This is a genomic window from Pseudomonas sp. KB_15 (assembly GCF_052114525.1).
Classification (GTDB): Bacteria; Pseudomonadota; Gammaproteobacteria; order Pseudomonadales; family Pseudomonadaceae; genus Aquipseudomonas.
In genome coordinates this window covers 1-56,237 of the sequence record NZ_JBFREX010000015.1, presented here as the reverse complement: position 1 = coordinate 56,237, position 56,237 = coordinate 1, and the positions used below count along the sequence as shown (strand labels likewise).

53 protein-coding genes (1 of these 53 running past the window's edge) are annotated in these 56,237 nt (G+C 61.1%); 27 read left to right on the top strand and 26 right to left on the bottom strand.

The window, feature by feature from the left end:
* The 3 genes from lipB to AB4Z35_RS15020 form a co-directional block, all read left to right on the top strand.
* A protein-coding gene (lipB, locus tag AB4Z35_RS15030; RefSeq protein WP_007998424.1) for a lipoyl(octanoyl) transferase LipB crosses the window boundary here: on the top strand, window positions 1-217 show its end. Its footprint begins 431 nt before the window's first position; 217 of the gene's 648 nt are visible here — the last part of the coding sequence; its start codon lies off the left edge, out of view; it ends in the stop codon at window positions 215-217.
* 25 nt (window positions 218-242) lie between these two features.
* A complete protein-coding gene (lipA, locus tag AB4Z35_RS15025; RefSeq protein WP_442097892.1) occupies window positions 243-1,241 on the top strand; it encodes a lipoyl synthase in 999 nt (332 codons plus the stop codon).
* Between the two features lie 173 nt (window positions 1,242-1,414).
* Entirely contained in the window at window positions 1,415-2,365 is a 951-nt protein-coding gene (locus AB4Z35_RS15020; protein WP_442097844.1) for a S66 peptidase family protein, read from the top strand.
* A gap of 124 nt (window positions 2,366-2,489) precedes the next feature.
* Here AB4Z35_RS15020 and AB4Z35_RS15015 read toward each other — a convergent pair whose 3' ends face one another.
* The 5 genes from AB4Z35_RS15015 to leuS form a co-directional block, all read right to left on the bottom strand.
* The gene (locus AB4Z35_RS15015; protein WP_442097842.1) at window positions 2,490-3,812 is read right to left on the bottom strand and encodes a lytic murein transglycosylase; all 1,323 of its coding nucleotides are present in this window, start codon (window positions 3,810-3,812) and stop codon (window positions 2,490-2,492) included.
* Window positions 3,813-3,873: 61 nt separating this feature from the next.
* Window positions 3,874-4,038, bottom strand: coding sequence for an alternative ribosome rescue factor ArfA (gene arfA, locus AB4Z35_RS15010; RefSeq protein WP_007990624.1), 165 nt, complete (start codon window positions 4,036-4,038; stop codon window positions 3,874-3,876).
* Window positions 4,039-4,269: 231 nt separating this feature from the next.
* Window positions 4,270-5,307, bottom strand: coding sequence for a DNA polymerase III subunit delta (gene holA, locus AB4Z35_RS15005; protein WP_442097840.1), 1,038 nt, complete (start codon window positions 5,305-5,307; stop codon window positions 4,270-4,272).
* A gap of 39 nt (window positions 5,308-5,346) precedes the next feature.
* A complete protein-coding gene (locus AB4Z35_RS15000; protein ID WP_007998416.1) occupies window positions 5,347-5,952 on the bottom strand; it encodes an LPS-assembly lipoprotein LptE in 606 nt (201 codons plus the stop codon).
* Between the two features lie 87 nt (window positions 5,953-6,039).
* Window positions 6,040-8,646, bottom strand: coding sequence for a leucine--tRNA ligase (gene leuS / locus AB4Z35_RS14995; protein WP_442097837.1), 2,607 nt, complete (start codon window positions 8,644-8,646; stop codon window positions 6,040-6,042).
* Between the two features lie 281 nt (window positions 8,647-8,927).
* On the opposite strand from leuS, the gene AB4Z35_RS14990 reads away from it, so the two are divergent.
* Together AB4Z35_RS14990 and AB4Z35_RS14985 are read left to right on the top strand one after the other, a co-directional pair.
* Window positions 8,928-9,248, top strand: a complete 321-nt coding sequence (locus AB4Z35_RS14990) for a hypothetical protein (RefSeq protein ID WP_442097836.1) — start codon at window positions 8,928-8,930, stop codon at window positions 9,246-9,248.
* 104 nt (window positions 9,249-9,352) lie between these two features.
* Window positions 9,353-10,111, top strand: a complete 759-nt coding sequence (locus AB4Z35_RS14985) for a YdcF family protein (protein WP_442097834.1) — start codon at window positions 9,353-9,355, stop codon at window positions 10,109-10,111.
* A gap of 153 nt (window positions 10,112-10,264) precedes the next feature.
* Here the strand turns inward: AB4Z35_RS14985 and lnt are convergent, their stop codons facing one another.
* The 5 genes from lnt to miaB all read right to left on the bottom strand — a co-directional run bounded on the left by lnt (window position 10,265) and on the right by miaB (window position 15,680).
* On the bottom strand, window positions 10,265-11,788 hold the full coding sequence (gene lnt / locus AB4Z35_RS14980) for an apolipoprotein N-acyltransferase (RefSeq protein WP_007998409.1): 1,524 nt from the start codon (window positions 11,786-11,788) through the stop codon (window positions 10,265-10,267).
* An 8-nt stretch (window positions 11,789-11,796) separates the two neighbouring features.
* Window positions 11,797-12,636: an HlyC/CorC family transporter gene (locus AB4Z35_RS14975; RefSeq protein WP_007990639.1), complete on the bottom strand. Its 840-nt coding sequence runs from the start codon at window positions 12,634-12,636 to the stop codon at window positions 11,797-11,799.
* A 5-nt stretch (window positions 12,637-12,641) separates the two neighbouring features.
* On the bottom strand, window positions 12,642-13,136 hold the full coding sequence (ybeY, locus tag AB4Z35_RS14970; protein ID WP_442097832.1) for an rRNA maturation RNase YbeY: 495 nt from the start codon (window positions 13,134-13,136) through the stop codon (window positions 12,642-12,644).
* Complete coding sequence (locus AB4Z35_RS14965) at window positions 13,129-14,136, bottom strand: PhoH family protein (protein WP_442097830.1); 1,008 nt, start codon at window positions 14,134-14,136, stop codon at window positions 13,129-13,131. Before AB4Z35_RS14965 ends, ybeY begins: the two co-directional genes overlap by 8 nt.
* A 215-nt stretch (window positions 14,137-14,351) precedes the next feature.
* Complete coding sequence (gene miaB, locus AB4Z35_RS14960) at window positions 14,352-15,680, bottom strand: tRNA (N6-isopentenyl adenosine(37)-C2)-methylthiotransferase MiaB (protein ID WP_442097829.1); 1,329 nt, start codon at window positions 15,678-15,680, stop codon at window positions 14,352-14,354.
* Between the two features lie 133 nt (window positions 15,681-15,813).
* On the opposite strand from miaB, the gene AB4Z35_RS14955 reads away from it, so the two are divergent.
* Window positions 15,814-16,143 (top strand): DUF1820 family protein, encoded by a 330-nt coding sequence (locus AB4Z35_RS14955; protein ID WP_003185742.1) that lies wholly within the window; start codon window positions 15,814-15,816, stop codon window positions 16,141-16,143.
* 129 nt (window positions 16,144-16,272) lie between these two features.
* Here the strand turns inward: AB4Z35_RS14955 and AB4Z35_RS14950 are convergent, their stop codons facing one another.
* The 4 genes from AB4Z35_RS14950 to AB4Z35_RS14935 form a co-directional block, all read right to left on the bottom strand.
* The gene (locus tag AB4Z35_RS14950) at window positions 16,273-16,827 is read right to left on the bottom strand and encodes a tetratricopeptide repeat protein (RefSeq protein WP_007993995.1); all 555 of its coding nucleotides are present in this window, start codon (window positions 16,825-16,827) and stop codon (window positions 16,273-16,275) included.
* A gap of 224 nt (window positions 16,828-17,051) precedes the next feature.
* Window positions 17,052-18,335, bottom strand: a complete 1,284-nt coding sequence (hemL, locus tag AB4Z35_RS14945) for a glutamate-1-semialdehyde 2,1-aminomutase (RefSeq protein ID WP_007975850.1) — start codon at window positions 18,333-18,335, stop codon at window positions 17,052-17,054.
* Window positions 18,336-18,366: 31 nt separating this feature from the next.
* Window positions 18,367-18,990, bottom strand: a complete 624-nt coding sequence (thiE, locus tag AB4Z35_RS14940; RefSeq protein ID WP_442097826.1) for a thiamine phosphate synthase — start codon at window positions 18,988-18,990, stop codon at window positions 18,367-18,369.
* A 31-nt stretch (window positions 18,991-19,021) separates the two neighbouring features.
* Window positions 19,022-19,819, bottom strand: a complete 798-nt coding sequence (locus AB4Z35_RS14935; protein ID WP_108231173.1) for a hydroxymethylpyrimidine/phosphomethylpyrimidine kinase — start codon at window positions 19,817-19,819, stop codon at window positions 19,022-19,024.
* 281 nt (window positions 19,820-20,100) lie between these two features.
* Between AB4Z35_RS14935 and AB4Z35_RS14930 the strand changes: the two genes are divergently transcribed.
* The 4 genes from AB4Z35_RS14930 to AB4Z35_RS14915 all read left to right on the top strand — a co-directional run bounded on the left by AB4Z35_RS14930 (window position 20,101) and on the right by AB4Z35_RS14915 (window position 26,600).
* Window positions 20,101-22,485 (top strand): 7TM diverse intracellular signaling domain-containing protein, encoded by a 2,385-nt coding sequence (locus AB4Z35_RS14930; protein WP_442097824.1) that lies wholly within the window; start codon window positions 20,101-20,103, stop codon window positions 22,483-22,485.
* 74 nt (window positions 22,486-22,559) lie between these two features.
* Window positions 22,560-24,209 carry an acyl-CoA dehydrogenase family protein gene (locus AB4Z35_RS14925; RefSeq protein ID WP_442097822.1) on the top strand — a complete coding sequence of 550 codons (1,650 nt, stop codon included), beginning with the start codon at window positions 22,560-22,562 and terminating at the stop codon, window positions 24,207-24,209.
* A 185-nt stretch (window positions 24,210-24,394) separates the two neighbouring features.
* Window positions 24,395-25,894, top strand: coding sequence for an AMP nucleosidase (gene amn, locus AB4Z35_RS14920; RefSeq protein ID WP_177323264.1), 1,500 nt, complete (start codon window positions 24,395-24,397; stop codon window positions 25,892-25,894).
* A 70-nt stretch (window positions 25,895-25,964) separates the two neighbouring features.
* A complete protein-coding gene (locus tag AB4Z35_RS14915) occupies window positions 25,965-26,600 on the top strand; it encodes a pseudouridine synthase (RefSeq protein WP_442097820.1) in 636 nt (211 codons plus the stop codon).
* Here AB4Z35_RS14915 and AB4Z35_RS14910 read toward each other — a convergent pair.
* The gene (locus tag AB4Z35_RS14910) at window positions 26,595-26,804 is read right to left on the bottom strand and encodes a DUF2788 domain-containing protein (RefSeq protein ID WP_007975837.1); all 210 of its coding nucleotides are present in this window, start codon (window positions 26,802-26,804) and stop codon (window positions 26,595-26,597) included. The two genes, AB4Z35_RS14915 and AB4Z35_RS14910, sit on opposite strands and share 6 nt — an antisense overlap.
* A 206-nt stretch (window positions 26,805-27,010) precedes the next feature.
* A complete protein-coding gene (locus AB4Z35_RS14905) occupies window positions 27,011-27,490 on the bottom strand; it encodes an Lrp/AsnC family transcriptional regulator (protein ID WP_007937367.1) in 480 nt (159 codons plus the stop codon).
* A gap of 436 nt (window positions 27,491-27,926) precedes the next feature.
* Here AB4Z35_RS14905 and AB4Z35_RS14900 point away from each other — a divergent pair, with 436 nt between their 5' ends.
* Window positions 27,927-28,976 (top strand): DUF6515 family protein, encoded by a 1,050-nt coding sequence (locus AB4Z35_RS14900; protein WP_442097818.1) that lies wholly within the window; start codon window positions 27,927-27,929, stop codon window positions 28,974-28,976.
* Here the strand turns inward: AB4Z35_RS14900 and AB4Z35_RS14895 are convergent.
* Window positions 28,970-29,866, bottom strand: coding sequence for a cation diffusion facilitator family transporter (locus AB4Z35_RS14895; RefSeq protein WP_442097816.1), 897 nt, complete (start codon window positions 29,864-29,866; stop codon window positions 28,970-28,972). The genes AB4Z35_RS14900 and AB4Z35_RS14895 overlap by 7 nt on opposite strands.
* 40 nt (window positions 29,867-29,906) lie before the next feature.
* Window positions 29,907-30,326, bottom strand: coding sequence for a polyribonucleotide nucleotidyltransferase (locus AB4Z35_RS14890; protein ID WP_442097815.1), 420 nt, complete (start codon window positions 30,324-30,326; stop codon window positions 29,907-29,909).
* Between the two features lie 100 nt (window positions 30,327-30,426).
* On the opposite strand from AB4Z35_RS14890, the gene hrpB reads away from it, so the two are divergent.
* Window positions 30,427-32,943 (top strand): ATP-dependent helicase HrpB, encoded by a 2,517-nt coding sequence (hrpB, locus tag AB4Z35_RS14885; protein WP_442097814.1) that lies wholly within the window; start codon window positions 30,427-30,429, stop codon window positions 32,941-32,943.
* A 104-nt stretch (window positions 32,944-33,047) separates the two neighbouring features.
* On the opposite strand, the gene AB4Z35_RS14880 is transcribed toward hrpB, so the two are convergent.
* A complete protein-coding gene (locus AB4Z35_RS14880; protein WP_442097813.1) occupies window positions 33,048-33,977 on the bottom strand; it encodes a LysR family transcriptional regulator in 930 nt (309 codons plus the stop codon).
* Window positions 33,978-34,203: 226 nt separating this feature from the next.
* On the opposite strand from AB4Z35_RS14880, the gene AB4Z35_RS14875 reads away from it, so the two are divergent.
* The 5 genes from AB4Z35_RS14875 (at window position 34,204) to AB4Z35_RS14855 (ending at window position 40,085) form a co-directional block, all read left to right on the top strand.
* The gene (locus tag AB4Z35_RS14875; RefSeq protein ID WP_442097812.1) at window positions 34,204-35,694 is read left to right on the top strand and encodes an aldehyde dehydrogenase; all 1,491 of its coding nucleotides are present in this window, start codon (window positions 34,204-34,206) and stop codon (window positions 35,692-35,694) included.
* Window positions 35,695-35,715: 21 nt separating this feature from the next.
* On the top strand, window positions 35,716-37,086 hold the full coding sequence (locus AB4Z35_RS14870) for an aspartate aminotransferase family protein (RefSeq protein ID WP_442097811.1): 1,371 nt from the start codon (window positions 35,716-35,718) through the stop codon (window positions 37,084-37,086).
* Between the two features lie 378 nt (window positions 37,087-37,464).
* Complete coding sequence (locus tag AB4Z35_RS14865; protein WP_442097809.1) at window positions 37,465-38,451, top strand: ABC transporter substrate-binding protein; 987 nt, start codon at window positions 37,465-37,467, stop codon at window positions 38,449-38,451.
* A gap of 9 nt (window positions 38,452-38,460) precedes the next feature.
* Window positions 38,461-39,264, top strand: coding sequence for an ABC transporter permease (locus AB4Z35_RS14860; protein WP_442097808.1), 804 nt, complete (start codon window positions 38,461-38,463; stop codon window positions 39,262-39,264).
* Complete coding sequence (locus AB4Z35_RS14855) at window positions 39,252-40,085, top strand: ABC transporter ATP-binding protein (RefSeq protein ID WP_442097806.1); 834 nt, start codon at window positions 39,252-39,254, stop codon at window positions 40,083-40,085. Before AB4Z35_RS14860 ends, AB4Z35_RS14855 begins: the two co-directional genes overlap by 13 nt.
* Before the next feature lie 144 nt (window positions 40,086-40,229).
* Here AB4Z35_RS14855 and AB4Z35_RS14850 read toward each other — a convergent pair whose 3' ends face one another.
* Window positions 40,230-41,309 carry an endonuclease/exonuclease/phosphatase family protein gene (locus tag AB4Z35_RS14850; protein ID WP_442097804.1) on the bottom strand — a complete coding sequence of 360 codons (1,080 nt, stop codon included), beginning with the start codon at window positions 41,307-41,309 and terminating at the stop codon, window positions 40,230-40,232.
* A gap of 66 nt (window positions 41,310-41,375) precedes the next feature.
* The gene (locus tag AB4Z35_RS14845; RefSeq protein ID WP_442097802.1) at window positions 41,376-42,050 is read right to left on the bottom strand and encodes a YciC family protein; all 675 of its coding nucleotides are present in this window, start codon (window positions 42,048-42,050) and stop codon (window positions 41,376-41,378) included.
* 178 nt (window positions 42,051-42,228) lie between these two features.
* On the opposite strand from AB4Z35_RS14845, the gene AB4Z35_RS14840 reads away from it, so the two are divergent.
* The 3 genes from AB4Z35_RS14840 (at window position 42,229) to AB4Z35_RS14830 (ending at window position 44,235) form a co-directional block, all read left to right on the top strand.
* Complete coding sequence (locus AB4Z35_RS14840; RefSeq protein ID WP_442097800.1) at window positions 42,229-43,002, top strand: DUF2076 domain-containing protein; 774 nt, start codon at window positions 42,229-42,231, stop codon at window positions 43,000-43,002.
* A 125-nt stretch (window positions 43,003-43,127) separates the two neighbouring features.
* The gene (locus AB4Z35_RS14835; protein WP_007990686.1) at window positions 43,128-43,607 is read left to right on the top strand and encodes a LabA-like NYN domain-containing protein; all 480 of its coding nucleotides are present in this window, start codon (window positions 43,128-43,130) and stop codon (window positions 43,605-43,607) included.
* A gap of 22 nt (window positions 43,608-43,629) precedes the next feature.
* Entirely contained in the window at window positions 43,630-44,235 is a 606-nt protein-coding gene (locus tag AB4Z35_RS14830) for a 3'-5' exonuclease (protein WP_442097798.1), read from the top strand.
* Between the two features lie 137 nt (window positions 44,236-44,372).
* Here the strand turns inward: AB4Z35_RS14830 and AB4Z35_RS14825 are convergent, their stop codons facing one another.
* Window positions 44,373-44,828, bottom strand: a complete 456-nt coding sequence (locus tag AB4Z35_RS14825; RefSeq protein WP_007994028.1) for an Lrp/AsnC family transcriptional regulator — start codon at window positions 44,826-44,828, stop codon at window positions 44,373-44,375.
* A gap of 163 nt (window positions 44,829-44,991) precedes the next feature.
* On the opposite strand from AB4Z35_RS14825, the gene yedA reads away from it, so the two are divergent.
* Together yedA and AB4Z35_RS14815 are read left to right on the top strand one after the other, a co-directional pair.
* Complete coding sequence (gene yedA, locus AB4Z35_RS14820) at window positions 44,992-45,921, top strand: drug/metabolite exporter YedA (protein WP_007990691.1); 930 nt, start codon at window positions 44,992-44,994, stop codon at window positions 45,919-45,921.
* A gap of 78 nt (window positions 45,922-45,999) precedes the next feature.
* Entirely contained in the window at window positions 46,000-47,340 is a 1,341-nt protein-coding gene (locus AB4Z35_RS14815) for a DEAD/DEAH box helicase (RefSeq protein WP_015096940.1), read from the top strand.
* Between the two features lie 133 nt (window positions 47,341-47,473).
* Here AB4Z35_RS14815 and AB4Z35_RS14810 read toward each other — a convergent pair whose 3' ends face one another.
* Window positions 47,474-48,715 carry a TIGR03862 family flavoprotein gene (locus AB4Z35_RS14810; RefSeq protein WP_442097797.1) on the bottom strand — a complete coding sequence of 414 codons (1,242 nt, stop codon included), beginning with the start codon at window positions 48,713-48,715 and terminating at the stop codon, window positions 47,474-47,476.
* 282 nt (window positions 48,716-48,997) lie between these two features.
* Window positions 48,998-49,918 (bottom strand): histone deacetylase family protein, encoded by a 921-nt coding sequence (locus AB4Z35_RS14805; protein ID WP_442097796.1) that lies wholly within the window; start codon window positions 49,916-49,918, stop codon window positions 48,998-49,000.
* A gap of 90 nt (window positions 49,919-50,008) precedes the next feature.
* Here AB4Z35_RS14805 and AB4Z35_RS14800 point away from each other — a divergent pair, with 90 nt between their 5' ends.
* The 3 genes from AB4Z35_RS14800 to AB4Z35_RS14790 all read left to right on the top strand — a co-directional run bounded on the left by AB4Z35_RS14800 (window position 50,009) and on the right by AB4Z35_RS14790 (window position 52,144).
* The gene (locus AB4Z35_RS14800; RefSeq protein ID WP_442097795.1) at window positions 50,009-50,578 is read left to right on the top strand and encodes a GNAT family N-acetyltransferase; all 570 of its coding nucleotides are present in this window, start codon (window positions 50,009-50,011) and stop codon (window positions 50,576-50,578) included.
* 106 nt (window positions 50,579-50,684) lie between these two features.
* Window positions 50,685-51,554: an acyl-CoA thioesterase II gene (gene tesB, locus AB4Z35_RS14795; protein ID WP_442097794.1), complete on the top strand. Its 870-nt coding sequence runs from the start codon at window positions 50,685-50,687 to the stop codon at window positions 51,552-51,554.
* Window positions 51,551-52,144, top strand: a complete 594-nt coding sequence (locus AB4Z35_RS14790) for an HAD family hydrolase (RefSeq protein ID WP_442097792.1) — start codon at window positions 51,551-51,553, stop codon at window positions 52,142-52,144. Before tesB ends, AB4Z35_RS14790 begins: the two co-directional genes overlap by 4 nt.
* Before the next feature lie 143 nt (window positions 52,145-52,287).
* Here the strand turns inward: AB4Z35_RS14790 and AB4Z35_RS14785 are convergent, their stop codons facing one another.
* Complete coding sequence (locus AB4Z35_RS14785) at window positions 52,288-53,247, bottom strand: alpha/beta fold hydrolase (protein ID WP_442097791.1); 960 nt, start codon at window positions 53,245-53,247, stop codon at window positions 52,288-52,290.
* Entirely contained in the window at window positions 53,248-54,141 is an 894-nt protein-coding gene (gene ypfJ / locus AB4Z35_RS14780; RefSeq protein WP_442097790.1) for a KPN_02809 family neutral zinc metallopeptidase, read from the bottom strand.
* Between the two features lie 166 nt (window positions 54,142-54,307).
* Between ypfJ and AB4Z35_RS14775 the strand changes: the two genes are divergently transcribed.
* Both AB4Z35_RS14775 and AB4Z35_RS14770 read left to right on the top strand, forming a co-directional pair.
* Window positions 54,308-55,084, top strand: a complete 777-nt coding sequence (locus AB4Z35_RS14775; RefSeq protein WP_442097789.1) for an IclR family transcriptional regulator — start codon at window positions 54,308-54,310, stop codon at window positions 55,082-55,084.
* A 125-nt stretch (window positions 55,085-55,209) separates the two neighbouring features.
* Complete coding sequence (locus tag AB4Z35_RS14770; RefSeq protein WP_007995364.1) at window positions 55,210-56,094, top strand: DMT family transporter; 885 nt, start codon at window positions 55,210-55,212, stop codon at window positions 56,092-56,094.
* Window positions 56,095-56,237 lie beyond the last annotated feature (143 nt).

Sequence of the window (56,237 nt, the reverse complement as noted above, 5' to 3'; positions counted from 1 at the left end):
CGGTTGTTCCTTTCATGGCCTGGCCTTGAACGTGGACATGAACCTGGAACCGTTTCGACGGATTAATCCCTGCGGCTACGCCGGGCTGGCGATGACCCAGCTGAGCGATCACGCAGGATCGATTGAATTTGCCGAGGTAAGTGCCCGGCTGCGCGCGCAGCTCGTCAAACACCTCGACTATGCTGAGCAGACGACCCTGACGGGCGGAATCGACTGATATGACTACTGATGCAGTGCAAACCATGATCCCGACGCTTGATGTCACCGAGCGCCCGGCCCCGCGTCCCAAGGTTGAAGCCGGCGTCAAGCTGCGCGGCGCCGAGAAGGTTGCACGCATCCCGGTGAAGATCATTCCGACCACCGAACTGCCGAAGAAGCCGGACTGGATTCGCGTCCGCATCCCGGTTTCGCCGGAAGTCGACCGTATCAAGGCGCTGTTGCGCAAACACAAGCTGCACAGCGTGTGTGAAGAAGCCTCCTGCCCGAACCTGGGCGAGTGCTTCTCCGGCGGCACCGCGACCTTCATGATCATGGGTGACATCTGCACCCGTCGTTGCCCGTTCTGTGACGTCGGCCACGGCCGTCCGAAGCCACTGGACGTCAACGAGCCGGAAAGCCTGGCCATCGCCATCGCCGACTTGCGCCTGAAGTACGTGGTGATCACTTCGGTAGACCGTGACGACCTGCGTGACGGCGGTGCCCAGCACTTTGCCGACTGCATCCGTGAAATCCGCAAGCTGTCGCCGAACGTGCAGCTCGAAACCCTGGTTCCGGACTACCGCGGCCGCATGGACATCGCCCTGGAAATCACCGCCGCCGAGCCGCCGGATGTGTTCAACCACAACCTGGAAACCGTGCCGCGCCTGTACAAGGCTGCGCGCCCGGGTTCCGACTACCAGTGGTCGCTGACCCTGCTGCAACGCTTCAAGCAGATGATGCCGCACATTCCAACCAAGTCCGGCCTGATGCTGGGCCTGGGCGAGACCGACGAAGAAGTCMTCGAAGTCATGAAGCGCATGCGCGAACACGACATCGACATGTTGACCCTCGGCCAGTACCTGCAACCGTCCCGCAGCCACTTGCCGGTGCAGCGCTTCGTGCACCCGGACACCTTCGCCTGGTTCGCCGAGGAAGGCTACAAGATGGGCTTCAAGAACGTGGCCTCGGGTCCGTTGGTACGCTCCTCGTATCACGCCGACGAGCAGGCCAAGCTGGTCAAGGCCGAGCTGATGTCGTCCTGATCGACTGTGAAACATAAAACGCCCGCGAGGTTTCAAAGCCTTGCGGGCGTTTTTTTGCCTGGCCTACGGCCGCGGCCGTTTTTTCCTACAACCTGCGGGGCGACTGACCCTCTTCTGTTTGTCCCCGTTCCTGACTACTGTGTGCTGAAGTGTTCACTCAGGGAGATTCACGGATGACCGCTCGACCGACCCACACCCTTTGCCCTCACACTCCCGTCCCGGCACTGCCGTCGGAAGGCATGATCGGCGTTATCGCACCCGCCGGTCCCGCGACGCTGGATACCGACAAGGCGCTGCAATGGATGCGTGCCCGGGGTTATTCACTGAAAGTGTATCCCGGGGTCTACGAGAAAGACGGCTATCTGGCCGGTAGCGACGAGGTGCGACTTGGCGACCTGCATGCAGCATTCGCCGACAGCGAGGTGGATGCCATCATCTGCCTGCGCGGTGGTTATGGCACGCCCCGGTTGCTCGATCGTATCGATTTCGGGTTCCTGCGCGATAACGCCAAGCCGTTCATCGGTTACAGCGACATCACTGCACTGCATTTGGCGATCAGCCGATATGCAGGTTTCGTGACGTTTCATGGGCCGATGCTCAACGCCGATCTGCTGGGTGGCAAGCAACAACCTACAGAGTTTTCCTTCTTCAACATGCTACGAGGGCAGGTGAGGGCGGGCACCGTGCTGGCTCATCCGGTGGCCTACCCGCTGACCACGATCGAGCCAGGCGTGGCTCATGGACGCTTGCTCGGTGGCAATCTGGCCATGATCGCCGCGACCATGGGCACGCCCTACGAGATTGACGCCGAGGGTGTCATTCTGTTGATCGAGGACATCAACGAGCCGCTGTATCGCATCGACCGGTTGCTGACCCAGCTGCGGCTGGCAGGCACGTTGCACAAGCTGCGCGGTGTGTTGGTAGGGGATGTGGCGGGTGTGGATGTGGCAGCGCTGGAGAGGTTGCTCAAGCAGACCTTCGAGCCATTGAGAATTCCGGTGCTGTCCGGATGGCGCAGCGGCCATTGCGACCCGAACCTGACGTTGCCCATGGGGGCATTGGTGCGGCTGGATGCGGGGAACAAGGAGTTGGTGTTGGAGCAGGATGTAGTAATCAGGCGCTAGATATTTTTCGCCTGCCAGTCAGTCATCGTCGGATCGCCGCCCGGAGCAGGCTCGCTCCCACATTCGACCGCATTTCAATGAGAGAACTGGGTCACCTGTGGGAGCGAGCCTGCTCGCGATGCTTTTAGCGGTTACGCAAACCTTCCAGCAACTTGTGCGTCGGATAGCCATCCGCCGGCCAGCCAAACGACTGCTGGGCGCTGCGGATTGCCTTGCGAGTGTTGGCGCCGATGATCCCGTCGGCGGTGCCGGCGTCGTAGTTTTGCGCACTCAACAGGTTTTGCAGCTCGATCCGCTCGGTACGGCTCAGTGGCAGGTCATCCTTTGGCCACATGCCGCTGATCAGGCCTGTGCCATTGAAGCGTTCGGACAACAGGCTCACCCCCAAGGCGTAGGACGACGAGTTGTTGTATTTGAGAATCGCCCGGAAGTTATCGAGCACCAGGAACGCCGGACCGCGATAGCCGGCCGGCAACAACAGTGCCGCAGACAGTTGCTCCGAGCTTGCCGGGACCTGGCCGCCGTTGGGTAGCGTAATGCCCAGTTGCCGCCATTCGGCGACACTCTTGCGAATCGTGCCATCGGCCAGTACGTAGTTGAAGCCGCTCGGCAGCTGGACTTCAAAGCCCCACGGCTGACCTCTCTGCCAGCCGGAGCTTTGCAGGTAGTGCGCGGTCGAGGCCAGGGCGTCGGCCGAGCTGCCCCAGATATCGCGACGGCCGTCGCCGTCGAAATCGACGGCGTGGGTGTTATAGGTGGTCGGGATGAACTGGGTCTGGCCCATGGCGCCGGCCCAGGAACCCAGCATCTTCTCGGGTTCGATATCGCCCTGTTGCAGGATTTGCAGGGCAGCAATCAATTGCGCGTGGGCGAAACCGGGGCGACGGCCTTCGTAGGCCAGGGTCGCCAGCGAGTTGATCACCGACTTGCTGCCCTGGAACTGGCCAAAGTTGCTTTCCATTCCCCACACGGCTACCAGCGCCTGGCGGTCAACGCCGTAACGCTGCTCGATGCTTTGCAGAATATCGGCGTACTGATTGATCAGCGACTGGCCTTTGCGTACCCGCAGCGGCGACAAGGCGCCGTCCAGGTATTCCCACACCGGTTTTGCGAACTCCGGTTGGCTGCGATCGGCACGAATCACACTGGGGTCGAAGCTGACATTGGCGAAAGCGCGATCAAACAGATCGGCGCGGATGCCGGCGGCCAGGGCATCCTTGCGGAAACCCGCCTGCCATTCGGCAAAGGTCTGGGTAGGCTGGATGTCGAGGTTCTCACCTGTCGGAACCACAGGCGGAACAACCGCCGGGGCGGTAGCGACAGGAAGTGTCTGAAGCGGCTGAGCGTCGGCTGCGGTCGGTTTTTCCGCACAGGCGACAAGCAAAACAAGGCTGGATGCAGCGATCAATTGGCGTAAGTGCCAACGACGGGGAAGACAAAAGGGCATGCACGGGTCCAGGGAGTACGAATCAGGTACAGACCTTACCATGTCAAAGGGGTGTTCTGCTTTACGCAGCCAGAAAGTAAGAAGCCTCCCAGCTGTCAGACTGGAAGGCTTCGCGGCGGTAACTGCCTTTGCCCTTGGCGGGGCGTTCCTGGCGGCTGCGGAACAGTGGCTGGGCAATGATGGATTTGGCCTTGTTGGGGCCATGCTTTGATGGCTTTTTGCTCATGATGGTGCCTCACAATTGAGTGGTTTTTGCGGGGCAAATCATCGGCCGAAGTTGGGGGGCTGTCTATAGGGCGAATGGAGAAAGCATCTGTAGCAGCTGGCGAAGCCTGCGTACGGCTGCGCAGCAGTCGTAAACCCTGAGTTCCGGATTATCCTGATACACCGTGCATCCTGATTTTGCGACTGCTTCGCAGCCGTACGCAGGCTTCGCCAGCTGCTACAGAAAGTGCGATTACTCTGCAGGCAGCGACAATTTTTGTCCGGCCATCAACAACGTCAACCGACTCAAGCTCATCCACGGCGAACCGGCTGCCTGGCCCTTGATCTGCGCGTCAATGCGCTGTGCTTCGAGCAGCAGTTGCGCCCAGCGTTGCGCCGAGTAGCGTTGCAGGGCTTTGCTCATCAACGGTTTTCGTTTGTCCCAGACCGGAGGTTTGGCCTGACTGAAGGCCTTGTCCAGCGGCGTCCCTTGGCTGTATTGCAGCGAAATATTGGCCAGCAGGCGTAACTCCCGGGCCAGGGCCCAGAGAATCACTGGTGGCTCGACGCCTTCACCGCGTAACCCTTCGAGCATGCGCAAGGCATGGGCCGCTTCACCATTTAGAACCGCATCGGTCAGGCCGAAGACGTCGAAGCGCGCACTGTCGGCCACCGCAGCCTGCACGGTTTCAACGGTGATCTGGCCCCCTTCGGCCATCAGTTTGAGCTTTTCGATTTCCTGGGCGGCGGCCAGCAAGTTGCCCTCGACCCGCGCCGCGATCAGCTCAACGGCGTCCTGGCTGGCGGAAAGCCCGGCCTGGGACAGGCGTTGGCGGATCCAGCTCGGCAACTGGCCGATGTCGACAGGCCAGATCTGCACGAACTGGGTCTGCTGTCCTTCGACCAGCGCTTTGCCCCACTTGGTTTTCTGCGCGCTGCCATCGAGTTTCGGCAGGCTGATCAGCAGCACGGTGTCTTCGGCCGGGCGCGAGCAGTATTCGATCAGCGCGGCGGCACCTTTGTCGCCGGGTTTGCCGGAAGGCAGGCGCAGTTCCAGCAGGCGTTTTTCGGCAAACAGCGACATGCTGGCGCCGGCTTGCAGCAGCGTTCCCCAGTCGAAACTGGCGTCGGCGGCAAACACCTGGCGTTCATCGAATCCCTGCTGACGGGCGGCTGCGCGAATAGCGTCGGCCGCCTCCTGACACAGCAGCGGGTCATCGCCGCTGATGACGTAGACCGGCGCAAGGGCGCCTTGCAGGTGTTTGGCGAGTTGGGCGGGGGCGAGTTTCATAAGAGAGGGCGAACGGGGCGCCTGAGCGCCCCGTAAGTCTTACTGCTGCGGCAGTTCGATAGGCGACTGACGCGGGGTTTCCGCTTCAGCCTTCTTTGCCGCTTCCAGTGCCGCGGCATCAGCCTTGGCCTTGGCTTCGGCAGTCTGTTGCAACTGATCCAGCTGGCCAGGGTTCAGTTGTTGCAGGCGCAGCATCATGCGTTGAACCAGCTCGCGGCGGGCCTCCGTCCGGGCCGTTGCGGCTTCCTGGTCGGAACCCACCAGGTTGCTGCTGTCATGCATAAAGACTTTCTGCACTTCAAGCTTGTCGCTCAACAATGGCAGATCACCGCGACCACGGATGTCGTAGTTCAGCACGGTGGTGACCTGGTACTCGCCCGTACTACTGGCGCCTGCGTAGCTGAGGATGCGCTGGCTTTCCTGCTCATTGGTCAGCACCAGTTTGTACGGTGCGCCGGTATAGACTTTGACGCCGCTACCTTCCAGTACCCGACGCAATTGGGTAACGGTTTCGCCATAGGCGTTGCGGGCACTCAGGTCGAGTTCCTTGATCGCCAGTTCGTCGGTGCCGGTGCCGCGCAGCTGGAAACCGCAGGCGCTCAACAGAACCGCGAGGCCCATCACCAGCAGATTGCGTTTGATCATCTTGTTGCTCCCCTTGAAACCATGTGGGCCGATCAAACGGCCCGAAAGGTTTTACTCGGCGCCAGGCTCACCTGGCGCCTGGTCCAATTAGCTGGCGACGATATTGACCAGTTTCCCGGGCACTACGATCACTTTACGAATGGTCAGGCCGTCGACGAAACGCAGGACGTTCTCGTTGGCACGGGCGGCGGCTTCGACTTCTTCACGACTGGCGCTGGCCGGCATTTCGATGTGACCACGCAGTTTGCCATTCACTTGAATGACGAGCTGCAGGCTGTCCTGTACCAGCGCGCTTTCGTCCAGTGCCGGCCAGCCAGCGTCGATCACCGGGTCGGCGTGCCCCAGGCGATGCCACAGCTCGTGGCTGATGTGCGGGGTGATAGGGGCCAGCAGAAGAGTCACGGTTTCCAGACCTTCCTGGACCAGTGCGCGATCCTGTTCGCTGCCTTGTGCGGCTTTTTCCAGTACGTTCATCAGCGTCATCACCTGGGCGATGGCGGTGTTGAATTTGTGGTTCTGGCCGACGTCGTGGCTGGCCTGCTTGATAGCCTGGTGGATCGAGCGGCGAATGGCTTTCTGATCGTCGTTCAGGCTGGTAACGTCCAGTTTGCCTGGCAGGCCTTGGGTGACGTGGGCTTGAGCCAGACGCCAGACGCGCTTGAGGAAACGGTGCGAACCTTCGACGCCCGAGTCGGACCATTCCGCGCTCATGTCAGGTGGCGAGGCGAACATCATGAACAGGCGGCAAGTGTCTGCACCGAACTGGTCGATCATCGACTGTGGGTCAACGCCGTTGTTCTTGGACTTGGCCATCTTCTCGGTGCCACCGATTTCCACCGGCAGGCCGTCTGCGATCAGCTTGGCGCTGATGACCTTGGCCTTGCTGTCGCGTTCGAGTTCAACGTCCGCCGGGTTGAACCAGGTGTAAGCACCATTGGCTTCGCGACGATAGTAAGTCTCGGCGATCACCATGCCCTGGGTCAGCAGGTTCTTGAACGGCTCGTTGGAGCTCACCAGGCCTTCGTCACGCATCAACTTGTGGAAGAAGCGCGCATAGAGCAGGTGCAGGATCGCGTGTTCGATACCGCCGATGTACTGGTCAACCGGCAGCCAGTGGTCGGCCGCCGATTTTTCTACCAGGCCGCCTTGATAGTGCGGCGAGGCGTAGCGGGCGTAATACCACGAGGACTCGACGAAGGTGTCCATGGTGTCGGTTTCACGCTTGGCCGGTGCGCCGCATTTAGGGCAGGTGCACTCGTAGAACTCGGGCATGCGTGCCAGTGGCGAGCCGGCGCCGTCGGGTACGACGTCTTCCGGCAGCACGACCGGCAGTTGATCTTCCGGTACCGGCACGTCACCGCAGGTGGTGCAGTGGATGATCGGGATCGGGCAGCCCCAGTAGCGCTGGCGGCTGATGCCCCAGTCGCGCAGGCGGAACTGGGTACGCGATGCGCCCAGTTCTTTCTTGATCAGCGCGACTTCGATGGCGTCGAAGGCACCCGCGAAGTCGAGGCCGTCGAACTCGCCGGAATTGATCAGCGTGCCGTACTCGCCGTAGGCGTCCTGCCATGGCGCCGGGTTGCTGTCACCGGAGCTGGTGCGCACTACCGATTTGACCGGCAGGTTGTATTTGTGGGCGAATTCGAAATCGCGCTCGTCGTGGGCCGGAACCGCCATCACCGCGCCATCGCCGTAGTGCATCAGCACGTAGTTGGCGACCCATACCGGCAGTTTCTCACCGGTCAGCGGGTGCTCGACGAACAGGCCGGTCGGCAGGCCTTTTTTCTCCTGGGTGGCGACGTCGGCTTCGGCCACGCTGCCGCCCTTGCATTCAGCGATGAACGCTTGCAGCTCAGGATTGTTCTGTGCGGCCAGGGTCGCCAGGTGGTGCTCGGCGGCCACGGCAACGTAGGTTGCGCCCATCAGGGTGTCCGGACGGGTAGTGAAGACTTTCAGTGCACCGGTTTCGCCGATGGAATCGACGTTGTACGGGAACTGCACTTCCATGCCGCGGGACTTGCCGATCCAGTTGCGCTGCATGGTCTTGACCTGTTCAGGCCAGCCAGTCAGTTCGTCGAGGCTCTCCAGCAGCTCATCCGCGTAGGCGGTGATCTTGAAGTAGTACATCGGGATTTCGCGCTTTTCTATCAGCGCACCGGAGCGCCAGCCGCGACCGTCGATCACCTGCTCGTTGGCCAGGACGGTCTGGTCGACCGGGTCCCAGTTCACGGTGCCGCTTTTTTTGTAGATCACGCCTTTTTCGAACAGGCGAGTGAACAGCCATTGTTCCCAGCGGTAGTAATCGGGTTTGCAGGTGGTCACTTCGCGCGACCAGTCCACCGCCAGGCCCAGGCTGCGCAACTGGCTTTTCATGTAGGCGATGTTTTCGTAGGTCCACTTGGCAGGCGCTACGTTGTTCTTCATCGCGGCGTTTTCCGCCGGCATGCCGAAGGCGTCCCAACCCATTGGTTGCAGAACATTCTTGCCTTGCATGCGCTGGTAGCGGGAGATCACGTCGCCGATGGTGTAGTTGCGCACGTGCCCCATGTGTAGCTTGCCGCTGGGGTAAGGGAACATCGACAGGCAGTAGTAAGTCTCCTTGCCTGGCTGTTCACTGACTTCAAAGGACTTTTGCTCGTCCCAGAACGACTGGGCGGCGGCTTCGATTTCACGGGGCTGATATTGTTCGTGCATGGCTACTTTTGAACTGAATAGGGGTGGCCTAATCCTCTTCAATGCAACGCTGGACGCTGATCTCGCCAAATTGGCGTTTTCGATGCCCAGCCGAGCTGGAAGTGGAGTTACAGGAAGCGCCGTAGCATACATGACCGCGCTCTGCCGAGGGAAACCCTGATTGCTGCCGCACGTCCTGCAAAAACCGCCGCGAGGGCCGTTGGTCGCGGCGTTCAGCCGGTTTGTTCATGGAAGCTAAGCTCTAACTGGGGAGTAGGTCTTATCTTCCAATGAGGTGAGGGATGGTTGAGTCACAGCAAAAAGCTACAAAACCGGAGCTGTACGAAAGGCTGATCGATCGGTTGGCCTTGGCCCTGGACGCGGCAAGAACCGCTGGCCGGTTGCGCGACGAACGCCCTCTGGAACTGGAACTGCGCGGCCTGAGCCCCGCAGAGTTTGCACTGGTCAAGGCATATCTGGATCGCAGTGAACGTGAAACGCACGGATGCTTGTCAGAAGCGGTAAAGCAACTCGACGCACCACGTTCGGCCAATATCATCTGGCTCAAGGACAAGGTTCCCGGCAGAGACGCGGTAAAGGTCCGGTCTTTGCAGTTCAAATAGGCCGCAGAGCCATGCTCCATGATTTTTTGAAGCATAGTCCCTCTGTATTCATTGTCGCATCGCGCCAACCCACTTAGGCTTCGGGCATCTCCGGGAGATGCTCGATGCCTTTTCGTTATTTCGTGAAACAACTTCTTTTGCCACCCGGCATTCTGTTGCTGCTGCTTTTGCTTGCCTGGTGGTTGCGTCGCTCAAGACCAAGGCTTGCCAGTGTGTGCTTTGCTCTGGGGTTGGGTGGTTTCTGGCTGATGAGCCTGCCGGTGGTGGTGCAGTGGAGTGCCGGCCTGCTCGAGCGTGAGCCACCGCTGACCCGCGAGGAATGGGCGGGACTGGGGCAGCGCGCAGACGCGATCGTGGTCCTCGGTTCGGGGCGCGAGCGCGGTGACGTGGCCTGGGGTGCCGACCAGCCCACGGGCGTCGGTCTGGAGCGCCAGCGCTTTGCCGCGCGGCTGGCCAAGGCTTCCGGGTTGCCGGTACTGACCAGCGGTGGCCTGCATTACGGCACGCCGCCCAGCGAGGCGCAGATAATGGCTGACTCCTTGCGTGACGATTTTGGCGTGAGCGTGCGCTGGCAGGAAGGGCGCAGCCGCACGACCTGGGAGAATGCGCAGTTCAGCGCCGAGGTGTTGCTTCCACAGGGCATCAAGCGTGTAGTGCTCGTGACTCAGGCCTGGCATATGTCACGAGCGGTCTGGAGTTTCCGCAAGGCCGGATTTGAGGTGGTGCCGGCGCCAGTAGGGTTTCTGGGCGGCGACAACGCGCAGCCACTGGGGGGGTGGATGCCGGAGTTCAAGGCGATCTGGCAGAGCGGGCAGTTGATGAACGAGGCGGTGGGGCAGGTCGGTTATTCGTTGTTCTATTGAGGTGATGTCGGCGCTGATTGATGCGGTGCCTGTGATGCCGCCTTCGTCGGATCGCCGCCCGGAGCAAGCCCGCTCCCACATTTGATCGGCGTCGTACACAAATACTGTGACCGACTTAGATCCAGTGTGGGAGCGGGCTTGCTCGCGAAGCTTTTAAACGGTTTTAGCCATCCGGCTCGCAATCAGCGCCCAGCCAAACAACAACACGCAGGCAATGAGCAATGGCCACGAGCGCCATTCCAGGTACGGTGTGAGGTTGTGCATCGGCACCACTTCGCCATACAGGATGCCGCGTTCAAACTGCGGGATCTGATCGGTAATCTGACCGAACGGGTTGATCAGGCCGGACACACCGTTGTTGGTGGCGCGGATCATCCAGCGGCCAGCCTCCAGTGCACGCATCTGCGCCATCTGCAGGTGTTGCAGCGGGCCGATGGAGGTGCCGAACCAGGTGTCGTTGCTGATGGTCAGCAGCAGGTCGCTGCGGGCGGCAAGGCTGGCGGCGAACTCCGGATAAACCACTTCATAGCAGATGAACGGCGCGATCTGATAACCCTTGGCCTGCAGCAGCGGCTGGTCGGCCGGGCCGCGGGCAAAGTCCGACATCGGCAGGTCGAAGAATGCGATCAACCCGCGCAGCACATCCTGCAGCGGAACATATTCACCAAAAGGCACCAGTTTTTGCTTCAGGTAAGTGCCGTCGCCTTCACCGGTCACGGTGATGCCATTGAAGAAACGCTTCTCGTGGCGTACCTCCATACGGACCGGGACACCGGTAATCAGCGCTGATTTACGCTCGGCCGCGAAGCTGCCCATCATGTTCAGGTAGCCCTCGGCGGACTCCTTGAGCACCGGGATCGCCGTTTCCGGCCAGATGAGAAGATCGACGCGCCTGGAGCTGAAACTCATGTCGCGGTACAGCGCCAGTTGCGCATTGAGCTGCGCCGGGTCCCACTTCATGCTTTGTTCGATGTTGCCCTGAATGGCGGCAACGCTCAGTGGCGGGCCCGAGGGGCTGGTCCAGGCGTGGTGCTTGAGTGCCATGCCGAGCAGCCAGGGGCCGACCAGCAGCAATACACCGGCAGCGATGAAGCCTTTGCGCCCCGTGCGAACCAGGCGCAAGCCGTTGTAGATCAGCGCTGCCGTCAAGGCCAGGGTGAAGGAAATCAGCCACATCCCGCCGATGGGCGCGAGCCCGGCCAGCGGGCCATCGAGTTGGCTGTAGCCGGAATACAGCCACGGGAAACCCGTCAGGAACCAGCCGCGGAAGGCTTCCTGGGCGACCCACAGCGCAGCGAAGGCCAGGGCATCGGCCAGCGGCGCTTCATTGCGGCGCAGCCAGCGCGCCCAAATCCAGGCGGGCAGGGCAAAGAACCAGGCAATCGCCGCCGTGAAGATCAACATCAGGAACCCGGCCAGCAACACCGAGGCGCCGCCGAAATGGTGAATGCTGTAGTAGATCCAGCTGGTGCCGGCACCGAACAGGCCGAAACCGAAACACCAGCCGCGACCCAGCGCCTGGCGTGGGCTCAGCTCGCGCAGGCCCGCATAGAACAGGCCGACGGCGAGCAGTGCCAGTGGCCAGATATCGAACGGCGCCAGGGCCAGAGTGGTGATTGCACCGGCCGCCACGGCCAGCAGGTTACCGGGCCAGCCGGGGCGGGTTGTCCAGCGCATTTCAATCCTTAGCGAGCAATGGGCGTCAGGCGAAGCAAGTGAATCCGACGGCTGTCGGCGTTCAGGATGCGGAAACGGTACGGGCCGATTTCAGTGATTTCGTTACGTTTTGGCAAATGCCCGAACGCGCTCATTACCAGACCGCCAACGGTGTCGAACTCGTCGTCGGAGAATTCACTGTCGAAAAACTCGTTGAAGTTCTCGATCGGTGTCAGGGCCTTGATCAGGAAATCACCGCTGGGCAGCGGCTTGATGTAGCTGTCTTCTTCGACGTCGTGTTCGTCTTCGATGTCGCCGACGATTTGTTCCAGCACGTCTTCGATGGTCACCAGACCGGCCACGCCGCCGTACTCGTCGATGACGATGGCCATGTGGTTGTGGTTGGCGCGAAATTCGCGCAGCAGCACGTTAAGGCGCTTGGACTCCGGCACGAAGGTGGCCGGGCGCAGCAGGTCCTTGATGTTGAAGCTTTCGCCGTTCTCCTTGAGGATCAACGGCAGCAGGTCCTTGGCCAGCAACACGCCCATCACGTCATCGTGGCTTTCGCCGATCACCGGATAGCGGGAGTGGGCCGAGTCGACCACGGCAGGCAGGAACTCGCGGGGTGTCTGGGTCGCCTTGATGCTGACCATTTGCGAGCGCGGGACCATGATGTCCCGGACCTGCAAGTCAGCCACCTGGATGGCGCCTTCGACGATGGCCAGCGCTTCGCTGTCCAGCAGCTTGTTCTGGTGTGCATCGCGCAGCAGCTCCAGCAGCTCCTGGCGGTTTTTCGGCTCGTGGGCAAAAGCCTGGGTGAGCTTACCCAGCCATGACTTCTGCCCGTTGCTCGATCGATCTTCGCTCATAGCGATTACTCTGAATCCTTTGTTGTTTCGGTAGGGGATAAATCGGCTTCGTCGTCCGCGTAGGGATCGGGAAAGCCCAGTTCTGCAAGCAACGTTCGTTCCAGTGCTTCCATTTCTTCGGCTTCGTCGTCATCAATATGGTCGTAACCAAGCAGATGCAAGCAGCCGTGAATCACCAGGTGCGCCCAATGGGCCTTGAGCTCCTTGCCTTGTTCGACGGCTTCACGCTCGACCACGGCGACACAGATCACGAGGTCGCCCAGCAGCGGGATGTCGAGGAACTCATCCGGCACATCGGCCGGGAATGACAAGACGTTAGTTGCGTAATCCTTTTGCCGCCAGGTGTGGTTCAGCTCGCGGCCTTCGGCTTCGTCGACCAGACGAATGGTCATCTCCGAATCGGCGGTACGCTGGCGCAGGGCCAGTTCGCACCACTGGCGGAACTCGGCTTCGCTGGGGGTGCAGGCTTCGGTAGCGATTTGCAGGTCAAGCTCAAGCATCGCGGCGGCTATCCTTGACGGCTGCATCATCGGCCGCATGGGTTTCGAAACGCTCGTAGGCTTCGACGATGCGCTGCACCAGCGGGTGGCGCACGACGTCCTTGGGCTGGAAGTGGGTAAAGCTGATGCCCGGCACATCCTTGAGCACTTCGATCACGTGGCGCAGGCCGGACTTGGTGCCGCGGGGCAGGTCGACCTGGGTGATGTCCCCGGTGATGACGGCCGTGGAGCCGAAGCCGATCCGGGTCAGGAACATCTTCATTTGTTCGACCGTGGTGTTCTGGCTTTCGTCGAGAATGATGAAGCTGTTGTTCAGCGTGCGGCCGCGCATGTACGCCAGTGGCGCGACTTCGATCACCTGGCGCTCGATCAGCTTGGCGACGTATTCGAAGCCGAGCATTTCGTAGAGTGCGTCGTAGAGCGGGCGCAGGTACGGGTCGATTTTCTGCGACAGGTCGCCGGGCAGGAAACCGAGTTTTTCACCCGCTTCGACCGCCGGGCGCACCAGCAGGATGCGGCGAATCTGCTCGCGCTCCAGTGCATCGACCGCGCAGGCGACGGCCAGGTAGGTCTTGCCGGTACCGGCCGGACCGATACCGAAGTTGATGTCGTTACCGAGGATTTCCTTCACGTAGCGTATTTGATTCAAGCCACGGGGGCGAATCATGCCTTTCTTGGTGCGCAGGGCCACGGACGGTTCGGCGGGGGAGTGGTTGTCCAGCTCTTCGACGGCCGATTCCTGCAGGAACAGGTGCACCATGTCCGGCGACAGCTCGGTACCCTTGGTTTCCCGGTACAGGCGGCGCAGGAGGTTTTCCGCGGAGGTGGTGTGTTTGGGTTCGCCGATCAGCTCGAACTGGTTTCCGCGATTGCGGATCTCGATGGTCAGGCGCTGTTCGATCAAGCGCAAATGCTCGTCGAATTGCCCGCACAGATTGGCGAAGCGGCGAGCTTCAAAAGGCTCGAGGATGAAACGATGTGGTTCTATGGGTGCGTTCAAGGTCGTATTTAGCCGCCCTGGGGCAATTGGGATGAAATCAAGGATAACGCCAGTGGCGTGGGTGCGAAAGCTCTTAAATGAGGCAGCCCGATTCCCGCCTCTGGCGCTGTACCTGTGGGAGCGGGCTTGCTCGCGAAGACGGAGTGTCAGTCGACATTAATGGTGCTGACAGACCGTCTTCGCGAGCAAGCCCGCTCCCACAGGGGTATTCGGTGTTATTGAATCAGCGAACCCCGCAGCGAGTGCGGCTGCGCGGCATCGATGTGCACGTCGGCGAACTGGCCGATCAGGGTCGGATTGTCGCAGCGGAAGTTGACGATACGGTTATTCTCGGTCCGGCCTTGCAGCTCTCCCGGGTCTTTTTTCGAGTAATCGGTCACCAGGATCCGCTGGATCGAACCGACCATTTGTCGGCTGATCTCGAAACCTTGCTGGTTCAAGCGATGCTGCAGGGCGTTCAGGCGTTCTTTTTTCAGTGCTTCAGGGGTGTCATCGGCCAGGTCGGCGGCCGGTGTGCCCGGGCGCTGGCTGTAGACGAACGAGTAGGAAAAGTCGAAACCGACGTCGGCAATCAGCTTCATGGTTTGTTCGAAGTCTTTTTCGGTCTCGCCCGGGAAGCCGACGATGAAGTCCGAGCTGATGCAGATCCCCGGCACGGCGGCGCGCAGCTTGCGCAGTTTGGATTTGTACTCGAGCGCGGTGTGGTTGCGCTTCATCGCCGCGAGGATGCGGTCCGAGCCCGATTGCACCGGCAAGTGCAGGTGCTTGACCAGCTCCGGCACGTCGGCGTGGGCCTGGATCAGGCTGTCGGAAAACTCCAGTGGATGCGACGTGGTGTAGCGGATGCGGTCGATGCCGTCGACAGCGGCAACCACGCGGATCAGCTCGGCCAGATCAGCCAGGCGCCCGTCATGGGTGAGGCCGCGATAGCCGTTGACGTTCTGCCCCAGCAGCGTCACTTCCCGCACGCCGTTTTCGGCCAGGTGAATGATCTCGGCAATCACGTCGTCGAACGGCCGGCTGACCTCTTCGCCGCGGGTGTAGGGGACCACGCAGAACGTGCAGTACTTGCTGCAACCTTCCATGACTGACACGTAAGCGCTCGGGCCGTCGATGCGCGGCTCGGGCAAATGGTCGAATTTTTCGATTTCCGGGAACGAGACGTCGACTTGCGGCAGCTTGGTGATGCGCGCGGCGTCGATCATTTCCGGCAGGCGGTGCAGGGTTTGCGGGCCGAAGACCACGTCGACGTACGGCGCGCGATCACGGATGGCCGCACCCTCCTGGCTGGCCACGCAACCGCCGACGGCGATCACCATGTCCGGATTGGCCAGTTTCAGTTCGCGCCAGCGTCCGAGTTGGGAGTAGACACGGTCCTGCGCACGTTCGCGGATCGAGCAGGTGTTGAGCAGGATCACGTCGGCGTCTTCAGCGCGGGCGGTGACTTCCAGGGCCTGATGTTCGCCCAGCAGATCGACCATGCGCGAGCTGTCGTACTCGTTCATTTGGCAACCGTGGGTTTCGATGTAAAGCTTCTTGGCCATGGAAAGAGTCATCACCTGATTCAAAGAACCGCGCATTATAGGGAACATGTCCCGTGGTTCCTACCGTTGCGCGTCCGACGGCTGTGCTATAGTTTGCGCCCTCATTTTTACCCCGATGTGTTACCCGCCCACCATGACCAAACGTGAAGCTCCAATCTACAAGGTGATTTTCCTCAACCAGGGCCAGGTGTTCGAAATGTACGCCAAGCAGATCTATCAAAGTGATCTGTGGGGCTTTCTGGAAGTGGAAGAGTTCGTCTTTGGCGAGCGCACGCAAGTGGTCGTCGATCCGAGCGAAGAAAAGCTCAAGGCTCAGTTCGAGGGCGTGGTGCGCAGTTTTGTGCCGATGCATTCGATCGTGCGTATCGACGAAGTCGAGCGTCTGGGGACACCGAAAATCAGCGAAGCCCGTGGCGCGGTAGGCAATGTAATGCCGTTTCCGATGCCGATGCCTGAGAAGTAAGGCTCAAGATCGAGTCGCCCCTATCGCGAGCAAGCTCGCTCCCACAGTTGACCGAGTTCTCATATGGGAATGCAGTCGAATGTGGGAGCGAGCTTGCTCGCGATGGGGCCAGTCAGATCAACGCAAAAATCAGGGCAGCGGCGCGAACGGCGTACGCCCGTCAGCGCTTTGCAATTCCATCAGATATTTACGGAAAATTTGCCCGAGCACCTGGGTGGCGAGTTCGAGCTCTTCGCGGGGCATTTTTTCGGTGACTTCGTCGGCGGTGTCCAGTGCGTCTTCGGCGCCGTTGACCGCCGCCATCTTCAGCAGGATGTACGCCTGAACGTTATTGGCCGGCACGCCTTCGCCGTGGAAGAACATGGTACCGAGCTTGAATTGCGCCTGGGCATGGCCTTGCAGCGAAGCCTTTTCGAAATAGCTCAGGGCTTGATTGAGGTCGCGTGGCGCGTTTTTACCTTCGTAGTAGAACTCACCCAACTCGTATTGCGCTTGTGCATCCCCTTCATCCGACGCTTTCTGGCAGGCGGCGAGCGCCTGTTCCAGGTCTTGCGGCTGGGTATTGAGGGTGCAGCGACCCATCGCTGGGATTAACAACGAGTTGCCGCCTGCTTGTGCGTGCGCGAGCAGGGGCTGAAGAAGCAACAGGCAGCCCAGTGCAAGGGCGCGGCCGGTGCGGTTCATKGGAATCGACTTACCTCTGAAGGGCGCGCGGACCCATCGAGGGATCCAATAAGCGCGCATTATGAAATAAGCAGGGGCAACCTTACAAAGTCTTTACTCGTTTTTCTGCTGCGCGGGAAATTAATCGCCCACTTTGCGGGGGATTATTAGCAGGCGAGTAGGAAAAACCGTGGGAATGTAGGCGAAAGCTGACGCTGGCAATGGCCAACGTCAGCATTTCAGCGTTACTTCAAGGCCGCAAAGGCGCGCTCGGCGGCGTCCAGGGTCAGCTTCAGTTCGGCTTCACCATGGGCAATCGAGGTGAAGCCGGCTTCGAAGGCGCTTGGTGCCAGATACACGCCACCTTCCAGCATCAGGTGGAAGAAACGGCCGAACAGGGCCGCATCGCTGGCCATCACGTCATCGAAAGTGACGATGTCGTCGGCACCACTGAAGTACAGGCCGAACATGCCGCCGGCTTGTGTGGTCACGAACGGAATGCCTGCCGCATCGGCGCGCTGTTGCAGGCCGTCGAGCAGGCGAGTGGTGTAGTCGGTCAGCTCGGCGTGGAAGCCCGGACGGCTGATCAGGCGCAGGGTGGTCAGGCCGGCGGCCATCGCCAGCGGGTTACCTGACAGCGTACCGGCTTGGTAGACCGGGCCCAGCGGGGCGATGCGCTGCATGATTTCACGCTTGCCACCGAAGCAGCCGACCGGCATGCCGCCACCGATGATCTTGCCGAAGGTGGTCAGGTCCGGGGTTACGCCGTAATAAGCCTGGGCGCCGCCGAGGGCGACACGGAAACCGGTCATCACTTCGTCGAAAATCAGCACTACACCGTGCTTGTCGCACAGGGTCCGCAGGCCTTCGAGGAAACCGGGTGCCGGCGGCACACAGTTCATGTTACCGGCCACTGGCTCGACGATGATGCAGGCCACGTCCTGGCCGACTTCGGCGAGCATGGCTTCAACGGCGTCGATGTCGTTGAACGGCAGGGTCAGGGTATGTTTCGCGAATGCCGCCGGTACACCGGCCGAGCTTGGTACGCCTTGGGTCAGTGCGCCGGAACCGGCCTTGACCAGCAGGCTGTCGGAGTGACCGTGGTAGCAACCTTCGAACTTGATGATGCTGTCGCGGCCGGTGAAGCCACGGGCCAGGCGGATAGCACTCATGGTCGCTTCGGTGCCGGAACTGACCATGCGCACCATTTCCATCGATGGCACGAGGGAGCAGACCAGGTCGGCCATCTGCGTTTCCATCTCGGTCGGGGCGCCGTAGGACAAACCGTGCTCAAGCTGCTTGCGCACCGCGTCCAGCACGTCCGGGTGGCTGTGGCCGAGGATCATCGGGCCCCAGGAGCCGACGTAATCCACATAGCGCTTGTTGTCTTCGTCGGTGACGTAGGCGCCTTCGGCGTGTTTGAAGAACAACGGCGTGCCGCCGACGCTCTTGAACGCGCGAACCGGCGAGTTCACGCCACCGGGAATGTGTTTCTGGGCATTGGCAAACAGCGTTTCGGAACGAGACATGATCGGGCTCTCAAATCAGATTTTAAGCGACTTAAATAGAAAACAGTTCGTTGAAGGCGCGGGCACGGCGGGTCACTTCGGCCGTGCTCTGGGCGCCGAACAGGCCATGCACCACCGCCAGCAGATCGACGCCGTGGGCCACCAGCGGGGCGGCGTTGTCCAGGGTGATGCCGCCGATCGCGCAGATCGGCAAGTGCAATTGCTTGCGGGCCTGATCGAGCAGTTCGAGGCTGCAGGTTGGTGCGCCGGGCTTGGTGCTCGAATTGAAGAAGCGGCCGAAGGCGACGTAACTGGCGCCTTCCTTTGTCGCTTGTTCGGCCAGTTCGAGTTGCGCGTGGCAAGTCGAGCCGATGATGGCTTTGGAACCGAGCAGAGCGCGGGTCGGTGACAGTGGGCCATCGGTCTGGCCCAGGTGCACACCCACATTGAGGCGGGCGGCCAGTTCGGCGTCGTCGTTGATGATCAACCGTGTCTTATAGCGTTCGCACAGCTCGCGCAAGGCTTCGGCCTCACGCAGGCGGCGGGCCTCGTCGCTGCTCTTGTCGCGGTACTGCAGCAAGGTGACGCCGCCTTCCAGCGCCGCCTCCACGTACTTGAGCAACTTACCGTCCAGCAAATGGCTGTCGGTAATGGCGTACAGGCCACGTAGTTTCATCGGACAAGCCTCACCGCATTACAAATAGAAGTTACGAACAGAAATCCAGAGGCAAACGGCGCGGCACAAACTGGCCTTTGCCCAACTGCTCGGCGTCTCGCAGGGTGCGCCATGTGTAGTTAAGCGCGGTCTGCACGGCGCTGGCGAGGTTTTCGCCCTGGGCCAGACGACCGGCCAGCGCGCTGGCCAGGGTGCAACCGGAACCGTGATAACTGCCGGGCAGGCGCTGGCAGGTAAAGGTTTGGCGCAGGCCGTCGCGGCTGTACAGGCGATTGTGGATTTCGGTTTCGTCGCCATGGCCGCCGGTGATCAACAGGTGTTTTACGAACGGCAGGAGTTTTTCAGCGCACTCGTCCGCGGTGCCTTCGGGCAGTTCGGCGAGGATACGGGCTTCGGGAAGGTTGGGGGTGGCAATGATCGACAGGGGCAGCAGGCGTTCGCGCATGGCGTAGCCGACTTCGTCCTTGCCCAGGCGTCCGCCGCCACCGGCACGCAGCACCGGGTCGCAGACTACCGGCAAGTGCGGGTGCGCCGAAAGCAGTTCGACCACGGTGTCGACCATTTCCAGTGAACCGAGCATGCCCAGTTTGACCGCCGCGACTTCGGAATCGTTGAGCACGGCATTGGCCTGGGCCAGTACCCACTCACGGTCGAGGACGCGGAAGTCAGTGACATTGACGGTGTCTTGCACGGTCAGGGCGGTGACGGCCGGAGCCGCATGGCATCCCTGAGCGAGCAGGGCTTCGATATCTGCCTGCAAGCCGGCGCCACCACTTGGGTCGTGGCCGGAGAGACAGAGGACAACGGGGCGAGAGCTGTAGATATTCATGGTGCGCGAGCTTACCACCAAACGTCGATTTTCGGGTGTGGTGACATCCAGTCTGCCTGTTCCATTGTGGCAGTGATTTGCTTGTCTCTGATTATGTCCTGGTAGTGCCTCTGGAACGCCCGTTCTAGAGCCTTTGTAGGAAATATTTCAATGGTATTTAATGGCCATCAACGGCTATGCTAGAGTGGATCCAAACCAATAACAGGTGATACCGGTTTACGTCTGCTCAAAAGGAATGGGGGGCTTCCTGACAGAACCGGACAGGCCACGCTGGGGCTTCAATGCGCTATTTGCTGATGTTGCTGTTGTGTTTGCCCCTCCTGGCAAACGCCGTCGAGTTCGATGAGTTCACTCAAAGCCTCCCCTTGGGCCGAACCCTGCAGGTCTATGAGGATGCAGGTGGCCAGGCGACCATCAATGATATCCGTGCGCAAGCGGCGGCCGGCAACTTCACACCACACCACAAAGACACGCTCAACGCCGGGTACTCCCGTTCGGTGTTCTGGCTGAAAATCGACCTGCATTACCGCCCGACCAATCCGGCTGCGCAACGGACCTGGCTACTGGAACTGGCCTATCCGCCCCTCGATCATCTCGATCTCTATTTGCCCGATGCGGCCGGCAACTATCAGTTGGTCAGGCAGACCGGCGATGCCTTGCCGTTCGCCAGTCGCCAGATTCGTCAGAACAACTATTTGTTCGACCTGACGTTCAAGCCTGATCAGGCCGAAACCGTATTCCTGCGATTGCAAAGCGAAGGCTCGATCCAGGCGCCGGTGACCTTGTGGTCGAGCACCGCGTACCTCGAAGAGCAGCCCGTGCGCCTTTACGTACTGGGATTGATCTACGGCGTGTTGCTGGGGATGCTGGTCTACAACCTGTTCATTTACCTCAGCGTGCGCGACACCAGCTACCTCTACTACATCTTCTATATCGCCTCGTTCGGCTTGTATCAGCTGTCGGTAAACGGTGCGGCCGTGCAGTATTTCTGGCCGGACAACCCTTGGTGGGCCAACGCCGCGACGCCGTTTTTCATTGGCTGTGCGGGACTGTTCGGCAGTCAGTTCGCCCGCAGTTTCTTGCAGATGGCCACCCACAGTCGCTGGCTCGACCGCTTGTTGCTGGCGCTGGTTGCTTTCGGTGCGCTGGTGGTCGGCCTGTCATTGATGACCAGCTACGCTCTGGCCTTGCGCCTGGCCACGGCCCTGGCGCTGACATTCACTGTGGTGATTTTTGCCGCCGGGATCTTTGCCTGGTTGCGAGGCCTGCGCGTGGCGCGGTATTTCATCATTGCCTGGTCGGCGTTTTTGCTCGGCGGTATCGTCAATACGCTGATGGTGCTGGGCTACCTGCCGAACGTGTTCCTGACCATGTATTCCAGCCAGATCGGCTCTGCCATCGAAGTGGCGTTGCTGTCCCTGGCGCTGGCCGACCGCATCAACGACATGCGCGAGCAGCAGGCACAAACCCTGTTCGACGCCAGCCAGAAGCTTGAAGTGCTCAACCAGCAACTGGCTCACAGTAACAAGCTCAAGGACGAGTTCCTTGCCACCCTGACCCACGAACTGCGCACGCCCATGAACGGTGTGATCGGTTCGCTGGAACTGATGCAGACGGTCGAAATGGACCCTGAGCTGGAGCAGTATCAGCAAACGGCTGCGGGATCGGCCCGGGACATGATGCGCATGGTCAACGGCATCCTCACCCTCACCGAATTGCAGGCCGGCAAGCTCAAGGCCTCGACCGACACCTTCAGTTTGCGCGGTATGGTCGAGGCCCTGCGTACGCAGTTCGAGGGCAACGCATCGAGCAAATCGCTGGACTTCAAGGTCGATGTCGCGCCAGGTGTGCCGGATCGCTTGCACGGCGACAACGTCAAGATCGCGCAGTGCCTGGAATGCCTGCTGGATAACGCCATCAAGTTCACCCGGGTCGGCGGCCTGGCCCTGCGGGTGACCGGCAAGGCCCTTGAGCCCGACCGGCTGGCGTTGACCTTTGCGGTGATCGATACGGGCATTGGCTTCACTGATTTGGGGGAGGCCACGATGTATCAACGGTTCTTCCAGCTCGATGGTTCAATGACCCGTGAATACGGTGGCCTGGGTGTTGGCCTGGCGATATGCCGACAGTTGGTCGAATTGCTGGGTGGACGCCTGACGCATCGCACCGAGCCAGGACGCGGCAGCCGGTTTCAGCTGGATGTCGAAGTCGGGCTGCCGGTGCCCGAACGTCCGGTGACGCCGTTGATGCCCCGGGATTTTCCGCGCCTGCGCTTGCCTCAGGATTGTGCCGTGCTGTTGGTGGATGACAACGGCATCAGCCAGTTGGTGATGCGCGGCATGTTGCTCAAGCTGGGGTTCCGTGTGCGTACGGCCGATAGCGCCGACGTTGCGCTCGATCTCTTGCAGCGCGAAGTGTTTGACGCAGTGCTGGTTGATTGTCAGTTGCCGCTTCAGGACGGTGAGTCGGTGTGCTGCCAGATCCGCGCGTTGCCGGGGTATGCCGAACTGCCGCTGTTCATGATCGCTCTGGGCGGTAACCGTGAGCGCTGCCCAACCGGCGCGGTGATTGATCAATTGAGCAAACCGGTGAAATTCGAAGACTTGCAGGCCGCGCTCTACCGCCGTGTGCTTTGCCCGCGACAGGGCGAAAGCGCCGACAGTTAGGCGGATATGACACTTTGAACGACCGAGGGGCGGTGCTTAACTGAAGTCCCTTGGCCGACCAAAGGAGCCCTGTCATGAACCTGCATCAGTTCGCCGAAACCCACGAAGTCACCAATCAGCCACCGTCACTGGATGGCGCCAACCTGTACCGCATCGACTTGCCGTTGCAGGAGTGGTCGCGGCGGTTCGGGGCCGGTTGGGCCGAATCGCGGATCGACGCCTACGGCGCTCTGGCTGGTGGCCCGTTGATGGAAGCCGGGTTCCTGGCCAATCAGAACAAGCCGGTGTTCAACAGCCATGACCGGTTTGGTCATCGCATCGATCTGGTGGAATTTCATCCGGCCTATCACCAATTGATGCGCACGGCGGTCGAGCACGGCTTGACCTCGCTGCCCTGGGCGCACCCGCAGGACGGCGCCCATGTCGCCCGCGCTTGCATGTCATATCTGCACAGCCAGGCCGAAGCCGGCAGTGGCTGCCCGTTGACCATGACCTTCGCCAGTGTCCCGGCCTTGCGTCTGCAACCGGATCTGGCGGAAAAATGGCTGCCGAAAATCCTCGCCACCGAATACGACCCGCGCAACGTCGGCATGGCCCACAAGGCCGGGGTCACCATTGGCATGGCCATGACCGAGAAGCAGGGCGGCACCGATGTCCGGGCCAACACCACCAAGGCGTATCCGGTTGGCGCCAGTGGCCCCGGTCAGGCCTATGAACTGGTGGGCCACAAATGGTTTTGTTCGGCGCCGATGTGCGACGCCTTCCTGACACTGGCGCAGACCGACAAGGGCCTGACCTGTTTCCTGTTGCCGCGCCATCGTCCGGACGATACGCGCAATCAGTTCTACATCCAGCGCCTGAAGAACAAGCTCGGCAATTGCTCCAACGCCTCTAGCGAAGTGGAGTTCCGTGGCGCACTGGCGTGGATGATCGGTGAAGAGGGCCGTGGCGTTCCGACGATCATCGAGATGGTCGCCATGACCCGCTTCGATTGCATGGTCGGTTCCAGTTCGCTGATGCGTCAGGCATTGACCCAGGCCAGCCATCACTGCGCCCACCGTTCGGTCGGCGGCAAGCTACTCAGCGAACAGCCCTTGATGCAGAACGTGCTGGCGGATCTGGCGCTGGAAAGCGAAGCCGCCCTGGCCTTGAGCCTGCGCATGGGCCGGGCGCTGGATCATCTGGACGATTCACAGGAAGCCAAATTCGCCCGATTGGTGACGGCGGTGGGCAAGTACTGGATCTGCAAGCGGGCGCCGGCCATGATCAACGAAGCGGCCGAATGCATGGGTGGCGCGGGTTATGTCGAGGAAAGCATCCTGCCGCGGCTTTACCGCGAGGCACCGGTGAATTCGACGTGGGAAGGTTCCGGTAACGTGCAATGCCTCGACGTGCTGCGTGCCCTGTCGAAGGAGCCGGGCGTGCTCGATGTGCTGTTCAGCGAGCTGGGCGATGGCCATGGCGACAAGCGCCTGGCTGCGCACATCAATCAATTGCAGGCGGCCTTTAAGGACACCAGCGACATTCAGTACCGCGCCCGTCAACTCACTGAAGACATCGCTCTGGGGCTGCAGGCCACGTTGTTGCTGGAAGCCGGGAATGCGGTGGTCAGTGATGCCTTCATCGCCAGTCGTCTGGAGGGCGGCGGCCGAGTGTACGGCGCATTGCCACGTGGTCTGGACGCGGAAGCCATTGTCGCCCGCTCGACTCCGCAGGGCTTCTGACCCAGGTGCATGATCGCCACTGGGCCAATGTGGGAGCGGGCTTGCTCGCGAATGCGATTTCACATTCAACTTTGATGTGCCTGACAGGCCGCTTTCGCGAGCAAGCCCGCTCCCACAGTTGATCTACGGTGAGCACAGAGTTTGTGTAGCAATCACTGTTCCCGTGAAGCAACGATGCAGGCAAGATGAAGGTCTGCAAGTCAGAACACAGGATGCTGATCGTGACCGAAGCTTTTATTGTCGTTCAAACCGCCGAGCAAGCCGTGGATCGGCTTGCACACTTGCACAATCGTGCAACCACCGCGCTGAGTCAGGCGCTCAAGCGCTATCTCAAGGATCGCGTCGAGCCTGATGCCGAACAGCGAGCGTTGTTCCGTTATCCGGAGCTGCGCCTGACCTACCATTGCCAGGGTGAAGTCCCGCAGACCACCCGCGCCTACGCCAAGGTCCAGCTGCCGGGCACCTACAGCGTCACCGTCACCCATCCGTCGGCTTTTCGTAAATACCTGCTGGAACAGCTTGTTCCATTGATGCATGACTTCACCGTGACCGTGGAAGTCGGTGTCAGCCAGCAGAACATCCCGTATCCGTATGTGGTCGAGCAGGGCGATGAGCTGGGAGGTTCCGGCGTCACCGCAGCCGTGCTGGCGCGGGTGTTCCCGAGTACCGACCTGTCGGCCGCGACCGACGGCATTGCCGATGGCTTGTACGACTGGGAAAACACCGATCCGTTGCCCCTGGCCCTGTTCGATGCCGCACGGGTGGATTTCTCCCTGCGCCGGCTGGTGCATTACACCGGCAGCGACTGGCGTCATGTGCAGCCGTGGATCCTGCTGACCAACTATCACCGCTATGTCGACCAGTTCATCGTCCATGGCCTGGAGCAACTGCGCAAAGACCCGCGTTTCGTGCGCATGGTGTTGCCGGGCAACGTGATCATCGAAAAGAGCATGGATCACGGCGAAGCCTCGGCAATCGCCGCCGGCGTGGTCTGGCACCGCTACCAGATGCCGGCCTATCACCTGATCGCCAGTGACGGCCACGGCGTGACCCTGGTCAACATCGGTGTCGGCCCGTCCAACGCCAAGAACATCACCGACCACCTCGCCGTTTTGCGCCCGCATTGCTGGCTGATGATCGGCCACTGCGGCGGCCTGCGTCAGTCGCAAACCATAGGCGACTACGTGCTGGCCCACGCTTACATGCGTCGCGACGGGATTCTTGACCGGGTGGTGCCGCCGAACATTCCGATTCCGGCCTTGGCCGAGGTGCAGCTTGCGCTTCAACAGGCGGCGGCCAATATCACTGGCGAGAGGGGCGACGAGCTGAAGAAACGCCTGCGTACCGGCACCGTGCTGACCTACGACGACCGTAACTGGGAACTGCGCTGGGCGCAGGAAAGGCCGCTGATCAACCTGTCCCGCGCCGTGGCGGTGGACATGGAAAGCGGCACTATCGCAGCGCAAGGTTATCGTTTGCGGGTGCCGTACGGCACGTTGCTGTGCGTATCGGACAAACCGCTGCACAGCGAAATCAAGCTGCCGGGCTCGGCCAACGCGTTCTATGAGCGCGCGGTTAGCCAGCACTTGAAGATCGGTATCGAGGCGGTGGATCTGTTGCGTACCGAACTCAACTCACTGCACTCGCGCAAACTGCGCAGCTTCGACGAGCCGCCGTTCCGCTGATTTGTCGATGGTCATTTAACGGAAGGGCTACTAGCATTGGCAGCCCTGACCGTTAGATGTTGTTTTGCCCATGTCGCGTCCACCTCGTCCACCTTCCCGCCGCCCCGGCGCGAAGCCATCCCCATCAGCCCAGCGGCGTGTCGCCAAGGCTCCACCGGCCGAGCCGAAGCTGATCCTGTTCAACAAACCTTTTGATGTGCTGACGCAGTTCAGTGACGGCGAAGGGCGCGCAACGCTCAAGGATTATATCGACGTACCGGGAATCTATCCGGCCGGACGGCTGGACCGTGACAGCGAAGGCCTGTTGCTGCTGACCAACGACGGCCAGCTACAGGCGCGGATCGCCGACCCGAAACACAAGCTGGCCAAGACCTATTGGGTACAGGTCGAGGGTGAGCCGGACGCGGAGCAATTGCAGCGCCTGCGTGACGGCGTGGAATTGAATGACGGCATGACCTTGCCCGCCGAGGCGCGGCAACTGGACGAGCCCGAACTATGGCCACGCAATCCGCCGGTGCGCTTTCGCAAAAGCGTGCCGACCAGCTGGCTGGAGTTGGTGATTCGCGAAGGGCGCAACCGGCAGGTGCGGCGCATGACCGCGGCGGTCGGTTTGCCGACGTTGCGCCTGGTGCGGGTCAGAATCGGTGACTGGACGATCGAAGGGCTCGATCAGGGCCAGTGGAAAGAAGTACCGGCGCGCTTATAAGGCGCCGGATTCGATCAGGCCGATCACCACGCTCTTGATGATGAACGCCGCCACGCCCAGGCCCAGTACGAAGAACAGGATGAACGAGCCGAAGCGCCCGGCCTTGGACTTCTTCGCCAGATCCCAGACGATGAAACCCATGAAAATGATCAGGATCGTGACCAGACCGGTCATCATCCACTCTTCGAAAACGGCAGGATCCATCGAATATCTCCAGCGCGGGCGCGGCTAAAAGGGCGCGGGGAGTATACGCCTCGCAGGCTGCGTGCAGTATTGACCTGCGTCGGTGTGTCGCAGTCATTCGTCGCCTGTGCCGGCCTCATCGCGAGCAAGCTCGCTCCCACATTTAACCGAGTTCTACCATGAGAATGCGGTCGATTGTGGGAGCGGGCTTGCTCGCGAAGGCGTCCTCAGCTGCGCAGATGAGTCAACGGCAACTCGGTGCTGTTGAGCACCTGATTCAGCACAAAACTCGAGCGCACACTGGTCACCCCTTCAATCCGCGTCAGATGCCCGAGCAGCAGTTTCTGGTAGTGATCCATGTCCGGCACCACGACCTTGAGTTGATAGTCGGCATCCATCCCGGTCACCAGGCTGCATTCGAGCACTTGGGGCAGGGTGCGGATGGCCGCTTCGAAGTTTTCGAAACGCTCGGGTGTGTGACGGTCCATACCGATCAGTACATAGGCCGTGAGGCTCAGGCCGAGCATTTTGCGGTCGAGCAGGGCGACCTGACGGGAAATGTAGCCGTCGTCTTCCAGCTGCTTTACCCGCCGCGAGCACGGCGAAGGCGACAGGCCGATGCGCTCGGCCAGCTCCTGGTTGGAGATGCGTGCGTCGCGCTGCAATTCCGCCAAAATACTCAGGTCGTAACGGTCGAGCTTGCTCATCAATCGATCCTTTGTCGTAACTATTGCGGAGGATTATGTGTCAGGGGTTAAAAATTGCGCAAGTGATGTTTAATTCAGCAATCTTCGCAATCCTCTGCCAGCGCTCCCGGCCTATTCTTATCACCAGAATCACTGCTCGGACAAACAGTCCAGTGCGACTCGCCCAATCAGGCCAGTCGCGGCCGCCACCCCCACCGGGGATGTGCCGGCCCCCGAGCTACACACTGTCCAGAAGACGGCGTGAGGTGAGCCGACGTCAAAAGCGTCGAGCCAGGACGAAGTTCTCTAAGGGGAGGCCGACGGGTCTCCCCTTTTTCTTGCCTGAAATTTGTTGCCGGCTCTCAATAAATAAGTTGCGCGACTGATAACCTGATGCAGAACCGGCCTGAGGTTTTCCAGTCTTACGTACAGGCACTAACCCTCCGTGAGGAAAAGCATGAAGTCGCGCATCTGGCGTTTAGCCGGTGTCGGTTTGCTGTGTGCCAGCGTCGCTGCGCAAACGCTGGCCGATGAACAGCAAAACCGTGGTCATGATGGCGAACAACATGGCCAGGATGGTCGTCAGGGCAACAATCAGGGCCATGGCGGCAACAACCAGCCGCCGCCGCAAAACAGCCAGCAGCAGAATCAGCCCCGTGCGCAGAACAACGACAACCGCCATGACGAGCACAACGGCCAGAATCAACATCAGAACAACGGACAGTGGCAGAACCGTCCAGCGCCGGATTTCAACAGCCGGGTTCGCTCGCCGCCGCCACCGCCGCAGTTGCCGGCCACTGACATGCCGATCCAGCCCCGCCCCGACACCGTGCGCCAGACCCAGCAGCCGCAGCGCGGTTACTACCAGGACCAGCCGCGTCGCAACAATTACAACCAGCACTGGAGTGGCTACACAAACGCACCCTCCTATGACAATCACTGGCAGGGGCGCTCGAGTGGCTATGGTAACGGTTGGGGGCCAGGCCCCAGGTATCGCCCCGGCCAGGTGATCGACCGCTTCCCCGAGCGCAACTTCCGCGTGCCTTACCGTGGCATGGATTACTACTATTCCGGTGGCTACTGGTATCGCCCGCTGGGCCCGCGATATGAGGTGGTAGAGCCACCGCGCGGGATTCGCGTCAGATACCTGCCCGATTACGCCCAGCAGGTGTGGATCGGCGGGGTGTTGCTGTTCCTGGCGGCCGGTTCGTATTACGCCTACCAGGAGAGCACTCAGGACTACGTCGTGGTCGAGCCGCCGGTTGGCCAACCGCAGTCGCAACCGCCGGCCGCCGGCAATGGTTATGACGTGGAGGCGTATCCGGCCAGCGGGCAGTCGCCGGAGCAAGTCAGCCAGGATGGCTACGAGTGTTATCAAGACGCGGTGCAGCAGAGTGGTTTCGATCCACGAACCGCCACCTACCAGCCAGACCCGTCGGTGGTGCAAGCCTACCGACAGGCTCAGGGCAACTGCCTGAGCAGTCGCGGTTATCAGGTGAATTACTGAGCCCGGGCGGCTTTCACCACTTCCCGCGGGTCGGCGTGCACCAGCACTTCGGCGCGCGGGTAGGCGCTGTGAATGGCCGCAGCAGCCTGATCGCTGATGCCGTGGGCGACTGACAGCGTCAGTTCCCCCGGCAACTCCAGATGCAACTGCACAAACCACTGGTTGCCGGAGATCCGCGTACGCAAGTCATGGGCACCCAACACACCGGGCACGCTGCATGCCAGTTCCAGCATGTGCTGGCTGACATCCGGCGGCAGTTCTTCATCCATCAACACCGCAAAACTCTCCCGGGCGATCTGCACCGCGCTCCAAAAGATATAAGCGGCGATGCCCAAACCAAACCAGGCGTCGACCTGATCCCAGCCAAACCCGGCCAGTACCAGCGCCAGCAGAATGCTGCCGTTGAGCAACATGTCTGAACGGTAATGCAGCGAGTCGGCACGCACGGCGTTGGAGCCGGTTGCCTTGACCACCCGATGTTGCAACATCAGCAAGGCCAGGGTCAGGGCGAGCGAGAACACAATCACGCCGATACTGATCCACGGCGCGCCGACCGGTTCGGGATGTTTCAGTCGATCGTAGGCCTGCAATGCAATCAGTACCGCACTGCCGCCAATGAACAGCGCCTGGGCCATGCCCGCCAATGACTCGGCCTTGCCGTGCCCGTAGCGATGATCATCGTCGGCGGGGCGCAGGGCGTAATGCACCGCCAGCAGGTTGAGCAATGATGTGACACCGTCGAGTGCCGAGTCGGTGAGCCCGGCGAGCATGCTCACCGAGCCGCTCAGCCACCAGGCGATGGCTTTGGCTACGATCAAGGTGCACGCCACCGCCACCGAGGCACGGGTCGCCAGCCGCAGCAGGCGGGCGTGTTCGGAGCTGGAGGTCATAGTGGCCATCGTTTCTTGAGAGTCCTTTCTTGCGCAGGGATTACGCGGCCGGTTGCAGGCCGAACATCGCGAGTTGCTGGGCGCTGCCCTTGCTCTGGATCAGACGTGGATCGTCCAGCGGGAAGCTACGACCCAGTTCGCTTTCCAGAATAGTCTGCAACTTGCGGTTATCGACCTTGCCGTCGGGACCGATGGCGTCCTTGAGTTTTTGCGGGTCGACCTGGGCGGTCTTGCCCGGCTCGAAGTAAATCGCGCCGGTGGCGAAGTCCACGGCAAACGCGATCAGGCCGGGGATGATGTAGAACAGCAGGCCCACGGCGTCGAGCGCGGCGATGGCCGGGTCGATCTTGCCTTCGATCTGGCCACGGCGATCCGGGTAGAAGATCGAACCGCAGGCGGTCACTTGAGTCAGCAAGGTTGCGACCAGAACACCGCCAATCAGGCGAAAGGGAACACGCATATGAAATCTCCTGAGTAGAACGCCAAGAACGTTACTGGTTAGAGCCCAGACTACGCCAAACAGTTCGCCGTTATACTCGGCCCTCTGTTTTGGAGCCAGCATGATTTCTTTGCCGATCGATGAAGTTTTACCCGCCCTGCGTGAAGCCCTCGCTACACGCCATGAAGCCGTGCTCGAAGCGCCGCCCGGCGCCGGTAAAACCACCCGCGTACCATTGGCCTTGCTCAACGAACCGTGGCTGGCCGGGCAAACCATCCTGATGCTCGAACCACGGCGGTTGGCCGCGCGCGCAGCGGCGGAACGGCTGGCCAGTGAGCTGGGGGAGAAGGTCGGCGAGACCGTGGGTTATCGCATTCGGCTCGATAGCAAGGTCGGCCCGAACACCCGTATCGAAGTGGTCACCGAAGGCATCCTCACCCGACGCCTGCAGGATGATCCGGCGCTGGAAGGCGTGGGCCTGCTGATTTTCGACGAGTTTCACGAGCGCAGCCTGGACGCTGACCTGGCCTTGGCCCTGAGCCTTAATGGCCGCGAGCTGTTCCGGGACGATCAGCCACTGAAAATCCTCTTGATGTCCGCCACACTTGAAGGCGAACGCTTGTCCGGGCTGCTGGACGACGCGCCGATCCTGCGCAGCGAAGGGCGCATGTTCCCGGTGGCGATGCGCTGGGGCCGGCCGTTCCAGGCCGGTGAATTCATCGAACCGCGTCTGCTGCAGACCATCCTCGAAGCCTTGAACGACGAGACCGGCAGCGTGCTGGTGTTCCTGCCGGGGCAGGCAGAAATCCGCCGCGTGCATCAGCAACTGGCGGATGCGCTGGGCGATAACCCACAGGTCCTGCTGTGTCCGTTGCACGGTGAACTGGACCTCGCCGCACAACGGGCGGCAATCGATCCGGCACCGGCGGGCAAGCGCAAAGTGGTGCTGGCCACCAACATCGCCGAAACCAGCCTGACCATCAATGGAGTGCGCGTCGTAATCGATGCCGGGCTGGCGCGGGTGCCGCGTTTCGACCCCGGCAGCGGCATGACCCGCCTCGATACCCAGCGCATTTCCAAGGCCAGCGCCACCCAGCGCGCCGGCCGGGCCGGGCGCCTGGAACCGGGCGTGTGTTATCGCTTGTGGTCACAGGATCAGCACGAGCAACTGGCGGCCTACGGCAGCGCGGAAATTCTCTCGGCGGATCTTGCCGGACTGGCCTTGCAGTTGGGGCGCTGGGGTGTGACGCCGGGGCAACTGGTGTGGCTCGACGTGCCGCCCGCCGCCGCATATGCGCAGGCCCAGGACTTGCTCGAACGCTTGGGCGCACTGGAGGGCGAAGCGCTGACCCGTCACGGTCAGGCCATGGCCGAACTGCCGGCGCATCCGCGCATCGCGCATTTGCTGTTGCGCGGTCAGGCGCTGGGGCTGGCGGACATGGCCTGCGACGTCGCCGCACTGCTCGGTGAGCGCGATATCCTGCGTGGCGCCGGAGCAGACCTGCACAGCCGACTGGTGCTGCTGTCTGGCGAAGAGCGCGCCGCACGCGGTGCTCAGGGTGGCGTGCAGCGCGCACGGCAACTGGCGCGGCAATATCGTGGTTATCTGCGCGGCAAGGCCTTGGATCCRGTCAGCGATCCGGATCACCCGCGTTGGCTCGGTGCATTGCTGGCGCTGGCTTATCCCGACCGCGTCGCCCAGCAGCGGCGGGCCGGTGGTGCGGAATATCGCTTGGCCAACGGACGTGCCGCACTGTTCGCCGAGGCCGACAGCCTGATGAAGCAACCGTGGCTGGTGATTGCCGATCTGGGTAGTCGTCAGGGGCAGCGTGAGGAGCGGATTTATCTGGCGACGGATTTCGATCCGGCGCTGTTCGACTCCGTGCTGGCCGAGCAGGTGCGTTGCGTCGATCAACTGGATTGGGACGAGCGCGAAGGCGTGCTGCGGGCCGAGCGTCAGCGCAAGGTCGGTGAACTGATCCTCAGTCGTGAGCCACTGACGGGCCTCGACGAAACCACCCGCAGCCAGGCACTGGTGAACCTGGTGCGGCGCAAAGGCCTGGAGCTGTTGCCGTGGACCCCGGAACTGCGTCAGTGGCAGGCGCGGGTCGCGCTGTTGCGGCAACTGGACCTCGCCGGCAAAGGCGAGAGCGAGTGGCCGGATGTGAGTGATGCAGCGTTGCTCAAGCATCTGGAGCATTGGCTGATGCCGTATCTGGGCAAGGTTTCGCGGCTCAGTCACTTCGCCAATCTGGACCTGTCGAGCATCGTCCACAACCTGCTCCCGTGGCCGTTGCCGCAGCGACTCGACGAGCTGGCGCCGCATCATTTGAGCGTGCCGTCGGGCTCGTCGATTCGCCTGGACTACAGCGAACAGCCGCCGATTCTGGCGGTGCGTCTGCAGGAGTTGTTCGGCCTGGCCGAAACCCCGCGCATCGCCGGAGGGCGGCAAGTGGTCAAGCTGCATCTGTTGTCCCCGGCGCGGCGGCCGGTGCAGGTGACTCAGGATCTGGCGAACTTCTGGCGCAGTACCTACGCCGAGGTGAAGAAGGATTTGAAGGGGCGCTACCCGAAACATTATTGGCCGGATGATCCGCTGGTGGCCGAAGCCACCGCGCGGATCAAGCCGCGTAAATAATCGCATCGCGATTACGTAGGAGCTGCCGCAGGCTCGGGCCGCGTTCGGACGATCTTTTGCTCTTGAAAAAATCAAAATCAAAAGATCGCAGCCTGCGGCAGCTCCTACAGAGGGTGGTGTGATTGTTCGGATTTCGCAGTGAGTTGTTCACGGCAATAGTCGGCAAACAACTGCGCCGGTTTGGTCAGTTGCCCGCGCTTGAGCCATGCCGCCACCAGACCGGAACCGGTGACGTCTTCGGCAATGTCCACGCACACCACTTTCTGCCCGTCGTAGGTGCACTCCGAATGCGGTTTGGTCACCAGGATCGAAAACCCAAAGCCCTGGCCRACCATSCCGCGCACCATCTCGATCGAYGGCGAGCTGAAGGCAATGCGTGGGGTCAGGCCCAGCTCATCGAACAGGCTGACGAAGTAGGTCCGGCTCGGCTGCACGTCCAAAAGAATCATCGGCTCCAGGTACAAGTCCCGCAACGACACCTGGGCCTGTTGGGCAAAGCGGTGATCCGCCGGCAGCAGCGCGTATGGTCGTTGCGCCGGCATCAGCGGTTCGGTTTCGATGGTGCCGTCGAGGTCATGTTCATAGAGGATCGCCAGGTCGAACGCACCGGAGGTCAGGCCTTGCACCAGCTCTTGCTGCTCGCCGTCGCGGATGCGGATTTCCACTCCCGGATACAACGCCGAAAACCCGGCGATCAATTGCGGCAGGTACAGCGGCGCGACGGTTTCGAAACAGCCGATATCAATCTGCCCGGAGACCACGTCGTTGTCGGCCAGGGCGTTCTGCTCGAACTCCTTGGCCATGCGCAGCAGCTCCTGGGCCTTGCGGTAAAAGCGTGCACCGCTGGGGGTCAACGATACGCCCTGAGCGTGATGGCGAATCAGCAGTTGCACACCGAAGCTGTCTTCCAGCCCTTTGATGGCCGTAGAGATCGAAGGCTGGGCGATGTACAGCTTGCGCGAGGCCTCGGCGACGCTGCCGCACTCGACGGTGGTGATGAAGTATTTCAGTTGACGCAGATTGTAGGCAGCCACAGCAAACCTCGGGGGAGAACGAATCAGGCATCCAGGCAATTTGCGCGCCACCCCTATCCGCTCGGGTAGCGATTTGTTGTGGTTGAACAATAACCACATGCTGCGCCAGAAGGGAGATTGGCTACGTAGTTTTTTCTTGGCCTGCGAACACATTTTTACTGGTTTTACACCGCTCGGGCCTGAGCGACTATCCAATACACAAGAATGTCCTCTGGAGCATCCGAACGTGTTCGAGCTTGAGTATTGGCAACGCAAAGCCGCTTCCCTGCAGTTTCCCGACCGAGCCGTGATCGATGGCCAGCGCCGAGCGGCGCAATCGGGGCAGACTTTCGCCGCAATCAATCCAGCCACCGGGCAATGCCTGGCCAATGTCGCGGCCTGTGGCGAGGATGATGTGAACGCGGCGGTGCGCAATGCGCGGCAAGTGTTTGAAGCCGGCACCTGGTCGGCACGTTCGCCGACCGAACGTAAACAAGTGCTGTTGCGCCTGGCCGAATTGATCCTTGAAAACCGTGAAGAACTGGCGCTGCTCGATTCGCTGAACATGGGCAAGCCCGTCACGGACGCCTACAACATCGATGTGCCGGGTGCCGCCGGGGTGTTCCGCTGGTACGCCGAGAGCCTCGACAAACTCTACGATCAGGTCGCACCGAGTGCGCAGAACGTGCTGGCGACCATCACCCGCGAAGCCCTTGGTGTGGTGGCTGCCGTGGTGCCGTGGAATTTTCCGCTGGACATGGCCGCGTGGAAACTCGCCCCGGCCCTGGCCGCCGGTAACTCGGTGATTCTCAAGCCGGCCGAGCAGTCACCGTTTTCGGCCTTGCGTCTGGCGGAGCTGGCGCTTGAAGCCGGTGTGCCTGCGGGTGTGTTGAACGTGCTGCCGGGCCTGGGTGAGCAAACCGGCAAGGCCCTCGGTCTGCACCCGGACGTCGATTGCCTGGTGTTCACCGGCTCCACCGAAGTCGGCAAATATTTCATGCAGTACTCGGCACAATCGAACCTGAAACAGGTGTGGCTGGAGTGCGGCGGCAAGAGCGCCAACCTGGTGTTCGCCGATTGTCAGGACCTGGATCTGGCGGCCGAAAAAGCCGCGTTCGGCATCTTTTTCAATCAGGGCGAAGTCTGCTCGGCCAACTCGCGGTTGCTGGTACAGCGCTCGATTCATGACGCGTTCGTCGAACGCCTCAAGGCCCAGGCGGAACGCTGGTTGCCGGGCGATCCGCTGGACCCGTCGAGCGCTGCCGGTGCCATCGTCGACAGCCGTCAGACCGCGCACATCATGAAGTTCATCCAGCAGGCCGAGCAGCAAGGCGCGACCAAGATCTGTGGCGGTCGGCAGTCGATCTTCAACGGCTCCGACAACTTCATCCAGCCGACGATTTTTACCGGCGTGACGCCGGACATGCCGCTGTTTCGCGATGAAGTGTTCGGCCCGGTGCTGGCCGTCACGGCGTTCGACGACGAGGCCCACGCCTTGCACTTGGCCAACGACAGCGTCTACGGGCTGGCGGCTTCGCTGTGGACCGACGACCTCAACCGCGCCCACCGCGTGGCGCGACAATTGCGGGCGGGTACGGTGTCGGTCAACAGCGTCGATGCGCTGGACGTGACCGTACCGTTTGGCGGCGGCAAGCAGTCCGGTTTCGGCCGCGACCTGTCCCTGCATTCATTCGATAAATACACCCAGTTGAAGACCACCTGGTTTCAATTGCGCTGATAACAAAACGGAGAACTGGCGATGACCACACCACGTGAAACCCGCGACTACCAGGCCGCCGACGCTGCGCACCACATCCATGCGTTCGTCGATCAGAAAGCCCTCAACGACGAAGGGCCACGGGTGATGGTCCGTGGCGAACGCCTGCACTTGTGGGACAACGATGGCCGGCGTTACCTCGACGGCATGTCCGGGCTGTGGTGCACCAACCTCGGTTACGGGCGCAAGGACCTGGCGGCCGCGGCGAGCCGGCAACTGGAACAGCTGCCGTACTACAACATGTTTTTCCACACCACCCACCCGCAGGTGATCGAGCTGTCCGAGCTGCTGTTCAGCCTGCTGCCGGGGCACTACAGCCACGCGATCTACACCAACTCCGGCTCCGAAGCCAACGAGGTGTTGATCCGCACGGTGCGTCGTTACTGGCAGGTGCTCGGCAAGCCCGAGAAGAAAATCATGATCGGCCGCTGGAACGGTTACCACGGTTCGACCCTGGCCGCGACGGCACTGGGCGGCATGAAGTTCATGCACGAAATGGGCGGCATGATTCCGCACATCGAGCACATCGACGAGCCGTACTTCTTCGCTCACGAGGGCAACCTGACGCCAGCCGAATTCGGTCTGCGTGCGGCACAGCAACTGGAAGCGAAGATTCTCGAACTGGGTGCGGACAAGGTCGCAGGCTTCATCGCCGAACCGTTCCAGGGCGCTGGCGGCATGATCTTCCCGCCAGAAAGCTACTGGCCGGAAATCCAGCGCATCTGCCGCAAATACGACGTGCTGCTGTGCGCCGATGAAGTGATCGGCGGCTTCGGTCGTACTGGCGAATGGTTCGCCCATGAGTACTTCGGTTTCGAGCCGGACACCCTGTCCATCGCCAAGGGCCTGACCTCGGGTTACATCCCCATGGGCGGCTTGATCCTGTCGAAAAAAATGGCCTCGGTGCTGGTGGAGCAGGGCGGTGTATTTGCCCACGGCCTGACCTATTCCGGGCACCCGGTGGCGGCGGCGGTGGCGATTGCCAACCTCAAGGCGCTGCGCGATGAAGGCGTGGTGACGCGGGTCAAGGATGACATCGGCCCGTACCTGCAACAGTGCCTGCGCGAAGTGTTCGGCAAGCACCCGCTGGTGGGTGACATCCAGGGCACGGGCATGGTTGCGGCACTGCAACTGGCGGAAGACAAAAACAGCCGCAAGCGTTTTGCCAACGAGAACGACATCGCCTGGCGTTGCCGCACGATTGGCTTCGAGGAAGGGGTGATCATTCGTTCGACATTGGGCCGGATGATCATGGCGCCGGCGTTGATTGCCAGTCGTGAAGAGATTGATGAGCTGGTCGGCAAGACCTTGAAAGCGGTGGATCGAACGGCGCAGGAATACGGCCGGCTCTGATCTCACCTGAAGGTCCTGCGGACCTTAATCGCGAGCAAGCTCGCTCCCACATTGGCTTTGTGTCTGACACAAACCCCCTGTGGGAGCGAGCTTGCTCGCGATAGCTATTGCTCAAACAACACATTTCCCATGTCTTGCACCCACCCCGTGCATCCCCGCCCACAACGCCCGTTCGCGGTGCGCGCTAACGAGTTTTTTCATCGTTCGCATCCACATATTTCCTCATTTTCCTAATCCCGCCCTTGGGCCAACATCGATCTCGCCAGCCCGCCGAATGCTGCCCGCCGAAGGGTCCCTCAGAGACCACAGGTAGCAGCCGATTCAGGGCTCGCCGTACTGCCCATGACAAAACTAAATCAACAGCTTTGGGAGTGCTCCATGATCAAGTCCTTGCTTACGCGCGTTGCCCATCCACTGGCGGTCACCGCCATTGCCGCGACGGTCGCCACCAGCGCCCAGGCCGGCACCCTGTCCATCGGTCATACCACCTGGGTCGGCTACGGCACCCTGTACCTGGCCCAGGACCTTGGCTACTTCAAGGAAAACGGTTTGACCGTCGAGTTGCCGGTGGTCGAAGAAGCGGCGATGTACATGGCCGCACAAGCATCCGGTGAGTTGTCCGGCTCGGCGTCGACCATCGACGAGGTGCTCAAGTACCGTCCGCAATTCTGCTTCAAGGCCGTGGCCGCGCTGGACGACAGCCATGGTGGCGACGGCGTGCTGGTGGGCAAGGACGTCAAGAGCCTGCAAGAGCTCAAGGGCCAGGCCGTGGCGGTGAACGAAGGTTCGACCTCGCAGTTCTGGTTGTCGTATCTGCTGAAAAAGAACGGCATGAAAATGAGCGACATCACCGTGCAGAACATGACGGCCGACGATGCCGCCACCGCGTTCATCGCCGGTCGTGTACCCGCTGCCGTGACCTGGGAGCCGCACCTGTCGATGGTGCGCGACAAGAAACAGGGCAAGGTACTGGTCGACAGCAGCAGCACGCCGGGTGTGATCGTCGACGTGGTGGCATTGAACTGCACCGTCATCGAAAAACAGCCGGAAGACGTCAAGGCACTGGTGGCCGGTTTGTACAAAGCCGTGCAGTACACCAAGGATCATCCGCAGGAAGCCTACAAAATCATGGCCAAGGGTGTCGGCKGTTACCTGGCCGATCCGAAGGAACTCGAAGCGGCCRCCCAAGGCGTGCGTTTCTACGATCAGGCCATGAGTGAACAACTCCTGGGCGCGCCGGGCAAACCGGGTGACAGCGCGCCGCTGATCAAGCTGGCCAACGAGACCGCCAGTGAGCTGCAAGGCAAGCCCTACAACGTCAGCAATGACGACCTGATCGACAACCGTTTCGTCACCCCCCTCTAGGAGGTTTGCATGTTCAAGCGCAATTCATGGCTGAGCCGCTGCGTCACGCCCAAGACCGGCCTGCCGGTCTCGGTGATCTGGAGCGCGAGCGGTCTGGCCTGGGTGCTGCTGGTCGGCCTGTGGGCCGGCTTGTCCTACGGTGGCGTGGTGCCGGGCATGTTCCTGCCCACACCGGGCGCGGTGGTCGAGGCCGCCGTACGCCTCGGTCGCGACGGCACCCTCGGCCAGCATGTGTGGGCCAGCGTCGAAGTGGTGATGGTCGGTTTCATCGTGTCGTCCCTGGTGGCCGTGCCGCTGGGACTGTTGATGGGCAGCTTCCGCATCGTCCAGGCGTTCCTGGAACCGATGGTCAACTTCATCCGCTATTTGCCGGTGACCTCGTTCGTACCGCTGTTCATCCTGTGGATCGGTATCGGCCTGGAGCAGCGGGTTTCGGTGATCATCTTCGGCGTGTTTTTCCAGCAACTGGTGATGATCGCGGACGTGTCCAAAGGCATTTCCAAGGACCTGATCAATGCCTCCTATACCCTCGGTTCGAATCGTCGTGATGCGGTGCTGCACGTGATCGCTCCAGCTTCGCTACCCGGCGTGCTCGATACCCTGCGCGTCACCATGGGCTGGGCCTGGACTTACCTGGTGGTGGCTGAACTGGTCGCCGCTTCCAGTGGCCTGGGTTACCTGAGCCTCAAGGCCATGCGTGGCTTCCAGGTGGATGTGATTTTCCTCGCCATCGCGATCATCGGCCTGCTGGGTCTGGTCACCGATCAACTGTTCCGTTTCCTACGTCTGAGGATCACCGCATGGGCTCAGTAACTGCCGCCACTCATCGTTTTGTCGCTCCTCAGACTGCCCCGGTGAACGCACCTCGGCTGCAAGTGGACAAGGTCAGCCTGAGTTACAAGAAGCCCGATGGCGGAACCTTTACCGCGTTACAGGAGGTGTCGTTCGAGGTGCCGGACCAGCAATTCGCTGTGCTGGTGGGGCCTTCGGGCTGCGGCAAGTYGAGCCTGCTGTACCTCACCGCCGGCCTGGCCGAACCGACCTCGGGCGAGATTTACGTCGGCGGCCAACAGGTGGAAGGCCCCGGTGCGGATCGCGGCATGGTGTTCCAGAGCTACACGCTGTTCCCGTGGCTGACCGTGCGGCAGAACGTCGAGTTCGGCCTCAAGCGTCGCGGCATGCCGGCGGCGCAACGCAAGGATATCGTCGACTACTACGTCAATGAAGTGGGCCTGAGCGGCTTTGCCGACAACTACGCCAAGCAGTTATCCGGCGGGATGATGCAGCGTGTCGCCATTGCCCGCGCGCTGGCCAATGACCCGCAGATCCTGCTGATGGACGAACCCTTCGGTGCCCTCGACAGCCAGACGCGCCTGCAAATGCAGCAGTTGTTGCTGCGGGTGTGGGGCAACAGCAAGAAGACCGTGTTGTTCGTGACCCACGACATCGACGAGGCGATTTTGCTCGGCGACCGGGTCTATGTCATGGGCGCCAGGCCTGGGCGGATCAAGCAGATCCTCGATGTGCCGATCGAGCGTCCACGCAACCTGGACATGGTCATGGAGCGCYCGTTCATCGAGATGAAGCGCGAGATCTTCGGGCTGCTGCATGATGATCTGGAAGAGGTGCATTAAACCTGATTCGAGCCGATGCACCATCCCTGTGGGAGCGAGCTTGCTCGCGATAGCGATTTGTCATTCAACAATGATGTCGACTGACACGACGCCATCGCGAGCTAGCCCGCTCCCACAGGATTTGCATCTGACTTGAGTGAGGCGCTACGGCGCAGCCGGCAACAGGAACCGGGCAAGCACCGGTAAGTGATCGGAGATACGCAATGTATCGTCTTGCCTTACCATGGCTTCGACCCGTTTGATCCGCGGACTGTAGAACAGGTAGTCGACGGTCCGGTCGGGGCCGTTCAGCCCGGGATCGTTCGGGTAATGCGTCAGCCAGCGTTCACGGTCGATGCCACTGGCTTCGTTGTTGGTCGGGATCATCGGGTACTTGTCCCACAGCACATGCAACGCACTGTCGGCGGAGTAGGGTGTGCGTTGCGCATCGGGCAGGCGTCGATACTGGCCCAGCGGCAACAGGTTGAAATTCCCGCCGATCAGCCACGGCGTGCCACGGCTTTCGAATTTATCGAGGGCCCTGGCTACGGCGTTCATCTGGTTTTGCAAGGTATTGTCGACTTGGGTGGCGCGGTCCAGATGGGTATTGAGCACCGCCAGCTGCCCGCCATCACTCAACGGCAAGTAGCTCACCAGCAAGGCGTCTCTGGGTTTGAACTGGCGGCTGACCGGATTGCCCGAGGCGACGGGCAGTTGCAGACGTTCGGCATGTTCGATCTGGTAACGGCTCAGGGTTGCCAGTTGCCGACCGACGCTGCCGAAAATGTGCGGGTCCGGCACGAAGTCGGCCTTCCAGTCGAAGGCGCTGGTGCCACACGGATACAAGTCGGCGAGCCGTTCCTGCAGCAGTTTGAACTGGTGCTGGTAATCGCTGGCCTTGGCGCCGTCGTCCAGCTCCTGCAACAGCACGATGTCCGGTTGTTCGTCGCGAATCACCCGCGCCACTTCGTCAAGGCTGAAGGCCATGTCTTCCGCTGTGGGGCGTTCGTCGGTGCCGGCGGCCAGGTCATTCCAGAACACGTAACGCTTGCCGGCCAGGTACTGGACGTTCCAGGTCATCACCTTCAGCGCCTGCCCGGGGACCAGGGTGGGTGCCTGGGCACTGCAACTGACCGGCAAAACTTCTTTGGTGTCGGGGCGCCAGGTCAGGCTGTAGATCATCACGGCGATCAGACCGGTCACGATCAGCAGGCCCAGCAGGGTGTAGCGCAGTAGACGGGTCATGGCTCGGCTTATTGGCGTTACAAAATTGTTCCCGAGCATACCCGAGAGCGATGGTCGCGCCCTAGGTCAGAGTGAGCTGTCATTTCTCTCAGGCAACGGGTTGATCAGCATGAACAAACGGAACAGCACCACGCTGGTAAACAGCTGCAGGAAACTGTGGGCGCTGTCGATCAGCAGCGAAATCACCGGGTTTTGCGGTTCCGGATACACCGCCAGGGTCGCTCCCTTGAGCAACCACAACGGCCCCATCACACACAGAATGCACAGCAGGATGCGCAGAAAGTGGCCTTGGGTCATGCGCAGGCTTTCCTTCATGGCCGCCAGCGGGGCCAGGCCACGCAACACCAGCAGATACTCACCAAACGCCAGGGTCACCATCAGGTAGATACCCGGCAGGAAGTACAGCGACAGGCCGAGCAGGATCAGCACGGTATTGAGCGCCGTCAGCAGGGCGAAGCGTGGCCACAGGCTTGCCGCCATCGCCAGCAGGTCGCGGTTGCGCGGCGACTCGCCCCGGCTGCGGGCGTCGAGAAACAGAATCAGCGCGGCGGTATACAGCGGGTACACCAGCAGGCCGACAATCACGCTGATGCCGGGGAAACTGTCCGGCTCGGTGGAGTGGTCGACCACTTGTTGCAGCAGCGCCTCAAGCATCACCAGCGGCAGGCACAGCTGCACGATCTGGCTCAGATTGCGCTTGAAGAAATACAGCGAGTCACGCAGGACATCTAACGGATTCATCAGTGGGTATCGCAGGTTGGACGCAGTGGCTCACTTTAACCGATCAAGCGCTCGGGGACGCAAACGTAAACGTTCGGTAAAGGTCATTGAAACATATTGTTTCAGCCTCCATTAAGGTTGAGCACCTTATCCTCAGTGGATAAAGGCAACGATTTTCCCGGCAATCTACGAGGTCGCCATGAACAGCGAAGAACAAACCCTGATCGATGGACTGTTTTCCCGGCTGCAACAGGCCGAAACGGACTCAGCCCCGCGCGATGCCCAGGCCGAGGCGCGGATCAAGGAACACCTGACGCGCCAGCCAGCGGCAGGTTATTTCATGACCCAGGCGATTCTGGTGCAGGAGGCGGCGATCAAGAGCCTTGATGAACAGAACAGGCAACTGACCCAGCAAGTTCAGCAGTTGCAGGCAGAATTGCAACAAGCCAAGGCCCAACCGGCTGCTCCGGCACCGGGTAGCGGTGGCTTTTTGTCGAGCATTTTTGGCGGCAGCTCTCGTGAGCGACAGCCGGCACCCACCCAGAGCGCACCACCATCGAGCGGTGGCTGGCGTGAGCCGGGGCGCTCGTCGTTTGGCGCGCCACCGCCCCAGCAGAACTTCGGCGCCCCGCAGCAAAACTTTCCACAGCAGGGCTATGCGCCGCAACAGCAGGCCCCGGCAGCGGCCGGCAGCAGTTTCCTCGGTGGCGCATTGAAAACCGCGGCCGGTGTCGCCGGTGGCGTGATGCTGGCCCAAGGCATCAGCAGCCTGTTCCATCACAATCAGCAACCGGAAATCGTTGAAGTCATCAAGGAAGAGCCGGCCCAGGTCAACGATCAGGGCAACAATGGCTGGGGCGAGGACCAGCGCATGGCTGGTAACGACTCCTACAGCAACGATCAGAGCGGGTTCAGCGACGCTGACTACAGCGATGACTCGTTATTCGGCGGCGACGACGATTCCTTCGTCTGACACACCTGTGGCGAGGGAGCTTGCTCCCTCGCCACATAGCCGATTATTCGCGGAACAATCCTTCGGGCTGGCATACTGGGCGACTTCTCGGGCCTGGTGCCTGATTCAGCCTTTGAGGAAAGCCGGTGAAAAAAATCGCAGTGTTCGCCGATGTCCAGAACCTCTACTACACCGTGCGTCAGGCCTATGGTTGTCACTTCAACTACGCCGCGCTGTGGGCTGACATCAGCAAACAGGGCGAGATCGTCGAAGCCTACGCCTACGCCATCGACCGTGGCGACAGCAAACAGCAGCAGTTCCAGCAGATCCTGCGCAACCTCGGTTTCACCGTGAAGCTCAAGCCTTACATCCAGCGTAGCGATGGTTCGGCCAAGGGCGACTGGGACGTGGGCATCACCCTCGACATCATGGATGCCGCCGATCATGTCGACGAAATCGTGCTGGCCTCCGGCGATGGCGATTTCGACATGCTGCTCGAACGCATCATCAGCAAGCACGGCGTGCAAGCGGTGGCCTACGGCGTACCGGGCCTGACCGCCAACTCGCTGATCCGCGCCGCCAGCCGCTACGTGCCAATCGAAGGCGCGTTGCTGCTCAAGAATTGATTTTTACGGAGTTGAACCAGGTTTGGAACGCATAGCAGTCATCGACTTTGAAACCACCGGTATCTCCCCGAGCAGCAGCTGCCGGGCCACGGAAATTGCCGTGGTGATCCTTGAGCAGGGGCGCATCGTCGAGCGTTACCAAAGCCTGATGAACGCTGGCGTCCGCGTCCCGGCCTTCATTGAGCAGCTCACCGGCATCAGCAACGCCATGCTGCGCACCGCGCCGTCGGCAGAGCAGGTGATGAACGAAGTGAATGAATTTGTCGGCATCACGCCGTTGCTCGCGCACAACGCGGCATTCGACCAGAAGTTCTGGGACTTCGAACTGGGGCGAATCAAACGCACCCGATTGCAGAACTTTGCCTGCTCGCTGCTATTGGCCCGGCGCCTGATGCCCGCCGCGCCGAACCACAAACTCGGCACCCTCACCACGTTTGCCAACCTGCCCCACACCGGCAAGGCCCACCGGGCCATGGCCGATGCCGAGATGGCCGCCAACCTGACGGCGCACCTGGAGGAAGAGTTGCTCCAGAAGCATGGTTTGCGCGAGCTATCCCATGACTTACTGTGCAAGTTGCAGAAGGTCCCGGCGGCAAAAGTGGGCGAACATCTCAAACGGTATCGTTAATCCCGAAAACACCGCAAATCCCATGTAGGAGCGAGCCTGCTCGCGATGAACCCGAGAACAGTGCGGGGTGTCAGGTTTCCCGCGTTATCGTTGGCGACCATCGCGAGCAGGCTCGCTCCTACAGGTTCCGCGTTCGATCAAAGCTTGCCATTCCCTTCGATATGCCCCAACGGCACCCGCTTCTCTATCGCACTCGACAGCACAATCGACGTCTTGCTGAACCCGAACGTGGCGATCCGGTTGATCAGCTCTTCCAGCTCCGGCATTGAGCCCACCGCCGCTTGCATGATCACGCAGGGGTCGCCGGTCACCCGATGGCATTCGGTCAGTTGCGGGATCTTGATCAGGTCGTCGTAGGCTTTCTGGTTGCCGTGCTGGTTCAGGCGCAGTTCGATCACGCACTGGATCGGCAGGCCCAGTTTGGCCATGTCGACTTTCGCCTGATAGCCGGTGATCACGCCGCTGGCTTCGAGCTTGGCCACGCGCTCGGCCACGGCCGGGGCGGACAGGTTGACCTTGCGCGCCAGGTCCGCGTAGGACGCGCGACCGTTTTCCAGCAACGCGCTGAGCAGCATGCGGTCGTATTTGTCCATGGGACGACTCCTGAAAATGACTGGCTTTCGAAAGCACGGTTTATCGCAAGAAACTCCGTGTTTTGAAAAGTGTACCGGTGCGATAAACAGGTTTTGTAACTTATTTTCCGCCGTTGGCCTTTCTAGAATAGCCGTTCACTTGTCTTGCCTGCGAGCTGCCCCCATGCCTGGCCCACGTCGCTTTCCCTTGCCACTGATCGCCGCCTTCTTCGCGCTGTACGTGATTTGGGGCTCGACCTACCTGGTGATTCGCATCGGCGTGGAATATTGGCCGCCGCTGCTGCTCGCCGGGATCCGTTTCGTCATCGCCGGGACCTTGATGTACGCCTTCCTGCGCTGGCGCGGGGCGCCGGCGCCGACCTGGGCGCAGTGGAAAGCCGCCGGGGTCATCGGCGTGTTGCTGCTCGCCTGTGGTAATGGCGCGGTCAGTGTCGCCGAGCACACCGGTGTGGCTTCCGGTGTCGCCGCGTTGGCGGTGGCGACGGTGCCGCTGTTTACCTTGCTCTGTGGATATTTCTGGGGCGCGCGTAATACCCGTCTCGAATGGGCCGGGATAGTGCTCGGGTTGATCGGCATTGCCATGCTCAATCTTGGTTCCAACCTGCAATCGAGTCCGTTGGGCGCGGCGTTGTTGATTTTCGCGGCAGCGACCTGGGCCTTCGGTTCGGTCTGGAGCAAACATTTGCCGCTGCCCCAAGGCGCGATGGCCAGTGCCGTGGAAATGCTGGTGGGTGGCGTGGTGTTGCTGATCGGCAGTGCGGTCAGTGGTGAACACCTGGAGAAAGTGCCGCCGATCGAAGGCTGGGCCGCGCTGGCTTACCTGACCGTCTTCGGTTCGATCATCGCCTTCAACGCCTACATGTACCTGTTGAAACACGTGCGTCCGGCGGCGGCCACCAGTTATGCCTACGTCAACCCGGCGGTGGCAGTGTTGCTGGGGATCGTGTTCGTCGGTGAAACCATCGGCATCGAAGAAGCCCTGGCGATGGCGGTGATCATCAGTGCCGTGGTGCTGATCGGATTACCGCAGTGGCGTAGGGCGCCGGTTAAGCCTGTGGTGACGGTGGTGCCGACAGAATCCCGTGTGAATTAGGGTAAACTGCGCGCCATTGCATCTCGTTTTGCACACTTGTTTTGAACAACCCGCGCTGAATTTTCCTACGGTACTCCCATGACTTTCGCCACCCTTGGCCTGATCGAACCCTTGCTGCGCTCCCTCGAGACGCTTGGCTACCAGACTCCGACGCCGGTTCAGGCGCAAGCCATTCCGGCGGTGCTGGCCGGTCGCGACCTGATGGCCGCCGCCCAGACCGGCACCGGCAAGACCGCCGGTTTTGCCCTGCCGCTGTTGCAACTGCTGGCCATGGAAGGGCCGAAAGTCACCGCCAACTCGGTACGCGCGCTGATCCTGGTGCCGACCCGCGAGCTGGCCGAGCAAGTTCACGAAGCCGTGCGCCAGTACGCCGAGAACCTGCCGTTGCGCACTTACGCGGTGTACGGCGGCGTCAGCATCAACCCGCAAATGATGAAGCTGCGCAGCGGCGTCGACCTGTTGGTGGCGACCCCGGGCCGCTTGCTCGACCTGTTCCGCCAGAACGCGCTGAAGTTCAACCAGTTGCAAACCCTGGTTCTGGACGAAGCCGATCGCATGCTCGACCTGGGCTTTTCCGAGGAGCTGGCGAACATTTACCGCGCGCTGCCGAAGAAACGCCAGACGCTGCTGTTCTCCGCGACCTTCTCCGACGACATCCGTCTGCTGGCCGGGCAGATGCTCAACGATCCGCTGAGCATCGAAGTCAGCCCGCGCAACGTCGCGGCCAACACCGTCAAGCAATGGATCGTGACGGTGGACAAGAAGCGCAAGCCGGAGCTGTTCGTGCACCTGATGCGCAAGGGCAAGTGGAAGCAGGTGCTGGTGTTCGCCAAGACGCGTAACGGTGTGGACGCGCTGGTGGAGAAGCTTCAGGGCCTGGGCATCAATGCCGACGGCATCCACGGCGACAAACCCCAGGCGACCCGTCAGCGCGCACTGGACCGGTTCAAGGCGAGTGAAGTGCAGATTCTGGTCGCCACCGACGTCGCCGCCCGTGGTCTGGACATCGAGGACTTGCCGCTGGTGGTCAACTTCGACCTGCCGATCGTGGCCGAGGACTATATCCACCGCATCGGTCGTACCGGCCGCGCGGGTTCGACCGGTGAGGCGATTTCCCTGGTGTGCGCCGATGAAGTGAATCTGCTGTCGGCCATCGAGATGCTGACCCGCCAGACCCTGAAACGTCAGAACGAGCCGGATTTCGAGCCTGAGCACCGGGTGCCGGATACCGATGCCAGCGGCCAGGTAGTCAAGAAACCGAAAAAACCGAAGAAGCCCAAGGCTTCCGGCGGTGGCGGTGGTAAACGCAATCTTGGCAAGTGGGTGGATAGCGGAGAGGTTGCGCCGGCGGAGCCTTCGATCAAGCCTGTGCGCAAAGTGCCGGTGTTCAATACCGGGCCGCGCAAGCGCAAGCCTTAATAGTAGTAGCGTTGGCTAGACCGCTATCGCGAGCAGGCTCGCTCCCACACTGGATCTGTGTCGTTCACAAATTCTGTGATCACAGAAAATCAATGTGGGAGCGAGCCTGCTCGCGATGGCGGCACCTCGGTCTTCAGCCCTTGCGCTGCAACCACTCAATCATTCCAAGTCCCGCCGCTCGCCCACTGGCGAAACACGCGGTCAGCAGATAACCGCCTGTCGGCGCTTCCCAATCAAGCATTTCCCCGGCGCAAAACACGCCAGGCATTTGCTTGAGCATCAAGCGCTCATCCATCGCCTCGAACAACACGCCGCCCGCGCTGCTGATGGCCTCGTCCAGTGGACGGGTTTTCATCAGTGTCAGAGGTAATGCCTTGATCGCGTTGGCCAGCAAGGCCATATCGGCGAAGCATCCGGCGCTGGTCAGTTCACGCAATAGCGCCGCTTTTACCCCATCGATGCCCAACTGACTGTGCAGGTGCTTGGCCATGGAGCGCGATCCCCGGGGCTTGCTCAACGCCGCCTGAACTTTATCCACAGGCCGGCCGGGCAGCAGGTCCAGATGAATCGTTGCCGAACCGTGCCGGTTGATTGCTTCGCGGATGGGGGCCGACAGGGCGTAGATCAAACTGCCCTCGATCCCGGTGGCGGTGATCACACATTCGCCGAGTCGCGGAACGTCGTCGTTAAGGCCGATGGCGATATTTTTCAGCGGCGCGCCGGCGAATTTGCTGACCATCAATTCGCTCCAGGCCTGCACCTCGAAGCCGCAATTGCTCGGTTGCAACGGCGCCAGTCCTACACCGTGCTGCTCCAGTGGCTGCATCCATGCGCCGTCAGAGCCCAGGCGCGACCAACTGCCGCCACCGAGGGCCAGCAGGGTGGCATCGGCTTGAACGGTCTTCTCGCCTTCCGGACTGTCGATGCGCAATCCGCCAAGCTCGTCCCAGCCCAACCAGCGGTGGCGGGTGTGGATAACTACGCCGCTGTCGCGCAGGCGCTTGAGCCAGGCACGTAGCAGCGGCGCGGCTTTCATGTCGGTGGGGAACACCCGGCCGGAGCTGCCGATGAAGGTTTCGATGCCCAGGTCATGAATCCACTGGCACAGCGCTTCGGCGCCAAAGCCGCGCAGCAACGGGGCGATCTGCGGGGCGCGTTCGGCGTAGCGCGAGAGAAACGCCGGGTAGGCTTCGGAGTGAGTGATGTTCATGCCGCCGACCCCAGCCAGCAGGAATTTTCGCCCGACCGAAGGCATGCCGTCGTACAGGTCGACCTTGATCCCGGCCTGGCTCAACACTTCGGCCGCCATCAGACCGGCGGGGCCGCCACCGATGATGGCGACATTATGGGAGAGGGCTGACGAGGATTGGGTCATGGAATGCGCTGCGGTCTGACGGGACAAGTCGCGCATTCTATCAGCACAGCCCCATGTGGGAGCGGGCTTGCTCGCGAAAGCGGCGTGTCAGCCAACATCAATTTTGACTGACAGATTGCATTCGCGAGCAAGCCCGCTCCCACATTTGAGTTGTGGTGTTATTAAGGTCTGGTTAAAAAACAACCATCGCTCTGTGGGCTATACGCTCTGTGGGCTGTAAGCCCTTTCACTCAGGTTATCCACAGGCAGTTCCACAGGCATTGTGGGTAAAGCATCCACAGCTCAGTGACAACCTGATGACTGCCAGACGCGCTGCGCACTGTGATGAAGGATGCCGTGACGGCGGGCCAGGGCCTGGCGGTCCTTGCTGTAGCCGCCGCCGATCACCCCGACCAGCGGAATGTCGCGGCCCAGGCAATGGCGCATCACGCTTTCATCGCGGGCGGAGACGCCTTCGTCTGTCAGCTTCAGGTAACCCAGGGCGTCGTCCTTATGCACATCGACCCCGGCGTCATACAACACCAGATCCGGCTGGTAGAGCGGCAGCAGGTAGTTGAGTGCATCGTCCACCACTTTCAGGTAATCGGCATCGCCCATGCCGTTGGGCAGCGGAATGTCCCAATCACTTTCGGCTTTGCGTGCGGGAAAGTTCTTCTCGCAGTGCAGGGAAACGGTCACCGCCTCTGGAGTGTTGTGCAGTATTCGTGCAGTCCCGTCGCCCTGATGCACGTCGCAATCGAAGATCAGCACCCGATTCACCCGACCACTTTCCAGCAGGTAATGGCTGATCACCGCCAGGTCGTTGAAGATGCAGAACCCGGCCGGGTAGTCGTAGTGCGCGTGGTGGGTGCCGCCCGCCAGGTGACAGGCCAGGCCATGTTCCAGCGCCTGCTCGGCCGCCAGCAACGAGCCACCGACCGCCCGCACCGTACGCCGGGCCAGGGCTTCGTTCCAGGGCAGGCCGAGGCGGCGCTGGTCTTCGCGGGATAGTTCGCCACTCATGTAGCGTTCGATATACGAAGGGTCATGGGCGAGGGCGAGAATGTCTGCGGGACACAATTCCGGGCGCAACAGGTCGGCGTCGCGGGTCAGGCCACTGTCCACCAGGTGATCGCGCAACAGGCGAAACTTGTCCATGGGGAAGCGGTGGTCCGCCGGAAACTCGGGGCTGTAGTCTTCGTGGTAGATCAGGGGCAGGGGCATGACTGATTTATCTGGAAAGCAGACGGGAATGAGAGAAGGATCCTACCAGCGTTGTAGAATTGCGACATTGAAATGGAGGGGCGGGGCACGATGGAGCCAATTCTGGAGCTTGAAAGTGCACGACTGCTGTTGCGCCAGTGGCGTGATGAAGATTTGCCGGAGTTTGCGGCGATGTGTGCCGATCCGCAGGTCATGCGCTACTTCCCGGCGACCATGAGCCGACTGGAAAGCGCATCATTGATCGGGCGAATCCGTGGTCATTTCGCCGAGCATGGTTATGGTCTCTGGGCCTTGCAGCGAAAAGACTCTGGCCAATTCATCGGATTTACCGGGCTCAACGTGGTCGGATTCGACGCGCCTTTCACCCCCGCCACGGAAATCGGCTGGCGCCTGGCCCGCGAGCACTGGGGCTTGGGTTATGCCAGTGAAGCGGCGTGGACCGCTCTGCGCTGCGGGTTCGACCGCTTGCCGCTGAAAGAGGTCGTGGCATTCACCACGCAAACCAATCTGCCATCAGAGAAAGTCATGCAGGCCATCGGCATGCACCATGATCCGGAAAATGACTTCGATCACCCGCAACTCGAGGCCGATCATCCGTTGTGTCGGCATGTGCTGTATCGCATCAGCCGCGAACAATGGCTGCAAACCTTGCATGGATAAGCTGGCTCGGACGTTTACAATAGCCATTATCTTGGCCCGTGCCAGAAACTGAATCGACCGTCGCAGCCTGGACTGCGCGGCATTGTTTTGCGTGAGGAGAGTCTGAATGAGCCAAGTGTTGGATGATCTGGTCGACCTGCTGAGTCTGGAACCGATCGAAGAGAACCTGTTCCGCGGTCGTAGCCAGGACCTGGGTTTTCGCCAGCTGTTTGGCGGCCAGGTGCTCGGCCAGTCGCTGTCGGCGGCCAGTCAGACGGTTGAAGAGGCACGCCATGTGCATTCGATGCATGGCTACTTTTTGCGTCCGGGCGATGCCAAGTTGCCGGTGGTTTATTCCGTTGACCGCGTGCGCGACGGTGGCAGTTTCAGTACGCGCCGGGTGACGGCGATCCAGAAGGGCCACCCGATCTTCACTTGCAGCGCCTCGTTCCAGTACGACGAGGAAGGCTTTCAGCATCAGAGCGAAATGCCGGTAGTGGTCGGCCCGGAAAATCTGCCTTCGGAGCTGGAAATCACCCAGCAGCGTGCGCACCTGATTCCCGAGAAAATGCGCGAAAAGCTGTTGTGCCCGAAACCGATCGAATTCCGTCCGATCACCGAGAAAGATCCCTACAATCCGCTGCCGTCCGACCCGGTCAAGTACGTCTGGTTCCGCGCTGACGGCGCCTTGGCCGATTCGCCGGCGCTGCATAAATACCTGCTGGCCTATGCCTCGGACTTCGGCCTGCTGGTCACGTCGATGCAGCCCCATGGCAAAACGGTGTGGAACAAGGACATGCAGGTCGCCAGCCTCGATCACGCACTGTGGTTCCATCAGGATCTGCGCGCCGATGACTGGTTGCTCTACGCGATGGACAGCCCGTGGGCCGGCAACTCGCGTGGATTCTCCCGGGGCAGTGTGTTCAATCGTGCCGGGCAACTGGTGGCTTCGGTCACCCAGGAAGGCTTGATCCGTCACCGCAAGGATTGGGCATGAGCCTGGCCGACCTGCGTCACTGGGTGTTCGACATGGACGGCACGCTGACCGTGGCCGTGCACGACTTCGCGGCGATTCGCGTGGCGTTGGCGATTCCTGCCGAACACGACATCCTGACCCACCTCGCCGCACTGCCGGCCGATGAGGCCGCTGCCAAGCATGCGTGGCTGCTGGAGCATGAACGGGACCTGGCCCTCGGTTCGCAACCGGCGCCGGGAGCGGTGGAGCTGGTGCGCGAGCTGGCCGGGCGCGGTTATCGCCTGGGCATTCTCACGCGCAATGCCCGAGAGCTGGCACATGTCACGCTGGAGGCCATTGGTCTGGCCGACTGCTTTGCGCTGGAGGATGTGTTGGGCCGAGATGATGCACCGCCCAAGCCGCATCCGGGCGGGCTGCTGAAACTGGCTGAAGCGTGGAAAGTGCCGGCGAGCGAGATGGTGATGGTGGGCGATTACCGTTTCGATCTCGATTGCGGGCGAGCGGCGGGTGCGCGCACGGTGCTGGTGAATCTGCCGGATAATCCGTGGCCGGAATTGACCGATTGGCATGCGGCGGATTGTGTCGAGTTGCGGCAGATGCTGTTGGCTTGACGAATTTGTTGTCTGCCAAACCGCCATCGCGAGCAAGCTCGCTCCCACATGGATCTGGATGAAATCAAAGGTATTTGGAACACCAGAGAACCACTGTGGGAGCGAGCTTGCTCGCGATGGCGTCAATTCAGGCACCCTGAAACTCACTGCCCAAACAACGCCTTCTGCCCCTCCGGCGACGTAAACATCCCGTCCCCGTTATGCCCGACTCCGGGTACTTCAATCAGTTGCTGATTCAACCCTTGCGGTTGCAGCCGCTTCAGATAGTCAAAGTAAAAACGCCCGCGAGCCAGTCGATAAGGTCCCTGCGCCTTGGCTTCGCAATTTTTATCCAGCGCCGGATGATTCGGGTCGGTGTCCTGCTGGCCCAGTAGATAAACGATGTCGCGCTTGAGGTACTTTTCCTGCAGTTGAGCGGGAGTTTGTCCTTCGGCGTAAGCGGGCAAATCCGTCAGCCCATATTTCCAGCGATTGAATTGCGGGCAACCGGCGTGGCTGAATGCCACCGGCCGGCGTTCATCGAAATAGGCATAGGACGACGGGTTGGCGATCACGTATCGCACTTGCACGCCTGCTGCTTCGAGGGCTGGCTGATCATGACCGAGCAACGCATAGCGCTGAACCACCTGCGCGCCGCCTGAGTGCCCGGCGATGACGATTTGCTTCACATCCGGAAACTGCTGGCGGTCACCCAGGCGGGCGATGATTTCGTCGAGCGCGGCGTAGGAACTCAGCCGAAACGGCGCCGTGGATTCACCGCCGGCCATCCACGCATTGCCTTGCCAGCGCAAAACGGTGTCGGCCACCGGATGGATCGCAACGTCGGTTTCATTGAGGAATTGCGGGGCGATCACCAGGGTCGTTGCGCTTTGCCCGGCCAGTTCGGCCGCGTGTTCACCGCTCTGGAGATAGGTTTGCGCATTGCGCAAGCGACCGTGGAGGATGATCAGCACCCGTTCGATTTTTGCCGGGGCAGGGCTGATGCCCACCGCGATTTCACCTGATTTCAACAACAGGCGCCCTGAGCTGAGGTCTTTGACCCCATGCTCGGCGGCCTGGGACGTTGCGCAAGTAAACAGAACAACCAACAACCACTTCTTCATTTACAGATTTTTCGCCGCAAAGGTATCGCACTGGCCAACCTGGCCTTGGGCGAAACCGGTTTTAAACCAGCGCACCCGTTGCGCCGACGTACCGTGGGTGAACGAGTCCGGGACCACACGGCCCTGACCCTGTTGCTGCAAACGATCGTCACCGATGGCGTTCGCTGCGTTCAGTGCTTCTTCGATGTCGCCCGGTTCCAGCCAGTTCAGGCGCTTCTGTGCATTGTTGGCCCAGACGCCGGCCAGGCAATCGGCTTGCAGTTCCTGACGAACCAGCAAACCACCGTCGCCTTCCATCTGCCGGCCTTGTTGGCGTGCGGCCTGAATTTTCGCGGACACTCCGAGCAAGGTCTGCACATGGTGTCCGACTTCGTGAGCGATCACATAGGCCTGGGCGAAATCGCCCGCGGCGGAAAAGCGTTGGGACATTTCCTGGAAGAACGCCATGTCCAGGTAGACTTTCTGGTCGGCCGGGCAATAGAACGGGCCAGTCGCCGAGGAGGCCAGACCGCAGGCCGAATTCACTCGGTTGCTGAACAGCACCAGGGTCGGGTCTTTGTATTGGCGGCCGGCCTGCTGGAATATCGCGCCCCAGGTGTCCTCGGTGTCGCCGAGGATCGAACGCACGAATTGCGCGCTCTCATCATTGACCGGCGGTGCCTTGCGACTCTGGTTGGTGGCGGGTGCCGATTGCTGGCCCATTTGCCCGGTCAGTTGCCCGAGGATTTGCAGCGGATCCTGGCCAGTGATCCAGCCGATGCCGACGATCAGGAGGATCGCCGTCAGGCTCAGGCCCTTGCCACCGCCGAAGCGCATCCCGCCGCCGCCACTGCCGACATCATCACCACGGGCATCGACCACGTTGTCRCTGCGTCGGCCTTTTCTCCATAGCATGTGGGAATCCTCTTCTGTTCCGGGTAAAGCTCTGTGCGATGAGTGTTGCTGCCAAGTGGGAGCGGCGCCAGTCCGGTCGTCAGACTACCGGTTGTGCGACTGGTTCCGAATTTTGCTTCGTGGGGCTTCTCTTCTAGAATCAGCYAAATTTTGTTTGGGACCTACCATGGCTGGCAGTCAGATCGAACGTGTCTTCAGCGTGCTGGAAAGCCTGACTGGTGAACCGCAGGGTTTGCCGATGCAAACGCTGGCCGAGCAGCTGGAAATCCCTAAAAGCGCGACTCATCGGTTGCTCGCCGAACTGATTCGCCTGGGTTACGTGCGGCAGAATCCGGACAACCTGCGCTATCACCTCTCGACCAAACTGGTGGCCATGGGCTTTCGATACCTGTCCGGCAGCGGTGCGGATATCGTTCAGCCGGTGCTCGATCGTCTGGCCGGGGAAACCGGTGAGCTGGTGCGTCTGGGGGTGATCCAGGGTGAACGACAGGTCTGGATCGCCAAGTCCCAGGGCGCCCGCTCGGGTCTGCGCTACGACCCCGACATGGGGCGCGATGCGCCTTTGTTCTACACGGCTTCCGGGCATGCGTGGCTGGCGTGCATGAGCGATGCCGAGGCGCTGTCTCTGGTCGAGCGGCAAGGGGCCGAATTGCCTCGGGACGTCGGGCCTAATGCACCGCGTTCGAGTATTGAACTGCTGGAGCGTTTACGCCTGGCGCGGGAGCAAGGCTACGCGTGGGTCGAGGAAAGTTCGGCGGTGGGTACCTCGGCGATTGCCGCCGTGGTCCGTCATCCACTGGATGGGCGGGTCATTGGCGTGCTCAGTATTGCCGGGCCAAGCGCGCGAATGCCCGGTGCGCGTTTGCATGAGTTGGCGTCGACCCTGTTGAAGTACGCCGAAGAGCTTTCGCTGGCGAGCCAGGCGTCAGAGTTGTTCAGTTGAACGCGATGTCCGCTTGAATAAACAGTGTGCGGTATTCGCACACTTTCTTGAGTCGTCGATGTCATAAAGTGGAACCGGATTCTAAATTATTCAAGCCTCGCCTCCACTCATAAAAGGACCTCGTCTTGACGTCGCCCAGCAGCACCCCGCTTTCCGGCGTCAATCAGCCCTTCAAAGGGATCCTGCTGATCGTTGTCGCGACTTTCCTGTTTTCCAGCCATGACGCTTTGTCGAAGTACCTTTCCGGGTTTTATCCGATTGTCATGGTGGTGTGGGCGCGCTATGTGGTTCACACCCTGCTGATGGCGGGGATTTTTCTGCCGCAATCCGGGTTGCGTGTCCTGCGCACCAAACGACCGATGCTGCAGTTGTTCAGGGCGTTGTGCCTGTTGGGCACCAGCCTGTTCTTCACCACGGGTTTGCAGTACATCCCGCTGGCCGAAGCCACGGCGGTCAACTTTCTTGCGCCAGTGCTGGTGACGGCGCTTTCGGTTCCGTTGCTGAAGGAGCGGGTGACGCGTGGTCAGTGGATTGCGGTGATTTGCGGATTCATCGGTGTGCTGATCATCGTGCACCCGGGAGGGGAGTTGTTCACCCCGGCGGTCTTGCTGCCGCTCTGCTCGGCGCTGTTTTTCTGCTTCTATCAACTGCTCACCCGCAAGCTCAGCGAAGTCGATAGCCCGACCACCAGCAACTTCTTTGCCGGCCTGTGTAACACCCTGGTGATGAGCGCGCTGGTGCCGTTCTTCTGGCAACTGCCGAGTCTGATGCACGGGGCGATGATGCTGGCGCTGGGCGCGTGCGGGATGACTGCGCATCTGTTTCTGACCCAGGCGTTCCGCCATGCCGCGCCGGCCTTGCTGGCACCATTCGGCTATTGCCAGATTGTGTTTGCCGGGTTGTTGGGCTGGTTGCTGTTTGCGCACACGCCGACCCTGACCACCGTGGTCGGTATTGCCGTGATCTGTTGCAGCGGACTGGCGGCAGCGTGGCAGCAAAGCCGTCGCTGAAAGAGAGGCGTCAGGCCTGATGCCAGTCAGTAAAGCGGTAATGCGATCTGTAGCAGCTGCCGAGCCCGCGAGGCGGCGTTCGGCTGCGAAGCAGTCGTAAAATCAGTCATTGCGGTACGTCAGGCAGGCCGCGTCAGCTGGAC

Excerpts from the sequence above, each read along its gene's own strand:
- AB4Z35_RS15020 (WP_442097844.1), top strand. The coding sequence starts at position 1,415 with ATGACCGCTCGACCGACCCACACCCTTTGCCCTCACACTCCCGTCCCG.
- AB4Z35_RS15015 (WP_442097842.1), bottom strand. The coding sequence starts at position 3,812 with ATGCCCTTTTGTCTTCCCCGTCGTTGGCACTTACGCCAATTGATCGCT.
- arfA (WP_007990624.1), bottom strand. The coding sequence starts at position 4,038 with ATGAGCAAAAAGCCATCAAAGCATGGCCCCAACAAGGCCAAATCCATC.
- holA (WP_442097840.1), bottom strand. The coding sequence starts at position 5,307 with ATGAAACTCGCCCCCGCCCAACTCGCCAAACACCTGCAAGGCGCCCTT.
- AB4Z35_RS15000 (WP_007998416.1), bottom strand. The coding sequence starts at position 5,952 with ATGATCAAACGCAATCTGCTGGTGATGGGCCTCGCGGTTCTGTTGAGC.
- leuS (WP_442097837.1), bottom strand. The coding sequence starts at position 8,646 with ATGCACGAACAATATCAGCCCCGTGAAATCGAAGCCGCCGCCCAGTCG.
- AB4Z35_RS14990 (WP_442097836.1), top strand. The coding sequence starts at position 8,928 with ATGGTTGAGTCACAGCAAAAAGCTACAAAACCGGAGCTGTACGAAAGG.
- AB4Z35_RS14985 (WP_442097834.1), top strand. The coding sequence starts at position 9,353 with ATGCCTTTTCGTTATTTCGTGAAACAACTTCTTTTGCCACCCGGCATT.
- lnt (WP_007998409.1), bottom strand. The coding sequence starts at position 11,788 with ATGCGCTGGACAACCCGCCCCGGCTGGCCCGGTAACCTGCTGGCCGTG.
- AB4Z35_RS14975 (WP_007990639.1), bottom strand. The coding sequence starts at position 12,636 with ATGAGCGAAGATCGATCGAGCAACGGGCAGAAGTCATGGCTGGGTAAG.
- ybeY (WP_442097832.1), bottom strand. The coding sequence starts at position 13,136 with ATGCTTGAGCTTGACCTGCAAATCGCTACCGAAGCCTGCACCCCCAGC.
- miaB (WP_442097829.1), bottom strand. The coding sequence starts at position 15,680 with ATGGCCAAGAAGCTTTACATCGAAACCCACGGTTGCCAAATGAACGAG.
- AB4Z35_RS14955 (WP_003185742.1), top strand. The coding sequence starts at position 15,814 with ATGACCAAACGTGAAGCTCCAATCTACAAGGTGATTTTCCTCAACCAG.
- AB4Z35_RS14950 (WP_007993995.1), bottom strand. The coding sequence starts at position 16,827 with ATGAACCGCACCGGCCGCGCCCTTGCACTGGGCTGCCTGTTGCTTCTT.
- hemL (WP_007975850.1), bottom strand. The coding sequence starts at position 18,335 with ATGTCTCGTTCCGAAACGCTGTTTGCCAATGCCCAGAAACACATTCCC.
- thiE (WP_442097826.1), bottom strand. The coding sequence starts at position 18,990 with ATGAAACTACGTGGCCTGTACGCCATTACCGACAGCCATTTGCTGGAC.
- AB4Z35_RS14935 (WP_108231173.1), bottom strand. The coding sequence starts at position 19,819 with ATGAATATCTACAGCTCTCGCCCCGTTGTCCTCTGTCTCTCCGGCCAC.
- AB4Z35_RS14930 (WP_442097824.1), top strand. The coding sequence starts at position 20,101 with ATGCGCTATTTGCTGATGTTGCTGTTGTGTTTGCCCCTCCTGGCAAAC.
- AB4Z35_RS14925 (WP_442097822.1), top strand. The coding sequence starts at position 22,560 with ATGAACCTGCATCAGTTCGCCGAAACCCACGAAGTCACCAATCAGCCA.
- amn (WP_177323264.1), top strand. The coding sequence starts at position 24,395 with ATGAAGGTCTGCAAGTCAGAACACAGGATGCTGATCGTGACCGAAGCT.
- AB4Z35_RS14915 (WP_442097820.1), top strand. The coding sequence starts at position 25,965 with ATGTCGCGTCCACCTCGTCCACCTTCCCGCCGCCCCGGCGCGAAGCCA.
- AB4Z35_RS14910 (WP_007975837.1), bottom strand. The coding sequence starts at position 26,804 with ATGGATCCTGCCGTTTTCGAAGAGTGGATGATGACCGGTCTGGTCACG.
- AB4Z35_RS14905 (WP_007937367.1), bottom strand. The coding sequence starts at position 27,490 with ATGAGCAAGCTCGACCGTTACGACCTGAGTATTTTGGCGGAATTGCAG.
- AB4Z35_RS14900 (WP_442097818.1), top strand. The coding sequence starts at position 27,927 with ATGAAGTCGCGCATCTGGCGTTTAGCCGGTGTCGGTTTGCTGTGTGCC.
- AB4Z35_RS14895 (WP_442097816.1), bottom strand. The coding sequence starts at position 29,866 with ATGACCTCCAGCTCCGAACACGCCCGCCTGCTGCGGCTGGCGACCCGT.
- AB4Z35_RS14890 (WP_442097815.1), bottom strand. The coding sequence starts at position 30,326 with ATGCGTGTTCCCTTTCGCCTGATTGGCGGTGTTCTGGTCGCAACCTTG.
- AB4Z35_RS14870 (WP_442097811.1), top strand. The coding sequence starts at position 35,716 with ATGACCACACCACGTGAAACCCGCGACTACCAGGCCGCCGACGCTGCG.
- AB4Z35_RS14860 (WP_442097808.1), top strand. The coding sequence starts at position 38,461 with ATGTTCAAGCGCAATTCATGGCTGAGCCGCTGCGTCACGCCCAAGACC.
- AB4Z35_RS14850 (WP_442097804.1), bottom strand. The coding sequence starts at position 41,309 with ATGACCCGTCTACTGCGCTACACCCTGCTGGGCCTGCTGATCGTGACC.
- AB4Z35_RS14845 (WP_442097802.1), bottom strand. The coding sequence starts at position 42,050 with ATGAATCCGTTAGATGTCCTGCGTGACTCGCTGTATTTCTTCAAGCGC.
- AB4Z35_RS14840 (WP_442097800.1), top strand. The coding sequence starts at position 42,229 with ATGAACAGCGAAGAACAAACCCTGATCGATGGACTGTTTTCCCGGCTG.
- AB4Z35_RS14825 (WP_007994028.1), bottom strand. The coding sequence starts at position 44,828 with ATGGACAAATACGACCGCATGCTGCTCAGCGCGTTGCTGGAAAACGGT.
- yedA (WP_007990691.1), top strand. The coding sequence starts at position 44,992 with ATGCCTGGCCCACGTCGCTTTCCCTTGCCACTGATCGCCGCCTTCTTC.
- AB4Z35_RS14815 (WP_015096940.1), top strand. The coding sequence starts at position 46,000 with ATGACTTTCGCCACCCTTGGCCTGATCGAACCCTTGCTGCGCTCCCTC.
- AB4Z35_RS14810 (WP_442097797.1), bottom strand. The coding sequence starts at position 48,715 with ATGACCCAATCCTCGTCAGCCCTCTCCCATAATGTCGCCATCATCGGT.
- AB4Z35_RS14805 (WP_442097796.1), bottom strand. The coding sequence starts at position 49,918 with ATGCCCCTGCCCCTGATCTACCACGAAGACTACAGCCCCGAGTTTCCG.
- AB4Z35_RS14800 (WP_442097795.1), top strand. The coding sequence starts at position 50,009 with ATGGAGCCAATTCTGGAGCTTGAAAGTGCACGACTGCTGTTGCGCCAG.
- tesB (WP_442097794.1), top strand. The coding sequence starts at position 50,685 with ATGAGCCAAGTGTTGGATGATCTGGTCGACCTGCTGAGTCTGGAACCG.
- AB4Z35_RS14790 (WP_442097792.1), top strand. The coding sequence starts at position 51,551 with ATGAGCCTGGCCGACCTGCGTCACTGGGTGTTCGACATGGACGGCACG.
- AB4Z35_RS14785 (WP_442097791.1), bottom strand. The coding sequence starts at position 53,247 with ATGAAGAAGTGGTTGTTGGTTGTTCTGTTTACTTGCGCAACGTCCCAG.
- AB4Z35_RS14775 (WP_442097789.1), top strand. The coding sequence starts at position 54,308 with ATGGCTGGCAGTCAGATCGAACGTGTCTTCAGCGTGCTGGAAAGCCTG.